The sequence below is a fragment of the Pseudarthrobacter sp. MDT1-22 genome, assembly GCF_054511035.1.
This window is the reverse complement of record NZ_JBTNDK010000028.1, coordinates 1-46152: the sequence shown is the minus strand read 5'-3', so window position 1 is coordinate 46152 and position 46152 is coordinate 1. Positions and strand designations below refer to the sequence as shown.

The window sequence follows — 46152 nt, the reverse complement described above, 5'->3', positions numbered from 1 at the left end:
TCTGGGCGTCCACAGCGAGGACTTTGCAGGACTGGGTGGAGGAATCCACTCCGATGACAACGCTCATTGACTATTTTCCTCATCGATCTGGTCATTCAGGGCTTTGGCCAGCGGCTCATCAACGATCAACGTGGTGACAAAACCGGCCCTGGCCACGGCCCGCACGGCGTCTGCCCGTGCCTTCCCTTGCGCCACGGCAATGACCTTCGGGGTCCGCTGCAGCTGCTTGATGGTGACGGCTATGATGCGCTCATCCAGTCCGGATTCGACCGAAACTCCCGCTGAGTTCAGCAGCCGCCCTGAACATTCCGCTACGGCGCCGGCCAGCACCGCTTCCTCGCGCACCGCAGGATCCGCCCGTTCCCAGACCGTGGAGCAGCCGGGCTTCCAGGCGCCGATTGCCACCACAGCCAGGTCAAGGGAATCCGCCTTGGCCAGCGCCCCGGCAATCTCCGGCTGACGCAGCAGACCCGATGCCGTCGCCGGATCCTCAACCACCAGAGGTGACCACAGGGGCCAGGCCAGTCCGCCGCTCAAATGTGACAGCCGCTGGATGAGCTCAAGCGGATTGCTGTCTGCTTCGGCCGGGAGGGCACCCGCGAGCTGGACGATGTCGCACCGGGGAAGTTCTCCGACCAGCCGGGAGGCAACGTCCAGGGTGCGGGACCAGGAAATACCGAGGGTCCCGCCGGAGGGCGCCTGACGTGAGATTTCCGCCGCCGCGGCCTTTGCCAGGATCCCGCGGGCCTGGATTTCATCACCCACCGCGTCCACGACGATGACCTGGCGCACGTTCAGGGAAGTCTCAATTCGCCACACGTCCGCGCTCGAGAGGTGGGACGGAAAATGAACCTTGATCTCCACGATGCCCCTCTCGCGGGCATCGGTCAGCAGCCGTGCGACCTGAAACCGGGAGAGGTCGTAGTTGGCCGCAATTTCCACTTTGGGGCGGTTCTCCAGGTAGTACTCCCTTCCGATGCGCGCCAGAAGCTCCTCATGAGATTGTTCGGGCATGTCGTTGCTCTTTCCACCGACTTAACGTTTGAGTCCGGGCTATTGCTCAAATGAGTATATATGACTAGAGTCACTTAACACATGAGCGGTTCCGGGTCGCTCAGATGTGCACATAGTGTTTTGAACGGGGCGGGGATGCCCCGACATCTGGGTCCTGGAATCCACGCAGAAGCCTGCAGACGGCTCAGACAGCGGTATCCCGACCTCATAAGAACAAAGGAGTCCTAATGCGACCCAAGTCCCGTTTGGCCGCAGTCGCGGCCGGCACTATTACTTTTGCCCTCGCCCTGTCGGCCTGTTCCGGCGCCGGTGGCGGCTCGGCGGCAGGCGATCAGAACAGCCTCAACGTCCTGATGGTCAACAACCCCCAGATGGAGGACCTGCAAAGGCTGACTGCAGATAACTTCACCAAGGACACCGGCATCAAGGTCAACTACACGGTGCTGCCGGAGAACGATGTCCGGGCCAAGATCAGCCAGGAGTTCTCCAGCCAGGCCGGGCAGTACGACGTTGCGTCGCTGTCGAACTACGAAATCCCGTTTTATTCAGCCAACGGCTGGCTGGCACCGCTCGACAATGTAGCGAAGGACGCGGAGTTCAACCAGGCGGACATCCTTCCGGCCTACACGGCATCCCTCACGGGCAAGGACGGCAAGCTTTACGGTGAACCGTTCTACGGAGAGTCCTCGTTCCTGATGTACCGCAAGGACATTCTGGACGCCAAAGGGTTGACCATGCCGGAGAAGCCCACCTGGGACGAGGTGGCCGACCTTGCAGCCAAGGCCGACGGTGCGGCGCCCGGCATGAAGGGCATCTGCCTGCGCGGCCAGCCCGGCTGGGGCCAGGTCTTCGCCCCGCTGACCACCGTGGTCAACACCTTCGGCGGCACCTGGTTCGATAAGGACTGGAACGCGAAGGTCAACTCCCCGGAATTCACCGCGGCGACCGAGTTCTATGTGGACCTGGTCCGCAAGCACGGTGAAGCCGGTGCCGCGCAGGCAGGGTTCACGGAGTGCCTGACCAACATGAGCCAGAGCAAGGTCGCCATGTGGTACGACGCCACGTCTGCTGCCGGTTCACTGGAGGCGGATTCCTCCCCGGTGAAGGGCAAGATCGGCTACGCCCAGGCCCCGGTGAAGAACACGAAGTCATCGGGCTGGCTGTGGACCTGGTCCTGGGGCGTGCAGGCAGCGTCGAAGAAGCAGGATGCTGCCGGGAAGTTCATCGCCTGGGCCAGCTCGCAGAAGTATGAAGAACTGGTGGCTTCGAAGCTGGGCTGGGCGAAGGTTCCGTCCGGCAAGCGCATCTCCACGTATGAGAACGCCGACTTCCAGAAGTCCGCCCCGTTCTTCAAGGCCGAACGGACCGCCATCGAAAACGCGGACCCCAAGAACCCCGGTGTCCAGCCGCGTCCCGCCATCGGTGTTCAGTTCGTCGGCATTCCCGAGTTCGCTGACCTGGGCACCACTGTCTCCCAAGGTGTCAGCTCCGCCATTGCCGGCCAGGGATCTGTAGCGGATGCACTGGCCAAGGGCCAGGAAGCCGCTCAGAAAATCGGCGACAAGTACAAGAAGTAACCAGCAACCCACCAAAGGTTCTGTGGCCCGCCTGACGGCGGGCCACAGAACCGCAGGAGAACATCATGACTACAGCAACAGCGCGCGTCTCCGGTCCCGGACACAGCGCATCCAAAACCTCCAAGAACGCCAGGTCGCGTGAACGCGCACTGGCCTGGGCACGGCGTGCGCCGCTGCTGCCGGCCCTGATCTTCCTCATCATCGTCACCCAGCTTCCGTTCGTGGTGACCCTCATCATTTCGTTCCTGAACTGGAACAGCCTCCGCCCGGACCAGACCGGGTTCGCCGGCTTCGACAACTACGTTCAGGTCCTCACCAACGCCGACCTGCGCCAAGCCATCTTCACCACCATCGTCCTCACGGTCTCCGTGGTCCTGGCCAGCCTCGTCATCGGCCTGGGACTGGCACTGCTCCTGGACAAGAAGTTCATCGGCCGCGGACTGGCCCGTACCCTGCTGATCGCACCGTTCCTCGTGGTTCCGGTGGCCGCCGCCCTCATCTGGAAGCATGCCCTCCTCAACCCCACCTACGGGCTGATCAACGGGATCCTGACCTGGATCTGGTCCCTGTTCGGCAGCGAAAACGCGCCCCAGCCGGACCTCCTGTCCCAAGCGCCCCTGATGGCCGTCATCGTGTCGCTGGTCTGGCAGTGGACGCCGTTCATGATGCTCATCCTGCTGGCAGGTTTGCAGTCGCGTCCCATGGACACCGTCGAAGCGGCCCAGATGGACGGCGCGAGCCCCTGGGGCATCTTCCGCCACCTCACCCTGCCGCACCTGCGCCAGTACCTGGAACTCGGTGGCCTGCTCGGGGCCATCTACATCGTGCAGAACTTCGATGCCGTCTTCACCCTCACCTCGGGCGGCCTGGGAACAGCCAACCTGCCGTACGCCATCTACCAGACGTTCTACTTCGCCAACGAATATGGCCTGGCGTCGGCCGCCGGCGTCGTGGTGGTCATCGGCACGATCATCGTGGCGACCTTTGCGCTGCGAACCGTTTTCTCGCTCTTCAAGAAGGAGGCAGCACGATGAGCACCCTCACCCCGGCCGCACCCCGGAAATCCGTCCCCGGACCGACCGCCCTCAACACCGGTTCGCGTCGTCGCGGCAAGTCCCGGATGGACCCCACCCGCAACAATACGGCTGCCGGGATCGCGGCATGGCTGCTGGCCCTGCTCTTCGCGACGCCTGTCCTCTGGATGATCCTCACCTCGTTCCACTCCGAAACTGACGCCGCGACCAATCCGCCGTCCCTCGCTGCCAACCTCACCCTCGACGCCTACAAGGAGTTCTTCGGGGCGAGCTCGGGAGTCAGCCCCTGGCCGCCGCTGATCAACTCGGCCACTGCCTCGATCCTCTCGACCGTGCTGGTCCTGGTCCTGGCCATCCCGGCCGCCTATGCGCTGTCGATCCGGCCGGTGAAAAAGTGGACAGACGTGATGTTCTTTTTCCTCTCCACGAAGATGATGCCCGTGGTCGCAGCGATCCTGCCGCTCTACCTCTTCGCCAAAAACGTCGGCGCTTTGGACAACATCTGGTTCCTGGTCCTGATGTACACCTCGATGAACCTGCCCATCGCCGTGTGGATGATGCGTTCCTTCCTGGCCGAAGTGCCGGTGGAAATGCTTGAAGCCGCCCAGATCGACGGCGCCGGCCTACTCCTCACCCTCCGTAAGGTCGTCGCTCCCGTGGCGATGCCCGGCATCGCCGCCACCGCCCTGATCTGCTTCATCTTCAGCTGGAACGAACTGCTCTTGGCCCGCGTCCTCACTGGCGTGATGGCGGGAACCGCCCCGGTCTTCCTGACCGGCTTCGTCTCCAGCCAGGGACTGTTCCTCGCCAAAGTCTGCGCGGCCGCCGTCGTGATCTCCCTGCCGGTGCTGTTCGCCGGCTTCGCCGCCCAGGACAAACTCGTCCAAGGCCTCTCCCTCGGCGCCGTCAAGTAGCCGGCCCTCACCACTTTCGATTCTTAGAGGATTACTCCGATGACAACACCCACCGCACAGTCCCGCACCCTGGCGCACCCCGAACTGCCGGCCACGATGCGGGCCTCCGTCCTGAAACGCCAGGGCGAGATGGCCCTGGAAACCCTGGCCGTCCCGCAGCTTGAAGCCGATCAGGTTCTGGTCAAGGTCGCGGCCGTCGGCGTCTGCGGCAGCGACGTGCACTACTACGAGCACGGCCGGATCGGCGACTACGTTGTGGACCACCCGCTGATCCTCGGCCATGAACTCTCCGGCCGGATCGCCGCCGTCGGAAGCGCCGTTGACCCGTCCCGCATCGGCAAGCGGGTCGCCGTCGAGCCCCAGCGGCCCTGCCGCACATGCAAGCAGTGCAAAGCGGGACGGTACAACCTGTGCCCGGACATCGAGTTCTACGCCACCCCGCCGATCGACGGCGCGTTCGCCGAATACGTGAGCATCCAGAGCGACTTCGCCTACGACATCCCGGAGAGCGTCAGCGACGAGGCAGCCGCCCTGATCGAGCCGCTCTCCGTCGGGCTCTGGGCCTGCGAACGCGCCGAGATCAGGCCCGGCAGCCGTGTGCTGATCGCCGGCGCCGGCCCGATAGGCATTATCGCCGCCCAGGCAGCCCGGGCCTTCGGCGCCACCGAAATCTACATCACCGACATCGCAGAAGACCGGTTGGCTTTCGCCCTGGAACACGGCGCGACCCACGCGCTCAACGCCAAAACCGACAGCGTGGAGGGCCTGGACGTCGATGCGTTCATCGACGCCTCCGGCGCGCCGCAGGCCGTCCGCTCCGGCATCAAGGCCGTGGGGCCGGCCGGCCGGGTCATCCTGGTGGGGCTTGGGGCCGACGACGTCGAACTCCCCGTCTCGTTCATCCAGAACCGGGAAATCTGGCTCTCCGGGGTGTTCCGCTACACCAACACGTGGCCTTTGGCCATCCAGCTGATAGCCGACGGCAAGGTGGATCTGGACGTCCTGGTCACCGGCAAGTTCGCCCTCGCCGAATCCGAGGAAGCGCTCAAAGCCGGCAAGCAGCCCGGCCAGCTCAAAGCCGTCGTCTACCCGGGCCGCTGATGGACCTCGCTGACACCGGACTGCCGGGGACCCGGGGGCCCCGGTCACCGGAGGCGGAACGGGCCGTGGCGGATCTCCGGCTTCGCCTCGCCGACGGGAACAGAATGCTGCTCGGTATTGTGGGAGCCCCCGGATCGGGTAAGTCCACCTTCTCCGCCTGCCTGCAGAAACTTCTCGGAGCCGGGTCCGCCGTCGTGGTGCCGATGGACGGCTTCCACTTGGGAAACAAGATCATCGACGGCACACCGCTCAGGGAACGCAAAGGCGCCATCGACACGTTCGACGTCGGCGGATACCTCTCCCTGTTGCAGCGCCTCGCACGGCGGGACGAGCACGTGGTCTATGCGCCCGATTTTCGCCGCACCATCGACGAGCCGGTGGCCGCGTCCATTGAAGTACCCGCAGCCGTACCGCTCGTCATCACCGAGGGCAACTACCTCCTCGCGGAACTGCCCCCGTGGCAGCAGGTGCGGGCGCAGCTGGACGAGGTGTGGTTCCTGGATACACCCCGGCACCTGCGCCTTTCCCGGCTCGTGGACAGGCACATCCTCTTCGGCAAAGACCGCCCCGCAGCGCAAGCGTGGGCGGCCGGTTCCGACGAAACCAACGCCCAGCTGATCGAAGCCACCCGCCATGCGGCAGACCGGATCATCCCGTGGTCCTGACCCCTGCACAAGCAAGGAGGCAGTAAATGCCACCACCTGAAGCTCTTCCACCGGGCGTTCAGCCGAAAACGGCAGGCGCGGCTCCATCCCGGACACGTTCAACGCACTTTCTGTCCTTCCCGGCAAGGCAAGAATCATTGGCTGTTTCCGGGAAGAGGCCAGCCCGCCATGGGCCCGGGAACCGGGCTCCATGCCGATCGACCAGCACATTCTGAAAGGCTAAACACATGCATTCACTCACCAGCTCAACTCTCCCGGAACTCCCCGCTGCTGTGGGCAAACCCTCTTATGACCGCTCAGCTTTGACGGCGGGAATTGTCCATTTCGGCGTCGGCGGCTTCCACCGCGCACACCAGGCCATGTATCTGGACCGCTTGATGAACACCGGCCACGCACTTGACTGGGCGATCTGCGGCGTTGGGGTCCTGCCCGGCGACGCCCGCATGAAGCAGGTAATGGACAGCCAGGACTGCCTCTACACCCTCGTGGTGAAAAACCCGGACGGCACCCGGGAGGCGCGGGTCATCGGCTCCATCATTGAATACCTTTTCGCCCCCGACGACCCGGATGCTGTTATCGAAAAGATGGCCTCGGACGCCGTCCGCATCGTCTCGCTCACCGTGACGGAGGGCGGCTACAACTTCCACCACGTCACCGGGGAATTCAACACCGAGAACCCGGACGTCATCCACGATCTCCAGCCCGGAGCCGCACCGCGGACAACCTTCGGGCTGGTCACCGAGGCCCTTGCCCGGCGCCGCGAACGGGGTTTGGAGCCATTCACGGTGATGTCCTGTGACAACATTCAGGGCAACGGCGACGTCGCACGGAAAATGTTTACCGCCTTCGCATCTCTCAAAGATGCCGAGCTTGGCGGGTGGATCGAGGAAAACGTGCCTTTCCCCAACAGCATGGTGGACAGAATCACCCCCGTGACCACGGACGAGGACCGAGGCGCCATTGAGGAGGAATTCGGGGTGAAAGACGCATGGCCCGTGGTCTGTGAGCCCTTCGAACAATGGGTGCTCGAAGACCATTTCAGCCTCGGCCGTCCGCCCTTCGAAGACGTCGGGGTCCAGCTGGTGGAAGACGTGGAACCCTATGAGCTCATGAAGCTGCGCCTGCTCAACGCCAGCCACCAAGGCATGTGCTATTTTGGCTACCTCGCCGGCTACCGCTACGCGCATGAAGTCTGCCAGGACCCGTTGTTCTCCCAGTTCCTGCTCGACTACATGGACAAGGAAGCCACGCCGACCCTGCAGCCCGTTCCGGGCATCGACCTCGACGCCTACAAGCACACTCTCATCGAGCGCTTCTCCAATGAATACGTCCGCGACACCCTGGCCAGGCTGTGCGCCGAGAGCTCAGACCGTATTCCCAAGTGGCTCCTGCCGGTGATCCGCATCAATCTGGCAAACAACGGCGAAATCCATCGCTCTGCAGCAATTGTGGCCAGCTGGGCGCGGTACGACGAAGGCACCGACGAGCAGGGCAACCCCATCGAAGTGGTTGACCGCCTGAAAGACACCCTGATGGCCGCCGCCGCCCGGCAGCGCCAGGACCCGCTGTCCTTCATCTCGGACCGCGAAGTCTTCGGCGCCCTCATCGATGATGAACGGTTTGTCATGGCCTACTCCGACGCCCTGACGGGCCTCCATGACCATGGCGCCAAAGATACCCTTCGATCCCTAAAGCCGGGGCTCTAGACTCCACGAATCGTATCTTATGGAGGGGCGCGACCGACTGCCGAGCTCCTGACCGGCCCGAAATGCTAATCCCTCGAGCGCCCGTTCAAGTTTCCGCATGACCGACGCCGAAACCGGCAACTCATCCCGCGAATTAACCGCCTTTCTCGGCTAACAATCACACGCCGGCAGTGACCGGGTGTCGGTAGATGATCGTTTTCCGACACCCCTTAATGCCCCGGTTTCTTTCCGTTGCCTCTCAGGCTCTTCTTACTCCTCGTTGCTGTCGCGGTGGTCGGGATCGCGCAGAGTGCGCCGGCCACCGGCGAGGTCGGGAAGTTGGAAGGAGTAGTGACCGTGGACGTTGATGTGCCGGCGCACGTACGCCGACAGGCGGGCGACATCGGCATCGAGCACCGGGTAGCCCTGTTCCCGCAGCGTGGTCAGGGCGTGGTCAAGGTAGACCGTGTTCCACAACGTCACACAATTCAAGACAAGGCCCAGGGCGCCGAGTTGGTCTTCCTGCCCGTCACGGTACGCCTGGTGGAGCTTGCCCTCCCGGCCGTGGAAGATGTGCCTGGCCAGGGCGTGGCGGCCCTCCTGGAGGTTGCGCAACGCTTTCATTTCCCGGCGGTAGGCCGGGTCATCGACGAAGGTGAGGATGTGGAGGGTTTTGAAGATCCGCCCGTAGTGTGCCACCGCCTCGCCCAGATCAGTCGGTCGTCCGTCGCGTTGCAGGATACGGATCACATCGTGGGCGGAGACCTCGCGGGTGTGGATCGAGGCGGCGATCCGGCAGATGTCCGGCCAGTGCCGACGGACCTTCTCGATGTCGATCTTTCCCCGGGCGGTCCTGTCGAGCCTGCCGTAGTCGGCTGACCGGTTGATCCGCCACAGCTTGGCGTCGGGCAGGTCCGCGAGCACCGGCCGGTAGTCGAATCCCAGCAAGGTGACCAGGCCGAACACGATGTCGGAATAGGAGCCCTGGTCGGTGATCAGCACCTCGGGCCGGTGGCTACCGTCGGGGTTGTAGAGCAGGTCCACGAAGTGAAGGGTGTCCTTCGGCGTGCCCGACACCACCTTGGCCGCCAGCCCGACGGACTGATCGGAGATCATGTTCAGCCAGGTCACGCCCTTCTTTCGGTGGAAGTACTTCGGGTTTGGGCGGGCGTCGACGGAGCGGACCGGCACGATGAACCGGATCCCGTCGACGGCGGCAACCAGCCCGCCGCCCCACTCCTGCGCCAGGTCGCTGGCGCCCTGGGCCTCGATGAGCACCGCGTTGGCTGCGGCGTAGGAGTCCGAGCCGAGGTAGTGCTGGTCGACGTGGGAGAGCCGGTCGCGGGTCAGCGCGGGAGCGTCGGCGATCACCGGTCCGAACCCGATGTTGAGCGCGTGCGCGGTCAGCAGCGCGGCGACCGAGACGTGCAGGTCGGTCAGCCGGGAGGACACGCCTGCTGCGGAGGTGAAGGAGGCGGTGAAGTCCGGGTGCCAGCCCATCACCTCGAGCACCAGTTCGGACAGGTCCACGCGCGGGATCATGCCCGCTACACGGGTGCGCAGGTCTTTCAGGCTGGGCGACTCCTCCAACGCGTCGTCCTTGCCGAGGTGCATCCGGCCGTCGGTGTCCACGGTGATGTCCCCGCCGGCGGTCATCCCGCCGGACACCGTTCGCCACGCCGCATCCAAGGTCCCGGCATGCTCGGCGAGCAGCGAATCGGGCTGCTCCGGCAGCAGCAACGCGCCCAGCGCCGGGCCCTTCGCGTTCTCCCACGCCGGGCCAGATGGCAGCCGGGCCCGGGGATCTGACCAGCGGTCGGAGGTGGCCGCGAAGATGTCGCGGTGCTTGAGCGCGGTGTGGAACTGCTCCAGAACGCAGAACACGTAGGCGTTGCGGTCCACCGTGCCCCCGGGCCTGCCGGCGGGGAACACCAGCTTCTGCCACCAGCCCTTCGGCACCACCGACAGGTCGACCTTGCGGGCATCCAGGTAGCCCTTGGGCACCTTCACCGTCTCCCGCAGGTCCAGCAGATGCGCCAGATCCTGCATCGCCCCCAGGATCTTGTGTGCGTCGGCGGTCGCCGCGAACCCGACTACCTCGCACAGCATCTTGGCGAAGCCGCGCACCGTGGCGTACCGCTCCACGACCGCCTCCCGCCACTGCCCCTCCGGTTCGGCCTGCGGCGGCGGGATGATCTCCCGGATTCCCTCCACCGCCGCAGCGATCTGTGCCCGGGAGCCCACCTGGTGCTCGATCATCGCCCACACCATGCCCAATGGCATCGTCTCACTCGCATCCTCGGCCTCGAGCAGAAGTTCCACCACCGACTGGAGTATCCGGGCGTGCCGGGCGACCATCGGCGCCCGCTTTATGGTGGCCTTCTCCGCGGCCTTGTTTGCCCGCCCGATCAGCTCGTTAGACATGAATACGTCGAACAGTTCCAGGGCATCGTCGGTGGCGCTCACCTCCAGCCACCGCACCGTGGCCAGCAGCGTGGCGATCTTCTTCTCGTACGGCAACCGGTCAAGCTTGGTCGCCGTCTCGTTCCTGCCCTCCTTCGCCAGGGCGATCAACCGCCGCTTGGGCACCCCGGCCACATCCACCTCGCCCAGGTGCATCCCGGCGATCTCCGATACCCGGTTCAGCGCCATGACCATGCCGCGCCCGGTCGTGTTCTTACCCGCCTTGCGCCACATCTCCAACTGCGACCAACGGCTACCCCCGGGCACCTGCAGCAGTTTCTCCAGCTCAAGGGCCTGCCCGCCGGTCACGGCCCGCGCCAGGGCGGCGTACAGCCTGGTTTCGGCCTTTTTACGGACGCTGGCCACCTCGTCCCGTAACGTCGTGACCCCCGGCAGGAGTGCTCTCCGCGCCCGTAGCCATCCCACCGCTGCGTAGAACAGCGGCTTCGGTTGATCACCGGTCGTCCACGCCTGCCCGCCCAACCAGCCGATCAACTCCGCTTCCGCCGAGGCGTAGGAAACGTAACCGTATACCTTGGCGATCTCTGCCTGATGCTCAAACCGTGTCGGCCGCCGCTCCAAGTACCCCTTCACGCACGACGGATCGGCCACCCCGACTTGTCCGGCCACATAATCCACCACCGCAGTCGGTACGTCGAGAGGATCTTCCAGGAACGTGCCCAGGCGCCGGACGGTCACCAACTGGAGACTGAACCCGAGCCGGTTGTGATCACCGCGCCGTTTCGCTACGAGGTCCAGATCGGCGTCGTCCAGGAAGAAGAACCGTTCCAACACCGCCTGTTCCGGGGCCTGCGCCTCGAATCGCCCGTACGAGGCCTCCTCGGCCGCAGTCAAATATTTATGTTTAGCCACACAGGCTCAACGAACCGAGGCAACCATCGTTACCGCCGGAGATCGGCTTAGCGTGACTTTCCCGAGCATTGGTCCTCAAGCCCCGGCTCGACCACCGGTGCAGCGACGGGTCTCGACGGGCTCGACCACGAGTACGACGGCGGCCCGGTTACCTTCTCCAGGAAGGTGACCGGCCGCCGTCGTACTTGTTTAAGGGCTGTTCTAGACCTTGGCGCCGCTGAGCAGTTCGTCGAGCCGCTCGTAGCCCTCGGACATGCCGCCCTCCATGCCGGACTGCGCCATGCCGTCGCGGGCCTCCTGGGTGGGGTAGACGGAGTGGCCCCGGACGCGGGACCGGCCGTTGCCGAGGTCTTCGAAGGTGAGGAACTCGAGGCTGACAACGTCAGGGTAGCCGCCGAATTCGAAGGTCTGGATGGCAAATTCGTTCTCGCGGACGGTGTGATAGACGCCGCTGAATTTGTAAGCGACGCCGTCGGGCCCGGTGTGCAAGTAGCTGTAGCTGCCACCGGTCCGGAAATCGAGATGGTTGATTTCCATCTTCATGCCACGCGGGCCGAGCCACTGGATGACAAGGTCCGGGTCCTTGTGCGCGCGGAAGACGTCCGCAACCGGGAAATCGAATTCGCGGTCGTAGTCGATGAAGGGGAGTCCTTCAGGAATGGTGAGGTTCAGCGGATTGCTCATGATGATTCCTTTAGGTGGTTGCCGCCGGTTGCGGCATTGGATCTGAGCACGGCGTCCAGGCTGCGGAACTGCTCTTCGCGGACCAGCCGGTACTGGTCGATCCACGCTGTGAGAGCCTCCAGCCGTGCGGGATTCAGGTGGACGGGCCGGCGCTGGGCTTCCCTGCTGCGGGTGACGAGCCCTGCCTGCTCGAGGACCTGGATGTGCTTCGAGACTGCCTGTTTGGTGATCGCGAAGGGTTCCGCCAATTCGTTGACTGTGGCCTGCCCGCGGCTGAGCCGGGCGATGATCCGCCGCCGCACGGGGTCGGCCAGGGCCATAAAGGCCGAGTCCAGGGTGCCGTCGTCGGGGTTCATCGTGGTGCAGGCCTTTCTGGATTATTAATCAACTAAATCATTGATCAACCATTTGGTTGTTTAACCATACTCCCGGCCTCGCCGGGGCGGAAGGGCTATCTGGGGATTTTCCTTGCCGATCCTCTCGGAAGTTTGTTAGTATGTCAGGACAAACTTCAGGGAGATGAAAAATGCCGCTGGTACGAATCGATGTTAACCAAGGGCGCAGCGCCGAACAGTTGCAGCGTTTGAGCCGGGGCATACATGATGCCATCCTCGCAGAGTATGCCATCCCGGAGCGCGACTACTTCCACGTTCTCACGGAGCACCCGCAGGGCCAGATTGTCGCCCAGGATGCAGGGCTCGGCTTCGAGCGCACCCCCAACGTGGTGATGATCCAGATCTTTACGCAAGGCGGTCGGAGCCAGGCCGCCAAGCAATCCCTCTTTGCGGCGATCGCCGACCGGCTGGCGGAACTTGATGTTGCCGGTGAGGACGTGTTTATCGGATATGTGGAGAATGCCGCCGGTGACTGGTCGTTCGGCTTCGGGCGGGCGCAGTACGTCACGGGTGAACTGGCCGTCCCCCGGAAGTGATCCCGACGGCGCCAATTCGGCGCCTTGTGCAGGTTGTAAATATGTCAGTACAAACCTTTGACAGGACAATGATTCTAGGGCAAGGTAGTGGTTGTGGCCCCGCTCACGGGGGCCCGGCCAGGAACCCGAGCTCTAGCTCTTGCAGTACAGGGGTATGGAGCTCAAACCAGAAAGGTCCGCGATTACCGTGACCCACGAACTGCTCACGATCGGGCGCATCAGCGTTGATATATACCCGAACGACATCGGGGTGGATCTGGAGGACGTGACGTCCTTCGGAAAGTACCTCGGAGGTTCCCCGTCCAATGTGGCCGTGGCCGCGGCGCGGCATGGCCGCAACGCAGGCGTCATCACGCGCACCGGCGACGACGCCTTCGGAAAATACCTCCACCGTGAACTGCGCAAGTTCAACGTGGACGATACATTCGTTACGCCGGTGAAGGAATGGCCCACCGCGGTGACGTTCTGCGCCATTATGCCGCCGGATGATTTTCCGCTCTACTTTTATGGGCGTTTCCCCACGGCGCCTGACCTGCAGATCAAGGCCGCGGAGCTGGACCTGGTAGCCATCCGCGAGGCCGGGATCTTCTGGTCGACGGTGACTGGTTTGTGCCAGGAGCCCAGCCGCGAGGCCCACCTGGCCGCCCATGCTGCCCGTCCCCGGACCGGTCTCAAGGAAGGCCAGTACACCATCCTGGACCTGGACTACCGGCCCATGTTCTGGGCTTCCGAAGAGGAAGCCCGGGCCGAGGTTGCAAAGATCCTGCCGCACGTCACGGTGGCTATCGGCAACGACAAGGAATGCGCCGTTGCCGTGGGCGAAGGAACCCCTGACGAACAGGCCGACCGGCTGCTGGCCGCCGGCGTCGAGATCGCCGTCGTCAAGCTTGGGCCGGAAGGTGTGATGGCAAAGACCCGCACCGAACGCGTTGTCTCCGCGCCGGTCCCGGTGGAAACCCTCAACGGCCTTGGTGCCGGCGACTCGTTTGGTGGAGCCTTCTGCCACGGACTGCTGTCCGGCTGGCCGCTGGCCCAGGTCCTCGATTACGCCAACGCCGCCGGCGCCATTGTGGCCTCCCGTCTTTCCTGCGCCGACGCCATGCCGACGCCGGAGGAAGTCACCTCGCTGCTGGCCGAACGCGGCCGCCTGGTACCCGCCCTGGCCGGTGCCGCCGCCTCACGCCCGTCCCACACCACAGTTTCCGAAGGAGCAGCGTCTTGAGCGCCAACGATGATCCCCGCCGCTACCAGCACCTGAGCGCCCTCCGGCTCGAAGACCCCGACGCCGTTGCCCGCGCGGCAGCCACCCGCCGGCGCCATCCGGGGCTGAAGTACGGTGTGCAGAACTTCATCGTTGCCGCCGACCACCCCGCCCGCGGAGCCCTCTCCGTGGGGAACGATCCGGTGGCCATGGCGGACCGCCGCGATTTGTTGGACCGCCTGCAGATCGCCCTGGCGAATCCCGCCGTCGACGGTGTCCTCGCGTCCCCGGACATCATGGACGACCTGCTCCTGCTGGGGGCGCTCGAAGGCAAGCTGGTCTTCGGCTCGATGAACCGCGGTGGCCTGGCCGGGCTCGTCAACGAAATCGATGACCGCTTCACCGGCCACACGGCCGCAGCCTTGGAAGCCCTGGGCGCCGACGGCGGCAAGATGCTGACCCGCATCTGCCTCGGCGACCCGGACACCGCCTCCGCCCTGGAAGCCACGGCTCGGGCCGTCAACTCCCTCGCCGCACGCAAGCTGATCGCCATGGTGGAACCGTTCCTCTCGATCTGGCAGAACGGCAAGGTCCGCAACGACCTCAGCCCGGACGGGGTCATCAAGTCCATCGCGATCGCCCAGGGTCTGGGCTCCACGAGCGCCTACACCTGGATGAAGCTGCCCGTAGTGGCCGAGATGGAACGCGTCATGGCGGCCACCACGTTGCCCACCGTGCTCCTCGGCGGGGACCCGGAAGGCACCCAGGACGAGGTCTTCGCCAGCTGGCAGGCCGCCCTGGCCCTGCCCGGCGTCCAGGGCCTCACCGTGGGGCGGACGTTGCTGTACCCGGCCGACGGCGATGTGGCAGGCGCCGTCGCCACCGCCGCCTCGCTGCTCAAGTCGCCGGTGCTGCAGTCATCAGCGAAAGTATCGGAGTAACGTCTCAATGAGTACAGGAACAGCAACACGCAGAATGACAGTCGCCCAGGCCGTCGTCGAGTACCTTTCCAAGCAGTACACGGTGGACCGCATCGGCACCGAGGACTACCGGGAGCGGCTGATTCCGGGGACGTTCGGCATCTTCGGGCACGGGAACGTTGCCGGCGTCGGCCAGGCCCTGAAGCAGTACCAGGCCGCGGACCCGTCCATCATGCCGTACTACCAGGGCCGCAACGAGCAGGCCCAGGTGCACCAGGCCGTGGGCTACGCCCGGCACACCCGCCGCCGCCAGACGTTTGCCATCAGCACCTCCATCGGTCCGGGATCCTCGAACCTCCTCACCGGAGCCGCACTAGCCACCACCAACCGCCTGCCCGTGCTGCTGCTGCCCAGCGACACCTTTGCCACCCGTGCCGCGGACCCGGTCCTGCAGCAGCTCGAGCAGCCCTACGCGTACGACATCACCGTCAACGACGCGTTCCGGCCGCTGTCCAAGTTCTTCGACCGGGTGACCCGCCCGGAGCAGCTGTTCTCGGCGTTCCACCACGGCCTGCGTGTCCTGACGGATCCGGCCGAAACCGGTGCCGTGACCATCTCGCTGCCGCAGGATGTCCAGGCAGAGGCATTCGACGTGCCTGAGGAGTTCCTGGCCGAACGCGAGTGGCGCATCCGCCGTCCCGAGGCCGACGACGAGGACATCCGCCGCGCCGCCGAGGCCATCCGTGCCGCGAAGCGCCCGCTGATCATCGCCGGCGGTGGCGTCCTGTATGCCTACGCCAACGAGGAACTCGCTGCATTCGCTGAGTTGACGGGCATCCCTGTGGGGAACACCCAGGCCGGCGTCGGCGTCCTGCCATGGGACCACAAGTTCTCGCTCGGTGCGATCGGCTCCACAGGGACGACGGCGGCGAATGCCATCGCTGCCGAGGCGGACCTGATCATCGGCATCGGTACCCGCTACGAGGACTTCACCACGGCGTCCCGGACCGCGTTCCAGAACCCGGACGTGCGGTTCATCAACATCAACGTCGCCCCCATCGACGCGTACAAGCACGGCACCTCCCTGCCGATCGTCGCCGATGCCCGCAAGGCCCTGGTCAAGCTGAATCAGGCCCTGGGTGGCTACCGCGTCGGAGCGGACCTGGAAGCGAGGATCGCCGCGGAGAAGAAGCGCTGGGACGCCACCGTTGATGAAGCCTTCGACACCCGCTTCACCCCGCTGCCGGCCCAGAACGAGATCATCGGCGCCACGTCCCGGGCCATGGACGCGGCGGACGTCGTCATCTGCGCCGCAGGCTCCCTGCCCGGTGACCTGCACAAGATGTGGCGCGTCCGGGACCCCTTCGGATACCACGTGGAATACGCGTACTCCTGCATGGGCTACGAAATCCCCGGCGGGCTAGGCGTCAAGCGTGCAGCGCTGGCAGAGGCCGCGCGCGGCGGGGCGCAGCGCGACGTTGTGGTCATGGTGGGGGACGGTTCCTACCTGATGATGCACACCGAACTGGTGACCGCCGTCGCCGAACGGATCAAGCTGATTGTGGTCCTGATCCAGAACCACGGCTACGCCTCCATTGGATCCCTGTCCGAGATGCTGGGTTCGCAGCGGTTCGGCACCCAGTACCGGGCGCTGAACGAGGAGCAGCACAGCTTCGACGAAGGCGAGACCCTGCCGGTGGACCTGGCCCTGAACGCCGAAAGCCTCGGCGTGAAGGTGATCCGGATCGAACCGGGGGAGAAGGTCATTGCCGAACTCGAGCAGGCCATCCGGGACGCCAAGGCCGCGCCTGAACGCAGCGGGCCCATCCTGATCCACGTCGAATCCGATCCGCTGCTGGACGCGCCCAGCTCCGAGTCCTGGTGGGACGTTCCCGTCTCCCAGGTCTCGAACCTCGACTCCACGCAGCAGGCCTTCAAGACCTATACCGACCACAAGAACCGCCAGCGCAAACTGCTCGGTTAGACCCCACAGACCAAAGGAAGTCCAACACCATGTCAACGACGACCGTCACCACCACCATCAACCACTTCATCAACGGGGCAGAGACCGCCGGCGTTGGCACCCGCACCCAGCCGGTCTACAACCCGGCCACGGGCGCCGTCTCCGGCGAGCTGCGGCTGGCCAACCGGGCGGACCTCGATGCCACTGTTGCCGCTGCCCGTGCCGCCGCCGACTCCTGGGGTGACATCTCCCTGGCCAAGCGCACCGCAGTGCTCTTCAAGTTCCGCGAGCTCGTCGCGTCCCATGTTGGCGAGCTCGCCGAGCTGATCACCGCCGAGCACGGCAAGGTCCTCTCCGACGCCAAGGGCGAGATCGGCCGCGGCCTGGAGGTCATCGAGTTCGCCTGCGGCATCCCGCAACTGCTCAAGGGCGACTACTCCGACCAGGTCTCCACCGGCATCGACGTCTTCTCGTTCCGCGAGCCCCTGGGCGTCGTCGCCGGCATCACCCCGTTCAACTTCCCGGTCATGGTGCCGCTGTGGATGGCGCCGATGGCCATCGCCACCGGCAATGCCTTCATCCTCAAGCCCTCCGAGCGGGACCCCTCCGCGTCGATGCTGCTGGCGAAGCTGTGGAAGCAGGCCGGCCTGCCCGACGGCGTCTTCCAGGTCCTGCACGGCGACAAGGAAACCGTCGAGGGTCTCCTGACCCACCCTGACGTGGATGGCATCTCCTTCGTGGGTTCCACCCCGATCGCCCAGTACGTCCACGAGACCGCCACCAAGCACGGCAAGCGCGTCCAGGCCCTGGGCGGCGCGAAGAACCACGCCATCATCATGCCCGACGCCGACCTGGACAACGCGGCAGACCACCTCGCCGCCGCAGCGTTCGGCTCCGCCGGGGAGCGCTGCATGGCCATCTCCGTGGCCGTCGCCGTCGGGGACGCCGCAGACCTGATCGTGAAAAAGGTCGAGGAGCGCGCGCTCGCCGTGAAGGTCAACAACGGCACCGCTCCCGACGCCGAAATGGGCCCGGTCATCACCCCGGACTCCAAGGAACGCATCGTCCGGATCGTCACCGAAGCCGAAGCTGCGGGAGCGGCGATGGTGGTGGACGGCCGCGACCTGGTGGTCCCCGGCCATGAAGACGGCTTCTGGGTCGGCCCCACCGTCCTGGACCACGTCAAGACCGAAATGACCGCCTACACGGAGGAAATCTTCGGCCCCGTCCTCGTCGTGGTCCGGGTGGAGGACCTGGACGCAGGCATCGCCCTGATCAACGCCAACCCCTACGGCAACGGCACCGCCATCTTCACCTCCTCCGGCGCCAACGCCCGCAAGTTCCATCGCTCCGTCAGCGTCGGCATGATCGGCATCAACGTGCCCCTGCCCGTCCCGGTGGCCTACCACTCCTTCGGCGGCTGGAAAGCCTCCCTGTTCGGCGACAAGCACATCTACGGCCCCGAAGGCGTCTCCTTCTACACCCGCGGCAAAGTCATCACGTCACGCTGGCCTGAAGCCAGCCACGCCTCCGGCGCCTCCTACAACTTTCCCTCCCACGCCGACGACAGCCACCAAGTCCGGCACGATGGAATCGCGGAGGGACTCCCTGACGAGCTGGCCGTAGGAGAGGACGCCGTCCCTGGACGGGCCGACGATGCTTCCGAAGGGCGCGGACGGCGGGACTGACCCACGCCCGACCCTACCGGCCCGACAACACAGAAAAGACAACGCTGTCATGACAGACAAAGAGAACAAACTCATCATCGGCACCGCGCCGGACTCCTGGGGCGTCTGGTTCGCCGACGACCCCAAGCAGACCCCGTGGGAACGGTTCCTCGACGAAGTGGCCGAATCCGGCTACAAGTGGATCGAACTGGGCCCCTACGGCTACCTGCCGAACGACCCCACGCGGCTGGCCGAGGAGCTCAAGGCCCGCGATCTGAATGTCACCGCAGGGACGGTCTTCACGGCATTCCACCGCGGCGCCAAGCAATACGACGAAGCCTGGGAGCCAGCCCGCAAGGTGGCCGAACTGACGGCAGCCATGGGCGGCGAGCACATTGTGGTCATTCCCGCCATGTGGCGCGACGATGTCACCGGTGAGGCAGTGGAGAACGGCGAGCTCTCACAGGAACAGTGGGCTGACCTCTTCGCCGGCCACAACCGCATGGGCAAAGTCCTGCTGGAGGACTTCGGCCTGAAGCAGCAGTTCCACTCACACGCCGATTCGCACGTTGGCGCGCAGCAGGACATCGAGACCCTGCTGGCCTCAACGGACCCCGAATACCTGAATCTGTGCCTGGACACCGGCCACGCCGAGTACTGCGGAGCGTCCAGCCTTGAGCTGATCAAGAACTACCCGGACCGCATCGGCTACCTGCACCTGAAGCAGATCAACCCGGACATCCTCAAGAAGGTCAATGCGGAAAACATGACGTGGGCCGCTGCCAACCTGGCCGGCGTCATGACCGAACCGCCCAACGGTCTTCCGGACCTGCGTGCGGTCATCGAGGCGGTCGAAGGACTCAACCGTCCGATCTTCGGCATCGTGGAACAGGACATGTACCCAGTGGCCTTCGACGTCCCGATGCCCATTGCCAAGCGCACCCGCAACTACCTGCTCTCGTGCGGCTCCCGCACCAGGGTCAGCTAGTACCCCCTGATACCTAAAGGACAGAACAATGACTGATACTCTCCGCGTTGCCGTTATCGGCGCGGGCCGCATGGGCGCCGACCACATCAAGCGGCTCAGCACCCGCATCCACGGCGCCGAAGTGGCCGCCGTCGTCGACGTCGACCTCTCCCGGGCGCAGGCCGCCATCGAAGGGATCGACGGCGCCGTGGCCCTGGCCAGCGCCGACGAGGCACTGAACAACGGCGACGTCAACGCCGTGCTGATCGCCACGCCGGGCTTCCTCCACGAGGAAATCTTGTACAAGGCACTGGAGAAGGGCTTCCCGATCCTGTGCGAAAAGCCGCTCACCCCTGACGCCGAAAGTGCGTGGAAAGTTGTCCAGGCCGAAACGGCGCTGGGACACAAGCGCATCCAGGTGGGCTTCATGCGCCGCTTCGACGCCGAATACGCCGCCCTGGGCTCCGTCATCCGCGACGGCGAACTGGGCGAGCTGCTGATGCTCCACCACCAGCACCGCAACCCCACCACGCCTGCCGGCTTCACCAACGAGATGCTGATCAACGACTCCGTGGTCCACGAGTTCGACGCCATCCGCTTCTTCACCGGCGAGGAAATCACCTCCGTGCAGGTCCGCCTGGGCAAGGCCACCCGCAACGCCCCGAGCGGCCAGCACGATCCGCAGCACGTACTGCTCGAAACCGAATCCGGCGTCCTGGCCGACGTCGAGATCTACGTCAACGCCAAGTTCGGCTACGAAGTGGCCACCCAGGCCTCGTTCGAGGACGGCATCGTTAGCATCGGCGGGGACAAAGGACCCTACACCCGCAGCGCCGGCCGCTGGGGCGGGAACGTCACCCCCGGCTTCGAGGAGCGCTTCGGCGCAGCGTACGACGTCGAGGTCCAGGCCTGGGCGGACGCTGCCCGCCGCGGCGAAATCGGCGGCCCCACCGCCTGGGACGGCTACGCCACCGCAGCCTGCTGCGAGGCCGGCGTCGAGGCCCAGAAGTCGGGCGAAAAGGTCAAGGTCCAGCTGAACGCTAAGCCGGACCTCTACAGCTAAAGCCCCGCCCGCTCCCGTAGTTTTTGTCCAGATAATGCGACTTTGAGGCCCTTTCGGCGCATTATCTGGACAAAAACTCAGTTAGATCACTGACTCGTTCACAAAGGAGTGACCATGAAAATCGCCTTGGACCCCACCCCGTTCCACCACAGCCACAGCCTGCTGGAATTTCCGCGCGTGGCCGCCGATCTCGGTTACAAGTACCTGCAGCTGACCCCGCATGCGGACATGATCCCGTTCTACAACCACCCCAAAGCCGACGATGAGCTCGTGGCCCAGATGAACAAGGCCTGCAAGGATGCCGGCGTCGAAATCGCGTCGGTGCTTCCCGTGCTGCGCTGGTCGGGTCCGGACGAGGATGCCCGCGAGGCAGCGGTCCGCTACTGGAAGCGCGCCATCCAAATTGCCGTGGACCTTGGCGTCAGCACCATGAACACCGAATTCAGCGGCCGCCCCGAAAAGGCCGAAGAATCCGAGCGCGCCTTCTACCGCTCCATGGAAGAGCTGCTGCCGATCATCGAGCGTGAAGGCCTGGATGTCCTGATCGACCCCCACCCGGACGACTTCGTCGAAGACGGCCTGGCCGCCATCCGCGTCATCCGTGGCATCAACTCGCCCAACATCGGCATGGTCTACGTTGCCTCGCACTCGTTCCACATGGGCAACAAGCCCCTTGAAATCATGCGGGCAGCGGGGGACAAGCTGCGCCTGGTCCACGTCTCGGACACCATGGACCACCACGCCTCCCACGGCCTGCGCTACATCACGAATCCGCCCGGAAACGCCGTGCGGGTGCACCAGCACCTGAAGATCGGCGACGGCGACGTGAACTGGGACGAGTTCTTCGGCGGGCTCAAGGAAATCGGCTTCCTGGACAAGGACAACACCGTCATGGTGTCCAGTGTCTTCGCCGAAGACGACAACGCCGAGGACGTGTCCCGCTACCAGCTGGAGACAATGCGCAACTACGTCGCTCAGGCCAAGTAGTGGTGGGGAAGACGGACCAAAGCAACGGAACCATGACGAATCCCGGCACAGTCCAATCCGACGCGCCCGGCACCACCAAGCCGAACAACCCGGCCAAACCGGCAAATCCGAAGAAGTTCATGCGGAAGGTGGCGCTCTTCTCCACGTTCGGCGGGCTCCTGTTCGGCTACGACACCGGCGTCATCAACGGCGCCTTGCCGTTTATGCAGCGGGACCTCGGACTGACGCCGCTCACCGAAGGGCTGGTCACGTCCACGCTCCTGTTCGGCGCGGCCTTCGGCGCCATCAGCGCAGGCCGGCTCTCGGACCGCTTCGGCCGGCGTAAGACCATCATGGGACTGGCCCTGATCTTCGTCATGGCCACCATCGCCTGCACCATCTCGCCGAACACGGAGCTGCTCATCGCGGCCCGGACATTCCTGGGCCTGGCCGTGGGCGGCGCCTCCGTGATTGTCCCCGTGTACCTCGCGGAAATGTCCCCGGCGGCCCAACGCGGCCGCATCGTCACCCAAAACGAGCTGATGATCGTCACGGGCCAGTTCCTGGCCTTCACCTTCAATGCAGTACTCGGCAACGCTTTCCCCGAAGAAACGCACGTGTGGCGCTGGATGCTGGTTATCGCCACCCTCCCGGCCGTGGTCCTGTGGTTCGGCATGCTGGTCCTGCCGGAGAGCCCGCGCTGGCTGGCGTCGGCCGGCCGCTTCGGGGCCGTCCTTGAGGTGCTGCGCTCCACCCGCGCCGCCGGCGACGTCTCCGCGGAGTTCGACGAGGTACGGCAGGCAGCCCGGGAGGATTACCAGGCCAGGATGGGCACGTTCAAGGATCTCACCGTTCCGTGGATCCGCAGGATCTTCGTGGTGGGCCTGGGCATGGCGATCATCAACCAGATCAGCGGCGTCAACGCCATCATGTACTACGGGACGTCCATCCTTTCCTCGTCCGGATTCGGCGACCAGGGCGCCTTGATCGCCAACGTCCTCAACGGCGTCACGTCGGTGGCGGCCGTCGTCGTTGGCATGTATCTGATGACGCGGGTGCCCCGCAAGCCCATGCTGATCGTGGGACTGTGCGGCACGGCGTCGTCCCTGACGGCCATCGCGCTCGTCTCCATGCTCCTGCCGGAGAGCACGTTGCGCGGCTACCTAGTGCTGCTGTTCATGGTGACATTCCTGGCTTCCATGCAGGGCTGCATCGGCACTGTCACCTGGCTCACCATGTCCGAGATCTTCCCCATGCACGTCCGCGGCATCGCGATGGGCATCTGCGTCTTTGTGCTTTGGATGATCAACTTCCTGATCGGGTTCTTCTTCCCGCAGATGGTCTCGTGGATCGGGGTTTCGGCGACGTTCTTCATCTTCGTGGCACTGCAGCTGTGTGCCATTGTCTGGGTCAAGCGCGTCGTTCCGGAGACCAAGGATAAGTCCCTGGAGGAGCTCGAGCACCTGTTCAAGCAGCGCTCAGGCGTGTCTGTCTAAGGTGACGCCGCACCCCAAGGTGACGCAAAAACGCCCGACGCCGGCCGGCGTCGGGCGTTTTTACGTCCAGCGGGTGCGGGGCCATGGACGCTCTCTCACTTCCTGCAGGAAAATCCGGATCCCTCTCTCACAAGGTGAGAGAGGGATCCGGGAAAACGCGCAGGAAGTGAGAGAGGGTGCTAGAGCGCGACCACCGCGTTCTCCAGCGCACTGCGGCGGGCCGCATCCAGCACTTCCAGGGTGCGGATTCCTTCGGTTGCCGGTACGGGCTCGGGTCCGTCGCCGCGGACTGCGCGGGCGAACTCTGTATAGAAGCTGGCATAGTTCCCCTGTGCCGAGGCAATGGCCTCGCGGCCGTCCCTCGTGGACAGGGTGCCCCAGTTTTCGGCCGAGTCGATGCCCCACGTTGCCGGTTCCTCGATCGGACGGCGTCCCGACATCAGGGCGTCAGCCTGAACGTCGGCGCCGGAGGCGATGTAGCTGCCCCTGCTGCCATAGGCCCGCAGCTCCCGCGTGGTGGAATGGTTGAGTTTGCTGGCGGACACCGTGGAGACGGTTCCCGACGAATGCGTCATGGTGACAACAAAGCCGCAGTCCGTCCGTTCGCCGAAACGGTCCGTCCAGTCCAGGGTCGCGTGCACGTGGCTCGCCGGTCCGAGCAGCCACAGCATCTGGTCAACCAGGTGGCTGCCCAGGTCCCGCAGGAGTCCACCGCTGGCACCGAGCTCAAGGTTGTCGGCGTTGTCCTGGTCCATGGTCGAATGCACCCGCCACGTCTCACCGAGTTCCCCTGAGGCCAGCACGTTTGCGAGTGTGAGGATATCCGCGTCGCGGCGCCGGTTGTGGTAGACGTTCAGGACAACGCCGGCCCGCGTGGCGGCCTCTGCGAGTTCCCGCGCAGCCGCCGCATTCGGGGCGAAGGGTTTGTCCGCCACAACGTGCACGCCCGCTGTGATGGCTTCCATGACCAGCTCATGGCGGGTGTGCGGCGGCGTAGTGATGGTCACCGCGTCCACGCCGGCGTCGAGCAGCTCGGCAAGGCTCCCATAAACGGGCATCCCCGGGAAATCCGCTTCCGCCTGCGCCCTTTTCGCATCCGTCCGGGCCACAATGCCAACCAGTTCGACTTCCTCGGCCGCTTCAATGAACGGGGCATGAAAATACCTGCCGCCTGCTCCGTAACCGACAATGCCAATACGCATGTTCGTTTCCTTCTCTTTTAGGGATGGCCTGCCTCCGGTCACAGCAAGGGGGCGACGCATATGCGCCGCCCCCTTGCTGTTCACAGGCCTTTGCCTGACGAATTGGATGGCTAAGCCGTCAGGTTCAGCGAAGACCTGAGCGCGGCGTCAGCATCCCGCAGCACCTTGGCCGCCACCTGCAGGCCCTCGATCCGGCCCAGTGAGACGTCCTCGTGCTCGATGTTGACCAGCATCTCCGGGTCTACCTCGTGCAGGGCCCGGAGGAACTCTGTCCAATAGGCGGTGTTATGCCCGCGGCCCAGAGCCACGAAGTCCCAGGCAGAGTTCTTGGGCCACTCGTTGGCCCACTCGTCGCCGCCGAGGTTGGTGCGGTTTTCCTCCGGCGCGAGCCGGCGGAAGCTGTTGTCCAGCACGCCGTACAGCGCAGCGTTTTCGGTGTTAACACGGACATCTTTCGCCGCCGCCTGAAAGACGAGCGGTCCGAGTTCGCGTACGACGGCAACCGGGTCCATCTGCTGCCAGAACAGGTGGGAGGCATCCAGTTCGACGCCGACATGCGTTGCGTTGGTCAGCTCGATCAGCTTGTGGACGTCGGCGGTGTTGAAGACGAGGTTCTGCGGGTGCAGTTCGAGAGCCACCTTGACGCCGTGGTCAGCGGCCAGGCGGTCGGTTTCCTTCCAAAACGCTGCGGCCACGCCCCACTGGTAGTCCAAGACGTCCAATGCTGCCGAGTTCCAGGCGTTGACCACCCAGTTGACGGTGGTGGCTCCGGGCTCTCCGCCGGGCAGGCCGGACATCGTAACTACCCGGTCCTGGCCGAGGCGGCTGGCCAGACGGATGGAGCGACGAATATCTTCGGCGTGCTTCTCGCCGATCTCACGGTTGGGGTGCAGCGGGTTGCCGTTGCAGTTGAGTCCTGCGATGGAAACTCCGGTGCCCTCGAAAAGGGCCAGGTAGTCGTCGCGGGCGGCGTCGCTTTCCAGGATCTGGTCCATGGTGGGGACGTGCACGGCGGGGAGAAAGCCGCCAGTGTTGATCTCGATACCGGTGAGGCCAAGCTCGGCAATGACCTTCAGTGCTTCGGGAAGTGGCCGGTCATGCAGGACTGCGTTGTAGATACCGAGCCTCATAGCGTGATCTTCTTTCCGTTGTTGAGGGCGGATTCGGCCACTGCGCCGAGCAGTTCCATGTTGCGCACGCCTTCGTCGAACGTGGCGCAGCGGGGGAGGGACTCTTCTTCGCTGAGACCGGCGACCTCTTCGAGGAACGCGCGGGCCTGGTAGCCGAAGGCGTCGTTCTGGCCGAAGCCGACTTCGGGGGCGTCCATGGCAAGACCCCCGGCGATGTAGGGGTGCCCCGGGCCGAGGATGACCTGGCGGTAACCGTTCTCGTTGCCGGAACCGTCGTTGAGGAACAGCTGGATCTCGGCCGGGCGGCGCTGGTCAAATTTGGCGGCACCGTTCTCGCAGAACACCTCGAACTGCAGGCTGTTGGCGTGCCCGGCCGCAACCCGGGAGACCTCAAAACTGCCGGCGCCGGTTCCGAACTCCGCGTTGAAGGCTGCGTAGTCGTCGTTCTCGACGGCTTCGAAGGTGTCGCTGACGGCAGCATGGTCGTGGCCCATAACGGCCGCGAGCGGCAGGGGCCGCTTGTCGATCACGGTGCTGAGGCTGCCGCCGGTGATCGACTTGATGTCGCCACAGAGGAACTCGGAAATGTACGTCAGGTGGCTTCCAACATCGGCGAGCGCACCGGAGCCGGGGCCGCCCTTGTAGCGCCAGCTCATGGGAGCGGAGGGGCTGAAGCCGTAATCGGTCCAGTAGCGGCCGCTGAAGTGCAGGACATTACCGAGGACGCCGTTGCGGATCAGGTCCCGGATGTAGGCGATGCCGGGGGTGCGGCGGAACGTGAAGCCAATACGGGCGATCGTTCCGCCGGCCTCGGCCGCGCGGGCTGCCTCGGCCATGGCGCGGGCGTCTGCCAGGGAGTCGCTCAGCGGCTTTTCGCACAGCACGTGCTTGCCGGCCGCGAGCAGGCCCTCCACCACTTCGCGGTGAAGCGAGTTGGCGATGACCACGCTGACGACGTCGATGTCATCGGCTTCGGCGATTGCCTGCCATGACGTGTCGTTGCGTTCGTATCCGAAACGGCGGGCGGCCAACGAGCCGAATTCGGCGTTGACGTCGCCGATCGAGACCAGGCGCACCGGGGGAAGTACCGGGCTGTAGAGGGCAGACGCGGTGCGGTATGCAGCAGCGTGGGCTTTGCCGGCCATGCCTGCACCGATGACGGCGACGCCTAGGCTTTCAGCCATTGATTTCTCCTTTGAAATTCAGCCGCGGCGGGAAGTTCCAACGGCATTTTGTAGCGCTACAATTTAGTGCACTGGATCTGAGCGTATCCATGTATGTATGTCCTGTCAATCAACTGGCGGATATCCTCAAGGGCAGACACGAAAGGCACCTCCGATGACGTTGCACAGCCCCAAGGCACGACGCCCGACGATCTATGACGTGGCGAAGCAGGCGGGCGTCTCGCCGTCGCTGGTTTCACTCGTACTGCAGAATCCCGCGAGGGTGAGCGAGAAGCGCCGCGAAGCCGTCCAGGCGGCCATCTCGGAGCTCGGGTACCGCCCCAGCCGCGCCGCCACTACGCTTGCCAGCAGTCGCACGAAGAGCATTGGGCTGGTGATTGACGACTACCGGAACCTGTGGTTCGTCGATCTGCTGCGGGGGATGGAGTCTGCGCTGACGGAACATGGCTACCAGGTCATGCTGGCTGATTCCCGCCCCGGGGAGAACCGCATCCAGGAAGCTGCCGACGGTTTGCTTGCCATGCACGTTGACGGGCTGGTGATAGCGGCGGAGCCAAGCGCGTCAATGTTGGCTGGGGCGGGGGTTCCGACGGTCGTGGCTGGGTGGCGCGATGGTGTGCCGGCCGGCGCTGATCTGATTACCAACGACGACGACGGTGGCGGCGGCATGGCGGCCAGCCACCTTCTGGGGCTCGGCCACATCCGGATAGGCCACCTTTCCGGATCCGGCGGTGCCGCTGCGCACCGGCGCGCGGGCTTCCTCAGCCGGCTCCGGGAGTCCGGCGCCGAACTTCGGATTGCGGGGGAGTCGGGCGGCACGTCCGAGGAGGATGGCTACGCCTCGACGTGCTGGCTGCTGGACCACTATCCGGACACCACTGCCATCTTCGCCGCCAATGACACCATGGCCTTGGGTGCCTTGGGTGCCATCAAGGCGCGCGGGCTTGCGGTCCCGGCGGACATCTCCGTGATCGGATACGACAATTCAACCCTGGCAAAGTCGCGGTATCTGGAGCTGACCTCAGTAGACAACCGAAGCGATCTGGTGGGCGTGGATGTGGCCAAGGCGCTGCTTGCACGCATTCGCGACGCCGCGGTTGGCCCGCAACGCAAGCTGATTGAGCCGGCCCTGGTTGTTCGCGGGACCACGGCGCGGCCGGCATTTTAGGGCGGCCGCAGTAGGCTCCTAACGTAAAAACATCCTAATGTCAGGACAAACTATTGACATTCGTGAGTTGAATCACCATGATCGAGGTAGACAGTGCTCCGGCAGTTGCAGAGTGGCAGCCCGGACCCTGAGATCAAAGGAGATTAACGTGGCTAATTTTTCTTGGCGCAAGGCGGCTCTCGTGGCGGCAGTTGTTCCCATGATGGCACTCAGCGCCTGCTCCAGCACGGGCGGGAAGCCGGTTGAGGGCGGCGGCGCCGCCGGCGGCGGTCAGGTGGCCACCACAGACCGCATGAAGGTGGCTCTCATCACCCACGCCGCGGCAGGCGACACCTTCTGGGACATAGTCCGCAAGGGTGCCGAGGAGGCTTCAGCGAAAGACAACGTGGAACTGCTCTACACCAGTGACCCGGAGGCCGGACGCCAGGCCCAGCTCGTCCAGCAGGCCATCGATCAGAAAGTCGACGGCATCGCCGTTACCCTCGCAACCCCGGAGGCCCTGAAGGACGTCCTGAAGAAGGCCACCGATGCCGGCATTCCGGTGGTCAGCCTCAACGCCGGCGAGTCCGTGTCGGCGCAGCTCGGCGCATTTACGCACTTCGGCTCGAATGAGCAGCTTGCCGGCCAGGCGGTGGGCACCAAGCTCGCCGAACAGGGCTTCAAGCACCCGGTCTGCGTCATTCAGCAGCAGGGCCACGTTGGCCTTGAAGCACGGTGCGCAGGCGTCAAGGCCAAGGTTCCGGGTGCGGAGATTCTCTACGTCGACGGCAAGGACATGACCGGCGTCCAGTCCACCGCCACCGCGAAGCTCCAGGCAGCCAAGGATGCAGACGTCATCATTGGCCTCGGCGCACCGATCACCCTCACGCTGCTCAAGTCCGTCGCGGACGCCGGCAGCTCTGCGAAGGTTGCCAGCTTCGACCTGAACGCAGAGCTCGCCCAGAAGATCGTGGATGGTGACGTGATCTTCACCGTGGACCAGCAGCCGTGGGCCCAGGGCTACATGTCGGTCGACTCGCTGTGGCAGGCCAAGCGTGGCGGCTTCAAGCTTGGCGGCGGCCAGCCGGTCTTGACCGGTCCCACCATCGTTGACCAGTCCAACGCTTCCGACGTTCTCAAATTCGCCCAGCAGGGCGTCCGCTAGATCCGGGACTCAGGCCGTGCGGCGGGCAACCGCCGCACGGCCTGACCAACAAGGAGTTCTTCCTATGGCAAAAACAGCAACCCTGCCCCCGGCACCGGCTTCAGCAGCCGGGCCACGTGGCGATGAGAGAATTGGGCGGCGGAACCCGCTCCAGACGCTCCTGGGCCGTCCCGAAGTCGGCGCGCTCGTAGGAGCGGTGGTCCTGTTCGTCTTCTTCGCGTTGGTTTCCCCGACGTTTACCCAGCCCAATGCCTTGGCGACCATTCTGTACGGCAGTTCCACGATCGGCATCATGGCGGTGGGGGTTTCCTTGCTGATGATCGGCGGGGAGTTCGATCTTTCCACCGGTGTCGCGGTGATCTCATCGGCACTGACGGCGTCGATGTTCAGCTGGTACTTCAGCACGAATATCTGGGTCGGGGTTCTCCTGGCCCTGGTGGTCTCCGTGGGCATCGGTTATATCAATGGCTGGATTTTGATGAAGACCAAGCTGCCCAGCTTTATCGTCACCCTGGCCACGTTCCTTATGCTGACCGGCCTGAACCTGGGCCTGACCCGGCTGATCGGCGGCTCCGTGTCGTCGCCGTCGATCTCCAGCATGGACGGCTTCGCCTCCGCCCGCGCGGTGTTCGCGTCCTCGGTCTCCATTGGCGGCATCGATGTCAAGATCACGGTGTTCATCTGGATCGCGCTGGTCGCCGTGGCCACCTGGGTGCTGATGCGGACCCGGGTGGGGAACTGGATCTTCGCCGTCGGCGGGGACGAGAATGCGGCCCGCGCCGTGGGTGTGCCGGTCAAGGCCACGAAGATCGGATTGTTCATGGGCGTGGGCTTCTGCGGCTGGATCCTGGGCATGCACAACCTCTTCGCTTTCGATACGGTGCAGTCCGGTGAGGGTGTGGGCAACGAGTTCCTGTACATCATCGCCGCGGTGATCGGCGGGTGCCTCCTGACCGGCGGCTATGGTTCGGCGGTGGGCGGCGCGATCGGCGCGTTCATCTTCGGCATGGCCAACAAGGGCATCGTCTATGCCCAGTGGAACCCCGACTGGTTCAAGTTCTTCCTGGGCCTGATGCTGCTGCTGGCCACCATCATCAACCTCATCGTCAAGCGCCGCGCGGAACTCAAGTAAAGGGGCCGGAGAAATGAACGCCAAAGAGATCGACCAACAGACCCTGCTCAAGGATGAAAAAGATCCCCTCACCCACACCCCCGTCCACTTGCTCTCCCTCGACGGAGTAGGCAAGCACTACGGCAACATCATCGCCCTCTCCGATGTGACCATGGCCGTGGACAACGGCCGTGTCACCTGCGTACTGGGCGATAACGGTGCGGGCAAGTCCACCCTGATCAAGATCATCGCCGGACTGCACCAGCACGACGCCGGGGTGCTGAACATCATGGGCGAGGAACGGAAGTTTGGTTCGCCCCGTGACGCCCTTGACGTGGGCATCGCCACCGTCTACCAGGACCTCGCGGTGGTGCCCCTGATGCCCATCTGGCGGAACTTCTTCCTCGGTTCGGAGCTGACCAGCGGTTTCGGCCCGTTCAAAAGCATGGACGTCGAGAAGATGAAGGCCATCACGCTCAAGGAACTTGCCGAGATGGGCATCGACCTCCGCGACGTGGAACAGCCCATCGGCCAGCTGTCCGGCGGTGAGCGCCAGTGTGTCGCGATCGCCCGCGCCGTGTACTTCGGCGCAAAGGTCCTGATCCTGGACGAACCGACGGCGGCGCTGGGCGTCAAGCAGTCCGGCGTCGTGCTCCGCTACATCCTGCAGGCTCGCGACCGGGGACTCGGCGTCATCTTCATCACGCACAACCCGCACCACGCCTTCCCTGTCGGGGACCGGTTCCTCCTGCTCAAGCGCGGCAAGTCGATCGGCTACTACGACAAGAAGGACATCACCCTGGACGAGCTCACCGCCCAGATGGCCGGCGGTGCGGAACTGGCGGAACTCGCCCACGAGCTCGAGCAGCTCGGCGGACACGGCGACGTGGTCAAGGAAGTGCAGGCAGAGGTCGCTGACGTTACTCACAACCGAGAGACGTCAACGGAAAGCAGCCCCCGGCACGTGTAACAGGACCGAGGCGGGGCCCGCCGGAAAACCGGACGGGCCCCGCCCGCCGTGCCACGGCGCGAAGGTCACGGCAAAGATAGCGAAAAGTAGACGGGAAGACAGTATGCCGATCCGGGTAGGCGTCATCGGCGCCGGAATCATGGGTGCCGACCACATCAGGAACCTCTCCGGTACCATCGGCGGCGCCGAGGTGACCTTCGTGGCAGACCTCGACGCCGGACGTGCCGCAGCAGCTGCGCCGCCGGCCGCCCGCATCACCACGGAACCGTCGGAGCTGATCAACTCCAGCGAGGTGGACGCCGTCGTTATTGCTTCGCAAGACTCCACGCACGCCGGACTTGTGCTGGAGTGCTTCGAGGCGATGACGCCCGTGCTGTGTGAAAAGCCGCTGGCTCCCACCCTGCTGGAAAGCCGGGAGGTTGTGGCGGCCGACGCCGACATCGTCGCCGCCACCGGGGCGTCCCTGCTGTCGCTAGGCTTCATGCGGCGCTTCGACCCTGGCTACGTGGCGCTGCGCCAGTCTGTGCAGGGCCGCGCCCAGGGGGAACCGCTGATGGTCCACTGCACCAGCCGCAATGCTGCCGCCGGCCCGGGTACCACTGCCGAATCGGCCATCACCAACTCGGCCATCCACGAGCTGGACATCATTCCCTGGCTGCTGGGCTCTCCCATCACGGAAGTCTCATGGCAGGCGGGGAAGAGTTCCCGCAACGCTGAAGGCGGCCTGCAGGATCCAGCCTTCATGCTGCTCCGCACCGCCGACGGGACCCTGACCACCCTGGAGCTGTTCCTGAACGCCCAATACGGTTACACGACGCGCTGCGAAGTCGTCTCCGAACGCGGTGTCACCGGGCTGATGGACGCGGCTCTGCTGGGTGTCGAAGAGGATGGCATCCGGCGGACCGCCGTGCCCGCGGACTGGCGGCCGCGGTTTGCCGATGCTTACAGGCTGCAGCTGCAGGCGTGGATCACGGCGCTCGGCCAGGGTGATCAGCCGCCGCTGGCCGGGGCAATGGATGGCCTCCACGCCTCGCTCGTGGCGCACGCAATGATCCGCTCCATGCACGGCGACGGCGCCTACACCAAGGTCAGCTACGCGTGAGCGTCCGGAACCTGCCGGCGTCCGCCGTGCCCGCCTCCCGGGATGCCCCGGTGCTGCGCTGGGGAATCATGGGGCCCGGCTGGATTGCCGAACGGTTCACCGAGTCGGTCCAGGCGCACACGGACCAGGTGATCGCCGCCGTCGCGTCCCGCTCGCTCAGCCGCGCCAAGGCCTTCGCCGAATCCTTCGGCATTCCGACGGCCTACGGCAGCTACGAGGAGTTGACGGCCGATCCGGGCATCGACATCGTCTACGTGTGTACTCCGCACACCGGACACCACCAGGCGGCGGTCCTGGCACTCGACGCTGGCAAGCACGTGCTGATCGAGAAGCCCATCGCACTCAACGCCGTACAGGCACGGGACATCGCCGCTCGTGCCGAAGAGGCGGGCGTTTTTGCCGCCGAGGCCATGTGGAGCTTTTTCCTGCCAAAGTTCGATGTGATCCGGCAGGTCCTGGACGCCGGGACCCTGGGCGCCATCACCACGGTAGTCGCGGAATACGGTGAATACTTCGAGCCCACCCACCGCATCTTCGACCGGGAACTGGCGGGCGGCCCCCTGCTGGACCTCGGCACGTACCCGCTGGCCCTGGTCACCGAGGTCCTGGGCCGGCCCGAACGGCTGTACGCCATCGGACAGCCGCACCCGTCCGGGGTCAACGCCCAGCTCTCTGCCGTGATGCAGTTCGCCAGCGGCGCCCAGGCCGTAGTCAACACCCATGTCCACAACTTCACACCCACCGGCGCCACGATCGTAGGATCCGACGCCACGCTGACCATCGACGGACCCTTCAACATGCCGGGCGGCTTCGACATCCGCTACCAGGACGGGACCCGGGTGCGGTACGAGGAAGCGGACGGTGCGCACTTTGAGGGCCTGCACTATGAGGCCGCCGCGGTGGCGCGTGCCGTGGCCGCCGGCCGCACCCAGGCCAGCCAACGGACCCTGGCGGCCTCCATCCGCACCCTGGAGGTTGCCGATGAGATCCGCCGGCAGCTAGGCGTGGTTTTCCCCGGAGAAGCTGCCCTGCCGGGCGAAGCCGCTGCCCGACCCTGATTCATCCATCTGCATACAACTACCGAAAGGACCGGCTCATGGCCTACCTTACTCAAAACCCCGCTGGTGTTCCTGCGCCCGTCCGGATCGGGCTCATCGGCTCCGGCTGGATGGGGGCGTTCCATGCCGAAAGCATTGCCCGCCGCGTCCCCGGCGCTATCCTGGCGGCCATCGCCGACCCCAATGTGGAATCCGCGCAGGCCCTTGCCCAATCGCTGGGCACCGGAAAGGTCACGGCCGACGCCGCAGACATCCTGGCCGATCCGGAGATCGACGCCGTGGTGATCGCGAGCCCGGCCCGCTTCCATTCCGCCCTGATCACCCAGGCTGCCGCCGCGGGCAAGCACGTCTTCTGCGAGAAGCCCGCGGGCCAAGGCCTGGACGAACTCGACGCCGCGCTGGCCGCCGTTGAAAAAGCGGGGGTGCATTTCCAGATCGGCTTCAACCGACGCTACGCGGATGACTTCCAGGCCGCCAAGAAAGACCTAGCGGCCGGCATCGCCGGCCAGCCCCAGCTCCTGCGCTCACTGACCCGCGATCCGGGCAACGGAAGCATCCCGAACGCGGCCAGAGTCCCCGCGTGGACTGTCTTCCTGGAGACCCTGATCCACGACTTCGACACCCTCAACTGGTTCAACGAAGGTGCCGAGCCCGTAGAGGTCTACGCCGTGGCGGACGCCCTCGTGGAACCGGAGCTGCGCGATCAGGGCTTCCTGGACACAGCGGTGGTGACCATCCGCTACAGCAACGGCGCCATCGCCGTGGCGGAAGCAAACTTCAGCGCCCTCTATGGCTACGACATCCGCGGAGAGGTTTTCGGTTCCAAGGGCATGGTCCAGGCCGGCCGTGCCACCGAGACGGCGGCCCGGCGTTACACGGCGGAGGGACTGTCCGCGGACACCCCTCGCCTCAACGTGGAACTCTTCCGGCAGGCCTACACGGACGAACTCGCCGATTTCGCCGCCACGGTTCGTGCGCAGCGGGACGGCACACCGCCGCCGTCGGGCGCTTTCACCCTCACCCCCGGCGCCGCAGACGCCCGCCGCGCGCTGGCCATGGCGCTGGCGTGCATCGAATCGGTCAAACAGGGCGGTCCGGTGGCTGTGGCTGCTGCCCCTGTACCGGCGCTCCGTGACCACACCCGGACCGGCGTCTGATGCGGCTGGCCGTCTGCGCGGAAATGGTCTTCACGGACCTGCCGTTTGTGGAACGGGTGCAGCGGATCCACGACGCCGGATTCGACGTCGAGATGTGGGACTCCAGGGGCAAGGACCTGGCCGCGCTCAAGGCCACCGGCGCGGTGTTCTCCTCCATGACCGGGTACACCTCCGGAAGCCTCGTGGACCCCGACACGGCCGACGACGTGGTGCGGACGGCCGAGTCTCTGATTCCCACAGCCCTGGAGCTCGGCGTCAGCCGCATGGTGGTGCACTCCGCGGAGCTCATCGATGGCCAGGCGGCCCGCCCCCTCTACCGGTCCACCGGCCGCATGTGGAGCACCGGGGCGCGGACCCTGGAACGGCTGGGCAGGCTGGGCGGGAAATACGGCGTGACGTTCTGCCTGGAGAACCTCAACACGATCCTGGACCACCCCGGCATCCCGCTCGCCCGTGCCAGGGACACCCTGGCGCTCGTGGAAGCAGCCGGGCACCCCAACGTGAAGCTCATGCTGGACCTGTACCACGCACAGCTGGGGGAGGGGAACCTCATCGAGCTTGTGCGGACCGCCCTACCGCACATCGGCGAAGTCCAGGTGGCCGACGTCCCGGGGCGGTGCGAACCCGGAACCGGGGAGATCAACTACCGGGCCGTGGCCAGGGCGCTCGCCGACGCAGGCTACGAGGGGACGGTGGGTATGGAAGCCTGGGCCAGCGGTGACGACGAGGAAGCCCTGGCGGCCTTCCGGGCGGCGTTCACGGTGCAGGACGCCAGCGTCCAGATCGCCTCGGCATAGGCGTGCCGTTCAGGGGTGAGGGGCGGCGGTGCTGCCCCTCACTTCCAGCGTCGGCACCAACAGTTCGTGTGGGGGCAGCGTGCTGCCCGGCTCCAGTCGTGCGATCAGGAGTTCGGCCGCCCGCTGCCCAGCGGCAAAACTGGCCGTGTCCACTGAAGTCAGGCTGATCCGGCGCAACCGCGCCAGCGGGGTGTTGTCGTAGCCGGCCACCGAAAGATCGGCAGGAACGGCGAGCCTGCATTCCTCGGCAGCCGAGAGAACCCCAAGTGCCGCCATGTCGTTGACAGCGAACACCGCTGTGGGCCGGTCGCCACCTGACAGCAGCTCGAGGGCGGCACGGTGGCCGCCCTCTTCGCTCAGGTCTCCCGGCACCGTCCGGATGAACTCCGCCAGGCCGGCGGCCCTCATCTCAGCCTCATAGCCCCGACGGCGGGCAATCCCGACTGCGGTGGCCGGTGCCCCCACATGGGCGATGCGGCGGTGCCCCAGCGCAATCAGGTGAGCCACCGCGAGGCGCGCCCCGGCGTCGTCGTCGTTGGTCACGACGGTGACGTTGGCACCCGGGCCGGTGGGCGCTCCCAGCGCGATGGTTGGCACCTGCAAGGCTGCTGCCGTCAGGCCGGGGCTCTCCGGCATGGTCCCCACCAGCACCAGGGCCTCGATGTTCATCTCCAGAAGTTTCTTCAGCAGGGATTCGCCGCTGCGGCTGTCCAGGCGGAAGTCGCCCATCAGCATCTGCAGGCCGCGCTCGTTGAGGGTGCTGTTGAGCCCTTCCACCGCGCTGACGAACCAGGGGTTCCGCATGTCGTTGAGTACCACGCCCACGGTGCGGCTCCGCGATTCGCCGAGGGCCCGGGCGGCCGCGTTCGGCCGGTAGCCGAGTTCCAGGACAGCATGCTCGACGGCGGTGCGCTTGGCCGCGCTGACGTAGCCCGTACCACGCAGCACGAGGGACACCACCGATTTGGACACACCCGCGGCGGCGGCCACGTCCAGGATGGTGGCCGCACGTTTGCGTTCAGGGGCAGTCACAGCGTCCTCCAGTTTGTTAATACAAAGTCTTGACTCCGAATGCGGATTCACCTACTCTAGCAAGACAATGATGGAACGTTCCAACATTGTTTGTCTGCCCGGATTCCGGGGCCGCTACTGCATGCGAGGGAACTATGAAGGACGTCATTCTCGGTCTGGTCGGAGTGGGGCGCATCGGCGTGATGCACGCGAACAACATCGCCGCGCTCAACGGAGTTCTCAACCCGGAGGGCATCAACGTCAGGCTTCTGCTCACCGACGTCGCCGAGGACCACGCCAAGGGCATTGCGGCCGGCCTCGGTGCCGGCTTCCTGCCCTCGGTGGAGGACCTCATCGCCGCCGGCGTGGACGGACTCGTCATCGCCACGGGGACCGCAACCCACCCCGAACTGATCAAGGCGGGCGTGGACGCCGGAATCCCGGTCTTCTGCGAAAAACCGGTGGCCATGAACGTGGCGGACGCCCTGCCGGTGCTGGACTATATCCGCGACAACAACGGCGTGGTGCAGATCGGCCACCAGCGCCGCTTTGACCACGGCTACCTTGAGGCCAAGCGTGCCTACCAAGCGGGCGAGCTGGGCTGGATCCACTCCCTGCGCGCCGTCACCTGCGACATGGCGCCGCCGCCCGTGGAGTTCCTCGCCAGTTCCGGCGGCCTGTTCCGCGACTGCTCCGTCCACGACTTCGACATCCTCCGCTGGCTGACCGGCCGCGAGATCGTGGAGGTCTACGCCAAGGGCTCCAACAACGGAGACCCGGCCATCGGCGCAGTGGGAGACGTGGACACGGCGCTGGCACTGATCACGTTCGACGACGGCACGGTCGGTACCGTCTCAGCCACCCGCTACAACGGCGCCGGCCACGACGTCCGCCTGGAAATCCAAGGCTCCAGCCGTTCGCTGATGGTTGGGCTCGATGAGCACACGGCCATGGCGTCGGCCGAAGCCGTGATTGATTTCCCCGCCGGAGAACCCCACAGGACCTTCGCCGAACGCTTCGACCAGGCGTACCGATCCGAAATGGCCGCGTTTGTGGAGCTGATCCTGGGCCGCCGGGAGAATCCGTGCACCCCGGAGGACGCCGTGGCCGCCTCCCGCGTGGCGGACGCCGCCCAGGAATCACTGGCCACAGGCGTCCCCGTCAGGGTGGCCATCAGCCTAGCCAGGTGAGCATACCGCTGCCATGAAAAATGCCCCTCCGGAATCCGTTCCGGAGGGGCATTTTCTTGATCTCTAGCGCTTGCTCTCTAAGCGCCGAACGGCAGCCGGGGATCAATGTCCTGGCCGTCCCAGCTTTGGCGGACCCAGCCGTGGTGCGGGTCGTCGCTGATGAGCCATTCACGGACCGGGCCGGGTCCGGCCATCACGTTCAGGTAGTACAGGTCGTAGCCCGGGGCCGCCATGGCGGGGCCATGCCACCCGTAGGGGACCAGCACAACGTCGCCCGTGCGGACCTCGGCGGCAACGTCGATGGGACGCTCATCCGAGGCGTAGACGCGCTGGTAGCCGATGGCGTCGGCGTCGGCGGGTGCCCCGGATCCCGCAGCCACCTGCGTCTCGAAGTAATAGATCTCCTCGAGGTTCGTTTCGCCGTCCTTTTCCTCATCGTGCTTGTGCGGCGGGTAGGAGGACCAGTTTCCGGCGGGCGTGAGGACTTCACACACGATGAAACGGTCAGCCTCAAGGGCCGCCGGCGTGCCGAAGTTATGGACCTGGCGGGAGCAATTGCCGGCCCCGCGCAGTTCCACAGGTGTCTCCGCCGCCGTGACCAGGCGCGTGGGATAGGAGGCCTTGGCCGGAGCTGTGGCAACGGCAAACCTGCCGCCGTCCGCAGAGCTGATGGTGACGGACTTGCCGGTGCCCGAATACAGGACATCGCTGGGGCCGTGGAACACGGACGCCCGCCCCTTCAGGACATAGTCTTCACCGTCCACGGATACGGTGAAGGAGCCGTTGAGCGGGACCACTATCCGCTCCTCTTCCGCTGCCGGGAGGACGACGGCGGCACCTGCAGTTAAGGTAGCCACCTTCAGGCCCGTATGGGCCCAGCCGTCCACGGCCAGGGTTGAATCGGAGGTTCCGAGCGAGATATCCCAGTCGCCGTCGTTGGCGGTTCCCTGTGGGTAGACCCAGTTAGTCATTGATGTATTCCTTGTGCTATCGCTGTACGAGTGTCATTTCAAAGCTGTACGAATCCGCCCGGTACACGTGGTGTCCGGTTTCCACCCGTCGGCCGGCGTCGTCTGTTGCGGTGCGCTCCATGGTGACCAGGGCGGAACTGACCTCGGCCTCCAGCAGGCGCGCCTGGTAGTCGTTGGCGATCATCGCGCCGATTCTTTGCGAGGCCAGGCGGAAGTTGACGCCGCCGCGGCGGAGAATGGCGTAGAGGCCCTCAGCGGCGAGCATGGCTTCGTCCATGCTCGCGATGTCGTCCCGGACCCAGTTCTCCATCAGGGCAAGGGGCTTGCCACCCACTTTCCGCAGGCGGGTGAAGTGGTAGACCTTGGAGCCGGCAGGCAATTCGAGGGTGGCGAGCGTCGCTGCGTCGGCCTCCACGTGGGAGAAGGTCAACACCTGGGTGGTGGGCTTCTTGCCGTTATTGGAGAGGTCATCGAACAGGCTGGAGAGCTCCAGGGGGCGGCGGACCTGGCTGGAGACCACCTGGGTGCCCACGCCGCGCTTGCGGACCAGCAGCCCCGAGCGGACCAGTTCATCCATGGCTTTGCGCATGGTGGGCCGGGACAGGTTCAGCTGGGCCGCGAGATCGATTTCGTTTTCCAGCCGGCTGCCGGGTTCCAGGATTCCGCTGTGAATGGCAGCCTCGATACCCTGTACCACCTGGTGGTACAGGGGCACCGGCGAGGAGCGGTCGATGATGAGACCAAGTTGATTCGCCATTAGATATTCCTCGTTCCGTGCCGGAAGCTGGTACCCGCCCGAGGCCCGGGAGGGAATCCATGTCCTACTATGTTCGCTTGATAGGACATACTGCCTTTGTTGATAATATCAGCCGAACTTAAGCGGTCAAGGCTGCCACTGGCGGGCGCACCGCCATTCGTGCCCGTGGTCCTAGGCTGGGGGGATGAACAACCGATACCTCGTGTCCCGCGAACGCTTCATCGCTGCCCCGCCCGAAGTGATCTTTGAAGTCCTGGCCACTCCGGCGCTGCACAGTGCGATCGACGGTTCCGGCACCGTGAAGGGTGCCCAGCCGCGCGGCCCGGAACGGCTGAGCCTCGGAGCCCGCTTTGGCATGGAAATGAACATGGCCGTGGACTACAAGATCCTGAACACGGTCTCCGAATTCGAGGAAGGCCGGCACATTGCCTGGCGCCATTTCTATGGCCACATCTGGCGCTACATCCTGGAACCGGCCACCGGCGCCGACGGTACTGCCGGCACGCGCGTGACCGAACAATGGGACGCTAGGGCGGTCCGTGGGAAGTTTTTCCTTCGGCTGGCAGGTTACTTGCGCCGCCACCCCGCCAGCATCGAAAAGACCTTGGCCAATCTTGAGGCCTACGTTGCGGCCTCCGGTCGGCGCGAGGCCGGCAACACAGGCATTTCCTGAGACGCCGCTTCTTTCCTGAGACGCCGCTTCAACGGGCGGTGAGGATGGCGGGGGTCCCGGTCCGTACGGCGGCTTCTGTAATGTGGATGGCACCCGGAGTACGGGGTAAGACTAAAGGTGGGAAGCGCGATGGGCCGCAGGACACTTGTTGACGACCTTGTCGACGGCCTGCTCGAAGATATCCTGGACGGCAAACTGCAGCCCCACGTAGCCTTACCGCCCGAAGCCGACATCGCCAAAGCCTACGACGTCAGCCGCCTCACGGTGCGCGAGGCACTCAAGGCCCTGCGGGCACAGAACATCCTCTACGTTAAAGCCGGCCGCGGGACCTTCGTCAACCCGACCGACAACTGGACCGGTCTGGATGCGATCTTCAAGGCCGCTTCGCACGACAATGGGGCGGAGCAGGTAGCAGTGGGGTTGATCGAGATGCGGCGCATGGTGGAAACCGGCGCCGCTGCGCTCGCGGCCAAACGCCATACACCCGAGCATGCGCAGCAGATGCGCGAGTGCATTGCGGACATGAAGCGCTTCCATGATTCCGGCGACCTCGATGCCTTCGTGGCGGCAGACATCGCCTTCCACGACGCCGTGTTGAAGGCTTCCGGCAATCCATTTGTCCGGGCGCTGTTCGCGCAGCTGGGTCAGCTCCTATACGTAAAACGGCGTGAAACGTCCGCCGTCGAAGAGATCCAACTGCACGCCATTGAGTACCACCAAAAGGTCATGGAAAGCATCCTCAGCGGCGAGGCCGAGCTGGCCCGCCGCACCATGGACGAGCATATGGACCAGACATACCGGGACTACGAACGCTACGTGCACCACGCAGCATCCTGACGTTGCAGCCCGCACCAAGCCGGTCTTGACGTAATCCGCATCACTAATCTATGCTTTTTCTCAGTTGTTCGGTCAGATGTCTGACATCTGACTCAAATCGCATTGATCCCGGTTCCATTTGGATTGGGCCTCCCAAGATATCCGCACGGATTCCCGCCACCACCGCAGGTGCCGGACTCCGTTAGACAGAAGGTCGAAGATGACTTCACTCTCCTTAAAATCCGCAGGGCTCGGCGAGCTTGGCGAGCGTACGCTCCGCAAGGTCCGCCGCCGGGTTATGCCACTGATCGTCCTGCTCTATTTCGTTGCCTACCTTGACCGCAACAACGTGGGCTTCGCCAAGCTCACCATGAGCGAGGACATAGGCCTGAATGCCGCAGCTTACGGGCTCGGCGCCGGCATCTTCTTCCTCGGCTATGCGCTCCTCGAGGTGCCCAGCAACGCAGGCATGTACCGGTTCGGCGCACGCAAGTGGCTGGCTCGGATCCTGATTACGTGGGGCATCTTCGCCACGGCCATGTGCCTGGTGAACGGTGAAACCACCTACTACATCATCCGTTTCCTGTTGGGGGCGGCAGAGGCTGGATTCTTCCCGGCCATCCTCTTCTACCTGACGCTGTGGTTCCCCGCCGCTCAGCGCGTCACGGTACTGGGCATCTTCATCCTCGCCCAGCCCATCTCCAACGCCCTCGGCGCCCCGGTCTCCGGACTGCTGCTCCAGATGGACGGCGTCATGGGCCTGCAGGGCTGGCAGTGGCTGTACATCATCGAAGGTATCCCGGCCATCATCCTTGGCCTGCTCACCCCCATCCTCATGACCGACCGCCCGCGGGATGCCAAGTGGCTCAACCCGGACGAGCGCGAATGGCTTGCCACCACCATGGACAAAGAGTTGGCCGTCAAGTCCAGTTCCGGCAGCCACAACTTCCTATCCGGCCTCAAGGACAAGCGCACCCTGACCTACTCGGCCCTGTACTTCGGCCTGGTCTGCGGCATCTACGGACTGGGTCTCTGGATGCCCACCATCGTCGCCGCCTTGGGCAAGTTCTCCACCGCCCAGGTCGGGTTCATCGTTCTCATTCCCTACTCCGTGGCCGCAGTCTTTGTGTACTTCTGGAGCAAGCGTGCGGACAAGACCGGAAAGCGGGCCTGGCACAGTGCGGTCAGCATGGTCCTTGCCGGCATGGGCCTCCTTGCTGCAGGCTACATGCTCCCGGTCAACCCCATACTGGCCCTCATTGCCCTGACCGCCGCGGCCATGGGTATCTACGGGGCCATCGCGCCGTTCCTGTCCATGCCGTCCGCGGCGCTCACCGGGGCAGCTGCTGCTTCCGGCCTCGCCCTGATCAACTCACTGGGTAACCTCGGCGGTTTTGTGGCCCCCTACGCTGTCGGCCTGCTGAACGACGCCACGGGCAACAACCAGAGCGGCCTGCTGTTCCTGTCCTTCTGCCTCTGCGTCACGGCGGTTGCCACCTACCTTTACGCACGCAAGCGCCCCGAAGGCGATGCCGCGCTGGATCCCGCAGTTGCCGCGACTGCCGCTGTGACCCCTGATTCCACGCACGCCGCCAAAATCTCCTGATCTCGAAATCACTGAAGGAAAACCTCATGACCACCAGCAACTTCCCCTCCGAACGCACAGTTGTCCTGACCGGCGCCGCGTCGGCCCGCGGCATTGGCCGCGCCGCCGCTGACCGGATGGCCAGCGAGGGATGGTCAATCGCCATCCTCGACATCAATGCGGAGGACGCCAAGGCCGCCGCCGCGGAGATCGGCTCCAACCGTGCGGTCAAGGCCATTGGCATTGGAGCCGACGTGTCCGACGAGGCGTCCGTTGACCGGGCCATCACCGAGATCGAAGACGCTCTTCCCCCGATTGTTGCGCTCGCCAACCTCGCCGGGATCAGCTCCCCGACGACGTTCATGGAAACCACCGTGGCGGAGTGGGACAACGTCTTCGCCATCAACATGCGCGGTACGTTCATCGTTTCCCAGCGGGTCCTCAAGGGCATGATCGAGCGCAAGCTCGGGCGGATCGTGAGCATCTCGTCCATCTCCGCCCAGCGCGGCGGCGGAACGTTCTCGAAGGTGGCCTACAGCGCTACCAAAGCCGGGATCCTCGGGTTTACCCGCGCCCTGGCCCGCGAAGTCGGCGAGTTCGGCATCACGGTCAATGCGATTGCCCCCGGCCCGATCGACACCGACATCATGGGTGGAACCCTCACCGATGAGCGCAAAGCGCAGCTGTCCGAGGGCATCATGATGGGCCGCGTGGGCACCCGCGAGGAAGTGGCAGCCTTGATCGCCTTCCTGTTGGGCCAGGACTCGGGCTACATCACCGCCGCCACCTACGACATCAACGGCGGCCTCCAGGTTTCCTGACCGGGAACCAGACCCAGGCACGGGCACCCCTCCGGTTTTCCGGCGGGGGTGCCCTCGTGCCGTGCCGTGCCGTGCCGTGCCGTGCCGGAGCCTCGGCCGAAGTCTAGGCTGGCACTATGAACCCCTCCGGCGGCCTGGTCCCCAGCCCGCGGACCCTAGAGGTTGAGAGCCTGGACGCCTTCGACCGGCTGGTCGCCGCCGGCGCGGTGGCCATGCACGGCTGGCACGCCCAGTCCCTGGACCTGCGCGGCCGGAACGCGGCGCTGGAAACCCTGGACGTGGAGGGTGCCATTTTCCTGGGCTGCACTTTCGACCAGGGCGTTGAAGACGGGCTTCGTCGCCGCGGCGCACTAATCTTCCCCAGGCTGCAGGGTGTGCCGTTCGATCCCTACCGGGCCCGGCTCTATACACCGCAGGAACTGTACGCCGGCCTGGAAAACTCACCCTATGAGGAGCTGCCTGACGCCCTGGTGTACCAGTGGAGCATCCGCCCGGGGCAACGCAACCGGCTGGACGCCACACTGGCCTCGGCGCTGCATGACCACGCCATCGGCGACGCCCTGGACGAGTTCACACACTCGGACCCCTACGCCGGCCGCACCGCCGTGGGCGTGATGGGCGGGCATGCCGCCCTGCGGGGAACCCCGGACTTCGCTCAGGCAGCCGAGCTGGGCAGGCTCCTGGCGCAGAGCGGGCGGATCGTGGCAACCGGCGGCGGCCCGGGTGCCATGGAAGCGGCAAACCTCGGCGCGTATCTGAGCCGTGTTCCGCACGCCGAGTTCACGGCGGCGCTCGCCGGCCTTGGAGCCGTCCCCGGCTTCCGCCCCTCGGTGTCCGCGTGGGCACGCGAGGCGGCCGCCGTCGTCGAACGCCATCCGGGCGGAGCGCCGTCGCTGGGCATCCCCACGTGGTTCTACGGGCATGAGCCGCCGAACTACTTTGCCACCCACATCGCCAAGTACTTCGCCAACGCCATCCGGGAGGCGATCCTGCTGGAACTGTGCGACGGCGGCATCATCTTCCTGCCGGGAGCGGCCGGTACCGTGCAGGAAATTTTCCAGGACGCCTGCGAGAACTACTACAGCGCCCGCGAAGCCGTGACGCCGATGGTGCTGGTGGGACGGCAGCACTGGGAGCACGAGTATCCCGCGTGGCCCATGCTCCGGCGGCTGGCTGCCGGACGGGCCATGGAGGACCGGATCTTCCTGGTGGACAGTGTGGACGAGGCGCTCGCGGTGCTGGGCGGCTGACTATTCCGGCGTCCGGCCGTTGCTAACCCACCACGGTGCCGAAGGCCAGGCCCAGCACATAGGTTACGGCGGCGGCGCCCAGGCCGATGCCCAGCTGGCGCAGCCCGCGCGTCAGCGGCGACGTCCCGGACAGCAGGCCCACGATTCCGCCGGTCGCCAACAGCGCCAGCCCCACCAGCACCGCTGCCACCACCAGGGCGGCCACCCCGGTCAGGCCGAACAGGAACGGCAGGATAGGGACCACGGCGCCGGACGCGAAAAAGCAGAAGCTGGACAGCGCCGCCCCCCACGCGGTGCCCACGGCCTCGTGCTGGTCCTCCGCCTCCGGCACCTCGGGCTGGAGCGACAGGCTGGGATCGCAGTCGCAGCTCAGCAGCCCCATGCGTTCGGCCACGCGGTGTGCGGCCGCTTCGTGGGACATCCCGCGCGCCAGGTAGACGAGCATAAGTTCGTTGTGTTCGATGTCCAGTTTCGGGGCCGCCGCGAGGGTGATCTGGGTGGGACGCGTGGCTGCCAGGAGCTCGCGCTGGGACCGCACGGAGACAAACTCGCCCGCGGCCATGGACATGGCACCGGCGAGGAGCCCTGCCACACCGCTGAGCAGCACCACCCCGCTCGCCACTCCGGAAGCGGCCATGCCCACCACGAGCGAAAGGTTGCTGACCAGGCCATCATTGGCGCCAAAAACGGCGGCACGGAACGTCCCGGCGAGCCGGTTGCGGCCACGGGTTGCCAGGCCTCGGACCACTTCCTCATGGATCTGTTCATCCGCTGCCATGGCATCCGTGGCGTTGGGATCCAAGGCGTAGGGGGAGCGGCCTTCAGCGCGCTGGGCGAGGGCCAGAACGAAAACGGAGCCGAAGTGGCGGGCCAGGAAGCCCAGGAACTGGCTGCGGAGGGACGCCGGCCGGGATTTTTGGGCGTGGTCGCCTAGAAGCGTGAGCCAGTGGGCCTCGTGCCGTCCTTCGGCTTCGGCGAGGGCCAGCAGGATGGCACGTTCTTCGCCGTCGCGGTTCTGGGCGAGATCGCGGTAGACGGCGGCCTCTGCCCGTTCGTCCGCGAGGTACTGGCGCCACCGGCGGATGTCGGCCGGCGTGGGCTGCGGCGCGGATGGATTGGGTTCCACGGGCCGGGCTTGGCTGGGATTGGGGTGCTGAGACACGCAAGGCTCCTGTGCTGGATGGGCATGGTTCGGCCCCATTGCAACGCCCAGCTTACCGCGGAATTCCGCGGATTTTCGGCTGGCTGCCCTCAGTGCGGAGTTTAGGTTTCCCTTAAAATTCCGCGGTCTGCCGCGTGTGCCCGGACGGGTTGCGCCGGCTCTTGACCGGGCCCACCGCCGGTGCTGTGATGAAGGAGTGGCGTCCGCCCGCGCCCACCGGCGGCGCCCATCAACAAAGCACGTCAGGCGAACAAACGGAGGTCGAATCATGAGCACCACCGGACAGCACCCGGACATGCCGCACCTGGAATCTGTTGAATCGGATCCCGCTTACGACTACGCCGAGGACGTCCCCATCAGCGTGGACGACTGGGACGCCGAGGACGAATTCCTGGACGCCGACAGGGTGGTGGTTCCCACGCCCCCGGTGGCAGTCGACGCCGAGGAGCGCGTGGTTCCACTCGACGAGGACGAGTTCCGCGGAACCGAATAGAACGAACGACGGCGGCACTCCGGTTCGCGGGGAAGCGAAGGGGAATGCCGCCGTCGTACTTAACTCAGTGAAGCTGCGGGCTCAGTGGCCGCCGGTGATCGAGCCTGTTATCTCCGGTGATCGAGCCTGTCAGTAATGATTGATGTGGGGTTCGGGTTGGTCTGACTCAGAGCCTGTCTGACGCTTTGGCTGTCTTTATTTCGATGCGTCGGCCGG

40 protein-coding genes and 1 pseudogene are annotated in these 46152 nt (G+C 65.3%); 30 read left to right on the top strand and 11 right to left on the bottom strand.

What is annotated here, in order from left to right; translation table 11 throughout:
* Positions 1 to 63 precede the first annotated feature (63 nt).
* Entirely contained in the window at positions 64 to 1014 is a 951-nt protein-coding gene (locus tag ACX80M_RS17800) for a sugar-binding transcriptional regulator (protein WP_459310091.1), read from the bottom strand.
* A 227-nt stretch (positions 1015 to 1241) separates the two neighbouring features.
* Here ACX80M_RS17800 and ACX80M_RS17795 point away from each other — a divergent pair, with 227 nt between their 5' ends.
* From ACX80M_RS17795 to ACX80M_RS17770, 6 genes are all read left to right on the top strand, one after another.
* The gene (locus ACX80M_RS17795) at positions 1242 to 2591 is read left to right on the top strand and encodes an ABC transporter substrate-binding protein (protein WP_252599426.1); all 1350 of its coding nucleotides are present in this window, start codon (positions 1242 to 1244) and stop codon (positions 2589 to 2591) included.
* 65 nt (positions 2592 to 2656) lie between these two features.
* Complete coding sequence (locus ACX80M_RS17790; RefSeq protein WP_252599425.1) at positions 2657 to 3625, top strand: carbohydrate ABC transporter permease; 969 nt, start codon at positions 2657 to 2659, stop codon at positions 3623 to 3625.
* Complete coding sequence (locus ACX80M_RS17785) at positions 3622 to 4539, top strand: carbohydrate ABC transporter permease (protein ID WP_252599424.1); 918 nt, start codon at positions 3622 to 3624, stop codon at positions 4537 to 4539. Before ACX80M_RS17790 ends, ACX80M_RS17785 begins: the two co-directional genes overlap by 4 nt.
* Positions 4540 to 4578: 39 nt before the next feature.
* Entirely contained in the window at positions 4579 to 5640 is a 1062-nt protein-coding gene (locus tag ACX80M_RS17780; RefSeq protein ID WP_459310090.1) for an NAD(P)-dependent alcohol dehydrogenase, read from the top strand.
* On the top strand, positions 5640 to 6305 hold the full coding sequence (locus tag ACX80M_RS17775; protein WP_252599422.1) for a nucleoside/nucleotide kinase family protein: 666 nt from the start codon (positions 5640 to 5642) through the stop codon (positions 6303 to 6305). Before ACX80M_RS17780 ends, ACX80M_RS17775 begins: the two co-directional genes overlap by 1 nt.
* A gap of 227 nt (positions 6306 to 6532) precedes the next feature.
* A complete protein-coding gene (locus ACX80M_RS17770) occupies positions 6533 to 8011 on the top strand; it encodes a mannitol dehydrogenase family protein (protein WP_459310089.1) in 1479 nt (492 codons plus the stop codon).
* Between the two features lie 249 nt (positions 8012 to 8260).
* On the opposite strand, the gene ACX80M_RS17765 is transcribed toward ACX80M_RS17770, so the two are convergent.
* The 3 genes from ACX80M_RS17765 to ACX80M_RS17755 all read right to left on the bottom strand — a co-directional run bounded on the left by ACX80M_RS17765 (position 8261) and on the right by ACX80M_RS17755 (position 12366).
* Positions 8261 to 11308: a Tn3 family transposase gene (locus ACX80M_RS17765; protein ID WP_459310088.1), complete on the bottom strand. Its 3048-nt coding sequence runs from the start codon at positions 11306 to 11308 to the stop codon at positions 8261 to 8263.
* 219 nt (positions 11309 to 11527) lie between these two features.
* The gene (locus ACX80M_RS17760; RefSeq protein ID WP_252599419.1) at positions 11528 to 12010 is read right to left on the bottom strand and encodes an SRPBCC family protein; all 483 of its coding nucleotides are present in this window, start codon (positions 12008 to 12010) and stop codon (positions 11528 to 11530) included.
* Positions 12007 to 12366 (bottom strand): ArsR/SmtB family transcription factor, encoded by a 360-nt coding sequence (locus ACX80M_RS17755; protein WP_252599418.1) that lies wholly within the window; start codon positions 12364 to 12366, stop codon positions 12007 to 12009. Before ACX80M_RS17755 ends, ACX80M_RS17760 begins: the two co-directional genes overlap by 4 nt.
* Before the next feature lie 170 nt (positions 12367 to 12536).
* Here ACX80M_RS17755 and ACX80M_RS17750 point away from each other — a divergent pair, with 170 nt between their 5' ends.
* The 9 genes and pseudogenes from ACX80M_RS17750 (at position 12537) to ACX80M_RS17710 (ending at position 23184) form a co-directional block, all read left to right on the top strand.
* Positions 12537 to 12941: a tautomerase family protein gene (locus tag ACX80M_RS17750; RefSeq protein WP_252599417.1), complete on the top strand. Its 405-nt coding sequence runs from the start codon at positions 12537 to 12539 to the stop codon at positions 12939 to 12941.
* Between the two features lie 187 nt (positions 12942 to 13128).
* Positions 13129 to 14163, top strand: a complete 1035-nt coding sequence (gene iolC, locus ACX80M_RS17745) for a 5-dehydro-2-deoxygluconokinase (RefSeq protein ID WP_058932781.1) — start codon at positions 13129 to 13131, stop codon at positions 14161 to 14163.
* Positions 14160 to 15083 (top strand): Cgl0159 family (beta/alpha)8-fold protein, encoded by a 924-nt coding sequence (locus ACX80M_RS17740; protein WP_252599416.1) that lies wholly within the window; start codon positions 14160 to 14162, stop codon positions 15081 to 15083. Before iolC ends, ACX80M_RS17740 begins: the two co-directional genes overlap by 4 nt.
* 34 nt (positions 15084 to 15117) lie before the next feature.
* Positions 15118 to 17046 (top strand): 3D-(3,5/4)-trihydroxycyclohexane-1,2-dione acylhydrolase (decyclizing), encoded by a 1929-nt coding sequence (gene iolD, locus ACX80M_RS17735; RefSeq protein ID WP_252599415.1) that lies wholly within the window; start codon positions 15118 to 15120, stop codon positions 17044 to 17046.
* A 29-nt stretch (positions 17047 to 17075) separates the two neighbouring features.
* Positions 17076 to 18584, top strand: a pseudogene (locus ACX80M_RS17730) (CoA-acylating methylmalonate-semialdehyde dehydrogenase); the annotation flags it as partial.
* A 178-nt stretch (positions 18585 to 18762) separates the two neighbouring features.
* A complete protein-coding gene (locus tag ACX80M_RS17725; protein ID WP_459310087.1) occupies positions 18763 to 19680 on the top strand; it encodes a sugar phosphate isomerase/epimerase family protein in 918 nt (305 codons plus the stop codon).
* 28 nt (positions 19681 to 19708) lie between these two features.
* A complete protein-coding gene (locus ACX80M_RS17720; RefSeq protein WP_252563952.1) occupies positions 19709 to 20722 on the top strand; it encodes a Gfo/Idh/MocA family protein in 1014 nt (337 codons plus the stop codon).
* 114 nt (positions 20723 to 20836) lie between these two features.
* On the top strand, positions 20837 to 21709 hold the full coding sequence (locus ACX80M_RS17715) for a sugar phosphate isomerase/epimerase family protein (protein WP_058929940.1): 873 nt from the start codon (positions 20837 to 20839) through the stop codon (positions 21707 to 21709).
* Positions 21710 to 21741: 32 nt separating this feature from the next.
* Entirely contained in the window at positions 21742 to 23184 is a 1443-nt protein-coding gene (locus ACX80M_RS17710) for a sugar porter family MFS transporter (protein WP_252599412.1), read from the top strand.
* Between the two features lie 179 nt (positions 23185 to 23363).
* Here the strand turns inward: ACX80M_RS17710 and ACX80M_RS17705 are convergent, their stop codons facing one another.
* The 3 genes from ACX80M_RS17705 to ACX80M_RS17695 form a co-directional block, all read right to left on the bottom strand.
* Positions 23364 to 24386, bottom strand: coding sequence for a Gfo/Idh/MocA family protein (locus ACX80M_RS17705; protein WP_252599411.1), 1023 nt, complete (start codon positions 24384 to 24386; stop codon positions 23364 to 23366).
* A gap of 110 nt (positions 24387 to 24496) precedes the next feature.
* Positions 24497 to 25516 carry a sugar phosphate isomerase/epimerase family protein gene (locus ACX80M_RS17700; protein WP_252563947.1) on the bottom strand — a complete coding sequence of 340 codons (1020 nt, stop codon included), beginning with the start codon at positions 25514 to 25516 and terminating at the stop codon, positions 24497 to 24499.
* Complete coding sequence (locus tag ACX80M_RS17695; protein ID WP_252563944.1) at positions 25513 to 26700, bottom strand: Gfo/Idh/MocA family protein; 1188 nt, start codon at positions 26698 to 26700, stop codon at positions 25513 to 25515. The genes ACX80M_RS17700 and ACX80M_RS17695 overlap by 4 nt, the downstream gene beginning before the upstream one ends.
* 154 nt (positions 26701 to 26854) lie before the next feature.
* On the opposite strand from ACX80M_RS17695, the gene ACX80M_RS17690 reads away from it, so the two are divergent.
* From ACX80M_RS17690 to ACX80M_RS17655, 8 genes are all read left to right on the top strand, one after another.
* On the top strand, positions 26855 to 27868 hold the full coding sequence (locus ACX80M_RS17690) for a LacI family DNA-binding transcriptional regulator (RefSeq protein WP_252608902.1): 1014 nt from the start codon (positions 26855 to 26857) through the stop codon (positions 27866 to 27868).
* Between the two features lie 148 nt (positions 27869 to 28016).
* Complete coding sequence (locus ACX80M_RS17685) at positions 28017 to 29012, top strand: substrate-binding domain-containing protein (RefSeq protein WP_205630641.1); 996 nt, start codon at positions 28017 to 28019, stop codon at positions 29010 to 29012.
* A gap of 64 nt (positions 29013 to 29076) precedes the next feature.
* Entirely contained in the window at positions 29077 to 30144 is a 1068-nt protein-coding gene (locus ACX80M_RS17680) for an ABC transporter permease (protein ID WP_058929934.1), read from the top strand.
* A gap of 13 nt (positions 30145 to 30157) precedes the next feature.
* Positions 30158 to 31093: an ATP-binding cassette domain-containing protein gene (locus ACX80M_RS17675; protein WP_058929933.1), complete on the top strand. Its 936-nt coding sequence runs from the start codon at positions 30158 to 30160 to the stop codon at positions 31091 to 31093.
* Positions 31094 to 31196: 103 nt separating this feature from the next.
* Positions 31197 to 32195, top strand: a complete 999-nt coding sequence (locus ACX80M_RS17670) for a Gfo/Idh/MocA family oxidoreductase (RefSeq protein ID WP_252599409.1) — start codon at positions 31197 to 31199, stop codon at positions 32193 to 32195.
* Positions 32192 to 33253 (top strand): Gfo/Idh/MocA family protein, encoded by a 1062-nt coding sequence (locus ACX80M_RS17665; protein WP_252599408.1) that lies wholly within the window; start codon positions 32192 to 32194, stop codon positions 33251 to 33253. Before ACX80M_RS17670 ends, ACX80M_RS17665 begins: the two co-directional genes overlap by 4 nt.
* A gap of 38 nt (positions 33254 to 33291) precedes the next feature.
* The gene (locus ACX80M_RS17660; protein ID WP_252599407.1) at positions 33292 to 34410 is read left to right on the top strand and encodes a Gfo/Idh/MocA family oxidoreductase; all 1119 of its coding nucleotides are present in this window, start codon (positions 33292 to 33294) and stop codon (positions 34408 to 34410) included.
* Positions 34410 to 35207: a TIM barrel protein gene (locus tag ACX80M_RS17655; protein WP_459310086.1), complete on the top strand. Its 798-nt coding sequence runs from the start codon at positions 34410 to 34412 to the stop codon at positions 35205 to 35207. The genes ACX80M_RS17660 and ACX80M_RS17655 overlap by 1 nt, the downstream gene beginning before the upstream one ends.
* A 9-nt stretch (positions 35208 to 35216) precedes the next feature.
* On the opposite strand, the gene ACX80M_RS17650 is transcribed toward ACX80M_RS17655, so the two are convergent.
* Entirely contained in the window at positions 35217 to 36239 is a 1023-nt protein-coding gene (locus ACX80M_RS17650) for a LacI family DNA-binding transcriptional regulator (protein WP_459310085.1), read from the bottom strand.
* A gap of 134 nt (positions 36240 to 36373) precedes the next feature.
* On the opposite strand from ACX80M_RS17650, the gene ACX80M_RS17645 reads away from it, so the two are divergent.
* Positions 36374 to 37408 (top strand): Gfo/Idh/MocA family protein, encoded by a 1035-nt coding sequence (locus ACX80M_RS17645; protein WP_252563921.1) that lies wholly within the window; start codon positions 36374 to 36376, stop codon positions 37406 to 37408.
* 77 nt (positions 37409 to 37485) lie between these two features.
* Here the strand turns inward: ACX80M_RS17645 and iolB are convergent, their stop codons facing one another.
* Together iolB and ACX80M_RS17635 are read right to left on the bottom strand one after the other, a co-directional pair.
* A complete protein-coding gene (iolB, locus tag ACX80M_RS17640) occupies positions 37486 to 38379 on the bottom strand; it encodes a 5-deoxy-glucuronate isomerase (protein WP_252563918.1) in 894 nt (297 codons plus the stop codon).
* Positions 38380 to 38395: 16 nt separating this feature from the next.
* A complete protein-coding gene (locus ACX80M_RS17635; RefSeq protein WP_252563916.1) occupies positions 38396 to 39136 on the bottom strand; it encodes a GntR family transcriptional regulator in 741 nt (246 codons plus the stop codon).
* Positions 39137 to 39320: 184 nt separating this feature from the next.
* Here ACX80M_RS17635 and ACX80M_RS17630 point away from each other — a divergent pair, with 184 nt between their 5' ends.
* The 5 genes from ACX80M_RS17630 (at position 39321) to ACX80M_RS17610 (ending at position 44281) form a co-directional block, all read left to right on the top strand.
* On the top strand, positions 39321 to 39809 hold the full coding sequence (locus ACX80M_RS17630) for an SRPBCC family protein (protein WP_459310084.1): 489 nt from the start codon (positions 39321 to 39323) through the stop codon (positions 39807 to 39809).
* Between the two features lie 129 nt (positions 39810 to 39938).
* Positions 39939 to 40646, top strand: a complete 708-nt coding sequence (locus tag ACX80M_RS17625; RefSeq protein WP_104062788.1) for a FadR/GntR family transcriptional regulator — start codon at positions 39939 to 39941, stop codon at positions 40644 to 40646.
* A 199-nt stretch (positions 40647 to 40845) separates the two neighbouring features.
* Positions 40846 to 42231, top strand: a complete 1386-nt coding sequence (locus tag ACX80M_RS17620) for an MFS transporter (RefSeq protein WP_252599404.1) — start codon at positions 40846 to 40848, stop codon at positions 42229 to 42231.
* Between the two features lie 26 nt (positions 42232 to 42257).
* Positions 42258 to 43031 carry an SDR family NAD(P)-dependent oxidoreductase gene (locus ACX80M_RS17615; protein ID WP_252599403.1) on the top strand — a complete coding sequence of 258 codons (774 nt, stop codon included), beginning with the start codon at positions 42258 to 42260 and terminating at the stop codon, positions 43029 to 43031.
* 116 nt (positions 43032 to 43147) lie between these two features.
* Complete coding sequence (locus tag ACX80M_RS17610) at positions 43148 to 44281, top strand: LOG family protein (RefSeq protein ID WP_252608896.1); 1134 nt, start codon at positions 43148 to 43150, stop codon at positions 44279 to 44281.
* Between the two features lie 22 nt (positions 44282 to 44303).
* Here the strand turns inward: ACX80M_RS17610 and ACX80M_RS17605 are convergent, their stop codons facing one another.
* Positions 44304 to 45443 (bottom strand): VIT1/CCC1 transporter family protein, encoded by a 1140-nt coding sequence (locus ACX80M_RS17605; RefSeq protein WP_459310083.1) that lies wholly within the window; start codon positions 45441 to 45443, stop codon positions 44304 to 44306.
* 268 nt (positions 45444 to 45711) lie between these two features.
* On the opposite strand from ACX80M_RS17605, the gene ACX80M_RS17600 reads away from it, so the two are divergent.
* Positions 45712 to 45936: a hypothetical protein gene (locus ACX80M_RS17600; RefSeq protein ID WP_459310082.1), complete on the top strand. Its 225-nt coding sequence runs from the start codon at positions 45712 to 45714 to the stop codon at positions 45934 to 45936.
* The last annotated feature ends 216 nt before the right edge of the window (positions 45937 to 46152 follow it).

Coding starts and splice junctions, on each gene's coding strand:
- ACX80M_RS17800 (WP_459310091.1), bottom strand. CDS start 1,014: ATGCCCGAACAATCTCATGAGGAGCTTCTGGCGCGCATCGGAAGGGAG.
- ACX80M_RS17795 (WP_252599426.1), top strand. CDS start 1,242: ATGCGACCCAAGTCCCGTTTGGCCGCAGTCGCGGCCGGCACTATTACT.
- ACX80M_RS17790 (WP_252599425.1), top strand. CDS start 2,657: ATGACTACAGCAACAGCGCGCGTCTCCGGTCCCGGACACAGCGCATCC.
- ACX80M_RS17785 (WP_252599424.1), top strand. CDS start 3,622: ATGAGCACCCTCACCCCGGCCGCACCCCGGAAATCCGTCCCCGGACCG.
- ACX80M_RS17780 (WP_459310090.1), top strand. CDS start 4,579: ATGACAACACCCACCGCACAGTCCCGCACCCTGGCGCACCCCGAACTG.
- ACX80M_RS17775 (WP_252599422.1), top strand. CDS start 5,640: ATGGACCTCGCTGACACCGGACTGCCGGGGACCCGGGGGCCCCGGTCA.
- ACX80M_RS17770 (WP_459310089.1), top strand. CDS start 6,533: ATGCATTCACTCACCAGCTCAACTCTCCCGGAACTCCCCGCTGCTGTG.
- ACX80M_RS17760 (WP_252599419.1), bottom strand. CDS start 12,010: ATGAGCAATCCGCTGAACCTCACCATTCCTGAAGGACTCCCCTTCATC.
- ACX80M_RS17755 (WP_252599418.1), bottom strand. CDS start 12,366: ATGAACCCCGACGACGGCACCCTGGACTCGGCCTTTATGGCCCTGGCC.
- ACX80M_RS17750 (WP_252599417.1), top strand. CDS start 12,537: ATGCCGCTGGTACGAATCGATGTTAACCAAGGGCGCAGCGCCGAACAG.
- iolD (WP_252599415.1), top strand. CDS start 15,118: ATGACAGTCGCCCAGGCCGTCGTCGAGTACCTTTCCAAGCAGTACACG.
- ACX80M_RS17725 (WP_459310087.1), top strand. CDS start 18,763: ATGACAGACAAAGAGAACAAACTCATCATCGGCACCGCGCCGGACTCC.
- ACX80M_RS17720 (WP_252563952.1), top strand. CDS start 19,709: ATGACTGATACTCTCCGCGTTGCCGTTATCGGCGCGGGCCGCATGGGC.
- ACX80M_RS17715 (WP_058929940.1), top strand. CDS start 20,837: ATGAAAATCGCCTTGGACCCCACCCCGTTCCACCACAGCCACAGCCTG.
- ACX80M_RS17710 (WP_252599412.1), top strand. CDS start 21,742: ATGACGAATCCCGGCACAGTCCAATCCGACGCGCCCGGCACCACCAAG.
- ACX80M_RS17705 (WP_252599411.1), bottom strand. CDS start 24,386: ATGCGTATTGGCATTGTCGGTTACGGAGCAGGCGGCAGGTATTTTCAT.
- ACX80M_RS17700 (WP_252563947.1), bottom strand. CDS start 25,516: ATGAGGCTCGGTATCTACAACGCAGTCCTGCATGACCGGCCACTTCCC.
- ACX80M_RS17695 (WP_252563944.1), bottom strand. CDS start 26,700: ATGGCTGAAAGCCTAGGCGTCGCCGTCATCGGTGCAGGCATGGCCGGC.
- ACX80M_RS17690 (WP_252608902.1), top strand. CDS start 26,855: ATGACGTTGCACAGCCCCAAGGCACGACGCCCGACGATCTATGACGTG.
- ACX80M_RS17680 (WP_058929934.1), top strand. CDS start 29,077: ATGGCAAAAACAGCAACCCTGCCCCCGGCACCGGCTTCAGCAGCCGGG.
- ACX80M_RS17675 (WP_058929933.1), top strand. CDS start 30,158: ATGAACGCCAAAGAGATCGACCAACAGACCCTGCTCAAGGATGAAAAA.
- ACX80M_RS17670 (WP_252599409.1), top strand. CDS start 31,197: ATGCCGATCCGGGTAGGCGTCATCGGCGCCGGAATCATGGGTGCCGAC.
- ACX80M_RS17660 (WP_252599407.1), top strand. CDS start 33,292: ATGGCCTACCTTACTCAAAACCCCGCTGGTGTTCCTGCGCCCGTCCGG.
- ACX80M_RS17655 (WP_459310086.1), top strand. CDS start 34,410: ATGCGGCTGGCCGTCTGCGCGGAAATGGTCTTCACGGACCTGCCGTTT.
- ACX80M_RS17645 (WP_252563921.1), top strand. CDS start 36,374: ATGAAGGACGTCATTCTCGGTCTGGTCGGAGTGGGGCGCATCGGCGTG.
- iolB (WP_252563918.1), bottom strand. CDS start 38,379: ATGACTAACTGGGTCTACCCACAGGGAACCGCCAACGACGGCGACTGG.
- ACX80M_RS17635 (WP_252563916.1), bottom strand. CDS start 39,136: ATGGCGAATCAACTTGGTCTCATCATCGACCGCTCCTCGCCGGTGCCC.
- ACX80M_RS17630 (WP_459310084.1), top strand. CDS start 39,321: ATGAACAACCGATACCTCGTGTCCCGCGAACGCTTCATCGCTGCCCCG.
- ACX80M_RS17625 (WP_104062788.1), top strand. CDS start 39,939: ATGGGCCGCAGGACACTTGTTGACGACCTTGTCGACGGCCTGCTCGAA.
- ACX80M_RS17620 (WP_252599404.1), top strand. CDS start 40,846: ATGACTTCACTCTCCTTAAAATCCGCAGGGCTCGGCGAGCTTGGCGAG.
- ACX80M_RS17615 (WP_252599403.1), top strand. CDS start 42,258: ATGACCACCAGCAACTTCCCCTCCGAACGCACAGTTGTCCTGACCGGC.
- ACX80M_RS17610 (WP_252608896.1), top strand. CDS start 43,148: ATGAACCCCTCCGGCGGCCTGGTCCCCAGCCCGCGGACCCTAGAGGTT.
- ACX80M_RS17600 (WP_459310082.1), top strand. CDS start 45,712: ATGAGCACCACCGGACAGCACCCGGACATGCCGCACCTGGAATCTGTT.